Annotated in this window: 48 protein-coding genes (2 of these 48 cut by a window edge); 13 read left to right on the forward strand and 35 right to left on the reverse strand. The window is 63.7% G+C overall.

Annotated elements, in window-relative coordinates; all coding sequences use genetic code 11:
* Together AC1DYC_RS29035 and AC1DYC_RS29040 are read left to right on the forward strand one after the other, a co-directional pair.
* Positions 1-697: the 3' portion of a PDR/VanB family oxidoreductase gene (locus AC1DYC_RS29035; RefSeq protein ID WP_477411118.1), read on the forward strand. The gene continues 269 nt to the left of window position 1, outside the view; the window shows 697 of its 966 coding nt (coding positions 270-966); its start codon lies beyond the left edge, outside the window; it ends in the stop codon at positions 695-697.
* A gap of 9 nt (positions 698-706) precedes the next feature.
* Positions 707-1,747: a heme-dependent oxidative N-demethylase family protein gene (locus AC1DYC_RS29040; RefSeq protein ID WP_477411119.1), complete on the forward strand. Its 1,041-nt coding sequence runs from the start codon at positions 707-709 to the stop codon at positions 1,745-1,747.
* Positions 1,748-1,934: 187 nt separating this feature from the next.
* Here the strand turns inward: AC1DYC_RS29040 and AC1DYC_RS29045 are convergent, their stop codons facing one another.
* Positions 1,935-2,651 carry a helix-turn-helix domain-containing protein gene (locus AC1DYC_RS29045; RefSeq protein WP_477411120.1) on the reverse strand — a complete coding sequence of 239 codons (717 nt, stop codon included), beginning with the start codon at positions 2,649-2,651 and terminating at the stop codon, positions 1,935-1,937.
* Positions 2,652-2,963: 312 nt separating this feature from the next.
* Between AC1DYC_RS29045 and AC1DYC_RS29050 the strand changes: the two genes are divergently transcribed.
* Positions 2,964-4,322: an NAD(P)-binding domain-containing protein gene (locus tag AC1DYC_RS29050; RefSeq protein ID WP_477411121.1), complete on the forward strand. Its 1,359-nt coding sequence runs from the start codon at positions 2,964-2,966 to the stop codon at positions 4,320-4,322.
* A gap of 12 nt (positions 4,323-4,334) precedes the next feature.
* On the opposite strand, the gene AC1DYC_RS29055 is transcribed toward AC1DYC_RS29050, so the two are convergent.
* The 9 genes from AC1DYC_RS29055 to AC1DYC_RS29095 all read right to left on the reverse strand — a co-directional run bounded on the left by AC1DYC_RS29055 (position 4,335) and on the right by AC1DYC_RS29095 (position 14,958).
* A complete protein-coding gene (locus AC1DYC_RS29055; protein WP_477411122.1) occupies positions 4,335-5,135 on the reverse strand; it encodes a hypothetical protein in 801 nt (266 codons plus the stop codon).
* A gap of 7 nt (positions 5,136-5,142) precedes the next feature.
* Entirely contained in the window at positions 5,143-7,122 is a 1,980-nt protein-coding gene (locus AC1DYC_RS29060; protein WP_477411123.1) for an ABC transporter permease, read from the reverse strand.
* Positions 7,119-8,198, reverse strand: a complete 1,080-nt coding sequence (locus tag AC1DYC_RS29065) for a quaternary amine ABC transporter ATP-binding protein (protein ID WP_477411124.1) — start codon at positions 8,196-8,198, stop codon at positions 7,119-7,121. Before AC1DYC_RS29065 ends, AC1DYC_RS29060 begins: the two co-directional genes overlap by 4 nt.
* A gap of 71 nt (positions 8,199-8,269) precedes the next feature.
* Positions 8,270-9,244, reverse strand: coding sequence for an ABC transporter substrate-binding protein (locus AC1DYC_RS29070; protein WP_477411125.1), 975 nt, complete (start codon positions 9,242-9,244; stop codon positions 8,270-8,272).
* A gap of 477 nt (positions 9,245-9,721) precedes the next feature.
* Positions 9,722-10,507 (reverse strand): SDR family oxidoreductase, encoded by a 786-nt coding sequence (locus AC1DYC_RS29075; protein ID WP_477411126.1) that lies wholly within the window; start codon positions 10,505-10,507, stop codon positions 9,722-9,724.
* A gap of 10 nt (positions 10,508-10,517) precedes the next feature.
* Positions 10,518-11,282 carry an SDR family oxidoreductase gene (locus tag AC1DYC_RS29080; protein ID WP_477411127.1) on the reverse strand — a complete coding sequence of 255 codons (765 nt, stop codon included), beginning with the start codon at positions 11,280-11,282 and terminating at the stop codon, positions 10,518-10,520.
* A gap of 103 nt (positions 11,283-11,385) precedes the next feature.
* Positions 11,386-12,894 (reverse strand): sugar ABC transporter ATP-binding protein, encoded by a 1,509-nt coding sequence (locus AC1DYC_RS29085; RefSeq protein ID WP_477411128.1) that lies wholly within the window; start codon positions 12,892-12,894, stop codon positions 11,386-11,388.
* Between the two features lie 29 nt (positions 12,895-12,923).
* Complete coding sequence (locus tag AC1DYC_RS29090; RefSeq protein WP_477302358.1) at positions 12,924-13,862, reverse strand: substrate-binding domain-containing protein; 939 nt, start codon at positions 13,860-13,862, stop codon at positions 12,924-12,926.
* A gap of 112 nt (positions 13,863-13,974) precedes the next feature.
* Complete coding sequence (locus tag AC1DYC_RS29095) at positions 13,975-14,958, reverse strand: ABC transporter permease (protein WP_477411179.1); 984 nt, start codon at positions 14,956-14,958, stop codon at positions 13,975-13,977.
* A 254-nt stretch (positions 14,959-15,212) separates the two neighbouring features.
* Between AC1DYC_RS29095 and AC1DYC_RS29100 the strand changes: the two genes are divergently transcribed.
* The gene (locus AC1DYC_RS29100) at positions 15,213-16,175 is read left to right on the forward strand and encodes a sugar-binding transcriptional regulator (RefSeq protein ID WP_477411129.1); all 963 of its coding nucleotides are present in this window, start codon (positions 15,213-15,215) and stop codon (positions 16,173-16,175) included.
* 58 nt (positions 16,176-16,233) lie between these two features.
* Here the strand turns inward: AC1DYC_RS29100 and AC1DYC_RS29105 are convergent, their stop codons facing one another.
* The 5 genes from AC1DYC_RS29105 to AC1DYC_RS29125 all read right to left on the reverse strand — a co-directional run bounded on the left by AC1DYC_RS29105 (position 16,234) and on the right by AC1DYC_RS29125 (position 22,789).
* A complete protein-coding gene (locus AC1DYC_RS29105) occupies positions 16,234-16,827 on the reverse strand; it encodes a hypothetical protein (protein ID WP_477411130.1) in 594 nt (197 codons plus the stop codon).
* A 97-nt stretch (positions 16,828-16,924) separates the two neighbouring features.
* Positions 16,925-18,412: a xylulokinase gene (locus AC1DYC_RS29110; protein ID WP_477411131.1), complete on the reverse strand. Its 1,488-nt coding sequence runs from the start codon at positions 18,410-18,412 to the stop codon at positions 16,925-16,927.
* 16 nt (positions 18,413-18,428) lie between these two features.
* The gene (locus AC1DYC_RS29115; RefSeq protein ID WP_477411132.1) at positions 18,429-19,751 is read right to left on the reverse strand and encodes an NAD(P)H-dependent oxidoreductase; all 1,323 of its coding nucleotides are present in this window, start codon (positions 19,749-19,751) and stop codon (positions 18,429-18,431) included.
* A gap of 407 nt (positions 19,752-20,158) precedes the next feature.
* A complete protein-coding gene (locus tag AC1DYC_RS29120; protein WP_477411133.1) occupies positions 20,159-21,043 on the reverse strand; it encodes a DUF427 domain-containing protein in 885 nt (294 codons plus the stop codon).
* A 90-nt stretch (positions 21,044-21,133) separates the two neighbouring features.
* Positions 21,134-22,789 (reverse strand): ABC transporter substrate-binding protein, encoded by a 1,656-nt coding sequence (locus AC1DYC_RS29125; RefSeq protein WP_477411134.1) that lies wholly within the window; start codon positions 22,787-22,789, stop codon positions 21,134-21,136.
* 114 nt (positions 22,790-22,903) lie between these two features.
* On the opposite strand from AC1DYC_RS29125, the gene AC1DYC_RS29130 reads away from it, so the two are divergent.
* Positions 22,904-23,812, forward strand: a complete 909-nt coding sequence (locus AC1DYC_RS29130) for a LysR family transcriptional regulator (RefSeq protein ID WP_477411135.1) — start codon at positions 22,904-22,906, stop codon at positions 23,810-23,812.
* Between the two features lie 6 nt (positions 23,813-23,818).
* Here AC1DYC_RS29130 and AC1DYC_RS29135 read toward each other — a convergent pair whose 3' ends face one another.
* The 9 genes from AC1DYC_RS29135 to AC1DYC_RS29175 all read right to left on the reverse strand — a co-directional run bounded on the left by AC1DYC_RS29135 (position 23,819) and on the right by AC1DYC_RS29175 (position 35,998).
* Positions 23,819-25,858, reverse strand: coding sequence for a dipeptide ABC transporter ATP-binding protein (locus AC1DYC_RS29135; RefSeq protein ID WP_477411136.1), 2,040 nt, complete (start codon positions 25,856-25,858; stop codon positions 23,819-23,821).
* Positions 25,851-26,726, reverse strand: coding sequence for an ABC transporter permease (locus AC1DYC_RS29140; RefSeq protein WP_477411137.1), 876 nt, complete (start codon positions 26,724-26,726; stop codon positions 25,851-25,853). Before AC1DYC_RS29140 ends, AC1DYC_RS29135 begins: the two co-directional genes overlap by 8 nt.
* Entirely contained in the window at positions 26,726-27,676 is a 951-nt protein-coding gene (locus AC1DYC_RS29145; protein WP_477411180.1) for an ABC transporter permease, read from the reverse strand. The genes AC1DYC_RS29140 and AC1DYC_RS29145 overlap by 1 nt, the downstream gene beginning before the upstream one ends.
* A gap of 11 nt (positions 27,677-27,687) precedes the next feature.
* A complete protein-coding gene (locus AC1DYC_RS29150) occupies positions 27,688-30,003 on the reverse strand; it encodes a molybdopterin guanine dinucleotide-containing S/N-oxide reductase (RefSeq protein WP_477411181.1) in 2,316 nt (771 codons plus the stop codon).
* Between the two features lie 111 nt (positions 30,004-30,114).
* On the reverse strand, positions 30,115-31,779 hold the full coding sequence (locus AC1DYC_RS29155) for an ABC transporter substrate-binding protein (protein ID WP_477411138.1): 1,665 nt from the start codon (positions 31,777-31,779) through the stop codon (positions 30,115-30,117).
* Positions 31,780-32,086: 307 nt separating this feature from the next.
* Positions 32,087-33,271 carry a mandelate racemase/muconate lactonizing enzyme family protein gene (locus AC1DYC_RS29160; protein WP_477411139.1) on the reverse strand — a complete coding sequence of 395 codons (1,185 nt, stop codon included), beginning with the start codon at positions 33,269-33,271 and terminating at the stop codon, positions 32,087-32,089.
* Between the two features lies 1 nt (position 33,272).
* A complete protein-coding gene (locus AC1DYC_RS29165) occupies positions 33,273-34,376 on the reverse strand; it encodes a mandelate racemase/muconate lactonizing enzyme family protein (RefSeq protein ID WP_477411140.1) in 1,104 nt (367 codons plus the stop codon).
* 36 nt (positions 34,377-34,412) lie between these two features.
* Entirely contained in the window at positions 34,413-35,102 is a 690-nt protein-coding gene (locus AC1DYC_RS29170) for a GntR family transcriptional regulator (protein WP_477411141.1), read from the reverse strand.
* A 107-nt stretch (positions 35,103-35,209) separates the two neighbouring features.
* A complete protein-coding gene (locus tag AC1DYC_RS29175; RefSeq protein WP_477411142.1) occupies positions 35,210-35,998 on the reverse strand; it encodes a HalD/BesD family halogenase in 789 nt (262 codons plus the stop codon).
* A gap of 100 nt (positions 35,999-36,098) precedes the next feature.
* On the opposite strand from AC1DYC_RS29175, the gene AC1DYC_RS29180 reads away from it, so the two are divergent.
* On the forward strand, positions 36,099-37,013 hold the full coding sequence (locus tag AC1DYC_RS29180; protein ID WP_477411143.1) for a LysR substrate-binding domain-containing protein: 915 nt from the start codon (positions 36,099-36,101) through the stop codon (positions 37,011-37,013).
* Positions 37,014-37,057: 44 nt separating this feature from the next.
* Here AC1DYC_RS29180 and AC1DYC_RS29185 read toward each other — a convergent pair whose 3' ends face one another.
* The 4 genes from AC1DYC_RS29185 to AC1DYC_RS29200 form a co-directional block, all read right to left on the reverse strand.
* Entirely contained in the window at positions 37,058-37,411 is a 354-nt protein-coding gene (locus AC1DYC_RS29185; RefSeq protein WP_477411144.1) for a hypothetical protein, read from the reverse strand.
* Positions 37,412-37,614: 203 nt separating this feature from the next.
* A complete protein-coding gene (locus tag AC1DYC_RS29190; RefSeq protein ID WP_477411145.1) occupies positions 37,615-38,769 on the reverse strand; it encodes an efflux RND transporter periplasmic adaptor subunit in 1,155 nt (384 codons plus the stop codon).
* Between the two features lie 14 nt (positions 38,770-38,783).
* A complete protein-coding gene (locus AC1DYC_RS29195) occupies positions 38,784-41,978 on the reverse strand; it encodes an efflux RND transporter permease subunit (protein ID WP_477411182.1) in 3,195 nt (1,064 codons plus the stop codon).
* Positions 41,972-42,232, reverse strand: a complete 261-nt coding sequence (locus tag AC1DYC_RS29200) for a hypothetical protein (protein WP_477411146.1) — start codon at positions 42,230-42,232, stop codon at positions 41,972-41,974. Before AC1DYC_RS29200 ends, AC1DYC_RS29195 begins: the two co-directional genes overlap by 7 nt.
* A 242-nt stretch (positions 42,233-42,474) precedes the next feature.
* On the opposite strand from AC1DYC_RS29200, the gene AC1DYC_RS29205 reads away from it, so the two are divergent.
* Positions 42,475-43,056, forward strand: a complete 582-nt coding sequence (locus tag AC1DYC_RS29205; protein ID WP_436258799.1) for a TetR/AcrR family transcriptional regulator — start codon at positions 42,475-42,477, stop codon at positions 43,054-43,056.
* 330 nt (positions 43,057-43,386) lie between these two features.
* Here AC1DYC_RS29205 and AC1DYC_RS29210 read toward each other — a convergent pair whose 3' ends face one another.
* The 7 genes from AC1DYC_RS29210 to AC1DYC_RS29240 form a co-directional block, all read right to left on the reverse strand.
* Positions 43,387-44,409, reverse strand: coding sequence for a LacI family DNA-binding transcriptional regulator (locus AC1DYC_RS29210; protein WP_477411147.1), 1,023 nt, complete (start codon positions 44,407-44,409; stop codon positions 43,387-43,389).
* A gap of 64 nt (positions 44,410-44,473) precedes the next feature.
* Complete coding sequence (locus AC1DYC_RS29215; RefSeq protein ID WP_477411148.1) at positions 44,474-45,268, reverse strand: ATP-binding cassette domain-containing protein; 795 nt, start codon at positions 45,266-45,268, stop codon at positions 44,474-44,476.
* Between the two features lie 3 nt (positions 45,269-45,271).
* Complete coding sequence (locus tag AC1DYC_RS29220) at positions 45,272-46,258, reverse strand: ABC transporter permease (RefSeq protein WP_477411149.1); 987 nt, start codon at positions 46,256-46,258, stop codon at positions 45,272-45,274.
* Between the two features lie 117 nt (positions 46,259-46,375).
* Positions 46,376-47,308 (reverse strand): substrate-binding domain-containing protein, encoded by a 933-nt coding sequence (locus tag AC1DYC_RS29225; protein ID WP_477411150.1) that lies wholly within the window; start codon positions 47,306-47,308, stop codon positions 46,376-46,378.
* A gap of 310 nt (positions 47,309-47,618) precedes the next feature.
* Entirely contained in the window at positions 47,619-48,647 is a 1,029-nt protein-coding gene (locus tag AC1DYC_RS29230) for an ABC transporter permease (RefSeq protein WP_477411151.1), read from the reverse strand.
* A complete protein-coding gene (locus tag AC1DYC_RS29235; protein WP_477411152.1) occupies positions 48,644-50,188 on the reverse strand; it encodes a sugar ABC transporter ATP-binding protein in 1,545 nt (514 codons plus the stop codon). Before AC1DYC_RS29235 ends, AC1DYC_RS29230 begins: the two co-directional genes overlap by 4 nt.
* 139 nt (positions 50,189-50,327) lie before the next feature.
* Positions 50,328-51,485, reverse strand: a complete 1,158-nt coding sequence (locus tag AC1DYC_RS29240; protein WP_477411153.1) for a fumarylacetoacetate hydrolase family protein — start codon at positions 51,483-51,485, stop codon at positions 50,328-50,330.
* 184 nt (positions 51,486-51,669) lie between these two features.
* On the opposite strand from AC1DYC_RS29240, the gene AC1DYC_RS29245 reads away from it, so the two are divergent.
* The 6 genes from AC1DYC_RS29245 to AC1DYC_RS29270 all read left to right on the forward strand — a co-directional run.
* Positions 51,670-52,953 carry an NAD(P)/FAD-dependent oxidoreductase gene (locus AC1DYC_RS29245; protein ID WP_477411154.1) on the forward strand — a complete coding sequence of 428 codons (1,284 nt, stop codon included), beginning with the start codon at positions 51,670-51,672 and terminating at the stop codon, positions 52,951-52,953.
* A 96-nt stretch (positions 52,954-53,049) separates the two neighbouring features.
* Positions 53,050-53,937: an ABC transporter permease gene (locus tag AC1DYC_RS29250; protein WP_477411155.1), complete on the forward strand. Its 888-nt coding sequence runs from the start codon at positions 53,050-53,052 to the stop codon at positions 53,935-53,937.
* The gene (locus tag AC1DYC_RS29255; RefSeq protein ID WP_477411156.1) at positions 53,934-54,758 is read left to right on the forward strand and encodes an ABC transporter permease; all 825 of its coding nucleotides are present in this window, start codon (positions 53,934-53,936) and stop codon (positions 54,756-54,758) included. Before AC1DYC_RS29250 ends, AC1DYC_RS29255 begins: the two co-directional genes overlap by 4 nt.
* Positions 54,759-54,784: 26 nt before the next feature.
* Positions 54,785-55,855, forward strand: coding sequence for an ABC transporter substrate-binding protein (locus AC1DYC_RS29260; RefSeq protein WP_477411157.1), 1,071 nt, complete (start codon positions 54,785-54,787; stop codon positions 55,853-55,855).
* Between the two features lie 208 nt (positions 55,856-56,063).
* Positions 56,064-56,672, forward strand: coding sequence for a cupin domain-containing protein (locus AC1DYC_RS29265; protein ID WP_477411158.1), 609 nt, complete (start codon positions 56,064-56,066; stop codon positions 56,670-56,672).
* On the forward strand, positions 56,662-57,671 hold the 5' portion of the coding sequence (locus AC1DYC_RS29270) for an ABC transporter ATP-binding protein (RefSeq protein ID WP_477411159.1). The gene runs 76 nt beyond the window's last position; only the first 1,010 of its 1,086 coding nucleotides appear in the window; its start codon is at positions 56,662-56,664; the stop codon falls past the right edge of the window. Before AC1DYC_RS29265 ends, AC1DYC_RS29270 begins: the two co-directional genes overlap by 11 nt.

Genomic DNA, 57,671 nt, shown 5'->3' on the forward strand with positions numbered 1-57,671 from the left:
GTCGGTCAAGCCTGGTCTGGAGATGGTGGTCAGCTATCCCGTCAACCTGTTCTCGCTCGACCTCAGGGCAAAAAAGCATCTGATGCTGGCCGGCGGCATCGGCATCACGCCGTTCATGGCGCAGACGGCGCAGCTCGCCGGGTCCGGCGGCAATTTCGAACTGCACTACACCTGCCGCACGGCCTCGCTCGGCACCTATGCCGATGTCCTGCAGGAGCGCTATGGCCGCCGCATCCGGCTCTATCACGACGATCTCGACCAGCGCATCGAGCTCGACCGGCTGCTGACCTCGCAGCCGCTCGGCACGCATCTCTATGTCTGCGGCCCGGCCGGCATGATCAACTGGGTGCGAGCCCGCGCGGCAGAACTGGGCTGGCCGCCGGAGACCGTGCACTACGAGCATTTCGCGGCGCCCCAGCCCGGCCTGCCCTTCGACGTCACGCTTGCCGTCAGCGGCAAGACCATCCGCGTCGGCGAGCAGCAGAGCCTGCTTGAAGCGATCGAAGCCGCCGGTGTCGATCCGCCCTATCTCTGCCGCGGCGGCGTCTGCGGCCAGTGCGAGACCAACGTCATTTCCTATGACGGCAAGTTCATCCACAACGACCATTGGCTGAGCGAGGAAGATCACCGTTCCGGCTGCAAGATCATGCCATGCGTGTCGCGCTTCGAAGGCAAGTCACTGGTCCTGGAAAGATAGGAGGCGAGCTTGGGCATCACCTTTCGCAAGGAAACGTTCCGCGACGATTTCACTTTCAGGAACAGCCCGGAGCACATCCGGCGGTTTCCGTTCCCGTTCCACGAAGACAGCTACATGTATGCGGTCAACATCGAGCCGCATGTCTTGGGGCCCAAGGGCTCGGTGCTGGAAAATCTGATCGACGTCGACGAGCACTATGTCGCCGAGATGCAGGACCGCGCTTTGGTGCTGGCCGAGGATCCGCTGCGCTGTCAGTCGCTGCCGCACATGACGCTGGCCGGCTGGGATCTGCTCGAACTCCTGATGGAGCAGCAGGCGCTTGGTTATCCCGAGCATTTCACGCTGACGCGTGACGGCGACCGCTGGCGCTGGATCAACCGGCCGCTCGGCATCGACGACACCTTCACCTTCGGCGACACCTCGACGCTGCCTTACGGGCCGATGGAGTACATTACCCGGCAGAGCCAGGGCGACTTCTGCATCCTCGACCAGCGCGACGGCAATCTGTGGATGGATGCGGGCATGGTCACCACCCAGGCCGACTGGTCGCTCGATTTCGACATCGGCATGAATTTCTTCGAATGGCACGCGCCGGTGCCGCTGGCGCATGAGAAGGGGATTTTCGTGCGGGCGCTGAAGTTCCTCACCAACATCCAGCAGGGCAAGCCGGCACGGCGCCTGAACTGGACGATGACCATCAATCCGCGCCTCGACACCAGCCCGGAAAACTATCACAAATGGGGACCGGATCGCACCACGGTGACGCCGGAGAATGTCGGCGACAAGGTGCATCTGCGCGTCGAGCTGCAAAGCTTCTGGCGCCTGCCGCGCTCCAACGGCATCGTCTTCCCGATCCGCTGCTATCTGATCAAGATGGACGAACTGGTGACGCAGCCGAAATGGGCAAGGCGCCTGCATCGCGTGATCCGCGACCTGCCGGAGGAGCTCGCTACCTACAAGGGTCTGACACGCTACAGGCCGACGCTGGTCGAGTGGCTGTCGAAGCTGGATGATGGCAGCGCGACGAGCCCGGGGTTTGGGCCGGATTGATCAGGGCTTGGGTTCCTCGCCCCCGCAAAGCGGGGGAGAGGTGGCCGCGAAGCGGCCGGAGAGGGGGCAGCGCCGACGCGGAGGATTAGGCACGCAAGACACCGCGGTCCGCGCCATTCCCCCTCTCCGTCTCGGCTTCGCCGAGCCACCTCTCCCCCACTGTCGTGGGGGCGAGAAACCAAGTCTCTTAACCCGCGCTGTTCTGCGGATAACAAATAATCGACAAATACCGCATCGGCAGTTTCGTCAGCTGCTCCGGTCCATGTGGCGCGTCCGCGTCGAAGAACAGGCTGTCGCCCGGCTTCATCGGATAGAGGTTGCTGCCGTGCCGGTACACCACTTCGCCCTCCAGCATATAGAGGAACTCCATGCCCTCATGCTGGAAGGTCGGGAACACATCCGAGTCCTCGGTCAGCGTGATCAGATAAGGCTCGACGACGACGCCGCTGGTGTTGGAACCGATATGTCCCAAGAGATTGTACTGATGCCCGGCGCGCGTGCCGCGGCGCTCGACATCGAGACCTTCGCCCGCCTTGACGAAGACGGCGCTGCGTTCCTCTTCGAAACGGCGGAAGAAGGCGGTGACGGGAACGCCGAGTGCCCGCGACAGCGCCTGCAGCGTGGTCAGCGACGGCGAGGTGATGCCATTCTCGATCTTCGACAGCATGCCCAGCGAAATGTCGGTGGCGACGGCGAGATCGGCGACGGTGATGCCAAGTTTCTTGCGAAAGGCCCTGACTTCGCGGCCGATCGCCACTTCCAGCACCTTTTCGCGCGTGTCGCGAATGGCATGCGGATTCTGTGTCAGCGGCGTGCGGATGGTGCGCCCGTCAGCGGCCTTCGCCAGCGGCTTTGCCTTGGCCGGAGCTGCCCCGGGCTTGAGATCGGATGCTGTCTTCGCCATGTCGCCGCTCCCAAGAATCGCAGATTTATTTCACTCAAGGTGAACATATTCGCTGCCGATACAGAAACGCAACCGCCACAGCAAGCCCCTTAAGTCGAATGGTGTCGGGTCCGGATTTGCGCTGTCATCGGTTTTTGCTGAAAATCCGCCGGGAGGAAACGCGGTTTCGCCACAAGGCCTGTTGACAGTATCCAAGGGGCAATTAGTGTCACTGTGAGTGAAATTTGTTTCGTAAGAGCAATCCTGGGAAAAGCGTGAAACGGTTTTCCGCCAGGAATTGCGTCAAAGTGAAATGAGACCGGGAGGCCTGCCATGAACACTCGCGTTGCCGTCATTGGAGCCGGACCGTCCGGCCTGGCCCAGCTCAGGGCCTTCAAATCTGCCGAAGACAAGGGCGCTGCCATTCCTGAAATCGTCTGCTTCGAAAAGCAGTCCGACTGGGGCGGCCTGTGGAACTACACCTGGCGCACCGGCCTCGACGAACATGGCGATCCCGTCCACGGCTCGATGTACCGCTACCTCTGGTCGAACGGGCCGAAGGAATGCCTGGAATTCGCCGACTACACATTCGAAGAGCATTTCGGCCGTCCGATCGCCTCCTACCCACCGCGCGCCGTTTTGTGGGATTACATCAAGGGCCGTGTCGAGAAATCAGGCCTGCGCAAATGGGTGCGCTTCAACAGCCCGGTGCGTATGGTCACCTTCTCGGACGTGACGAAGAAATTCACCGTCACCGCGCATGACCGCAGCAACGACGTCACCTATTCCGAAGAGTTCGACAATGTTGTCGTCGCCTCCGGCCATTTCTCGGTTCCCAACGTTCCCTATTTCGAAGGCTTCTCGACCTTCAACGGCCGCATCCTGCACAGCCATGATTTCCGCGACGCGATGGAGTTCAAGGGCAAGGACATCCTGATCATCGGCCGCTCCTACTCGGCCGAGGACATCGGCTCGCAATGCTACAAATACGGCGCCAGATCGATCACCTCCAGCTACCGCTCCAAGCCGATGGGCTTCAAATGGCCGGAGAACTGGAAGGAAGTGCCGCTGCTGCAGAAGGTCGTCGGCAAGACCGCGCACTTCAAGGACGGCACCACCAAGGATGTCGACGCCATCATCCTGTGCACCGGCTATCTGCATTCCTTCCCCTTCCTCACCGACGATCTGAAACTCAAGACCGCCAACCGCATGTGGCCGCTCGACCTCTATGAAGGCGTCGTCTGGGAGAAGAACCCGAAACTGTCCTATATCGGCATGCAGGACCAGTTCTACACCTTCAACATGTTCGACGCGCAGGCCTGGTTTGCCCGCGACGTCATTATGGGCCGCATCAAGCTGCCGTCGCCGCAGGCGATGGCCGAGCATGGCGCCAAGTGGCGCGCGCGTGAGGAAACCCTCGAAGACGCCGAGCAGATGATCTGGTTCCAGGGCGACTACACCAAGGAGCTGATGGACCAGACCGACTATCCCGGCTTCGACGTCGAGGCGGTCAACCAGACGTTCATGGAGTGGGAGCACCACAAGGCGGAAGACATTATGAGCTTCCGCGACCACGCCTATCGCTCGCTGATGACCGGCACCATGGCGCCGCTGCACCACACGCCGTGGCTACAGGCGCTCGACGATTCGATGGAGAGCTATCTCGAAGTGAAAGGTGTGGCGGCGGAGTAGACGCGTCACCAATCAATCCACCGGATAGTCGGGAGCAGCGTCGGTCTCCGTCACTTTGGCGGACAGCACATCGCAGTCGTTGGCCCAGTCGGGGCCATCGCCGCGCATCGCCATCGTGTCTGCCATCAGCAGGAACTGCATGGTTCTGAGCGCCCAGTCGGTCGGCTCTTCCGGCCAGGCGAAGACGCCGGCAGCGTCGCCGCCGAACTTGACATCGTGGCAGACGAAACCGACCTCGACCTTCCAGGATCGCAGCGCCGCGCCCGGCGGCGGGTAGGGCGGGTCGGGAAGCTCGAAGTGGTTGGCGACCGTGAGCTTCGTCGGCTCCGCCGGCTCGATGCCCTTGGCTTTGAAGGCGGCGACAGCGTCGTCGCGAAAACGCTCCAGCAGGCCGTCCCGCGTCAATCTGTAGGTCGAGCGAAAGAAGCCGCCGGCCCAGACGGATTCGTTATTGTCGTTGGAGATGAGCAGCGAGGCGCGGAAGCGGCGCAGCCTTGGCGCCAGCGCCTGCCAGTTGCACTCGGCTGGTGTCGCCGGCGTCGCAATAAAATCGTCGAGAAGATCGCTGCCGCGCACATTGGCGTTCAGCACCGAACAGTCTTCGCCATAGATGTGCCAGAGCTGGCGCAGCTCCGGGGCAGCGATGCCGGGCCTGCGCAGTTCCTCTACCGAGGCGCGGACCCGCGCAATGGCGTAGGACGTTGCCGCGTCCAGCGTCTCGAACCCCGAAACCATATGCTCGCCATCCGGCTCGCCGGTTTTAGCCATGTCGAAGACGAGAACGGCAAAAGGCGGTTCGCCCGGCTCGGACATTCGACAGCTATCCAAGTCTTGCCCTGGCTTTCGCCGTCCAGGCGTTGAACAGCCGGTCGGCGACGATGCCGATGAAGGCGATGGCCAGGCCGGCGACGATGCCGCGTCCGGAATCGGCCTTGGACAAAGCGATGAACACCTCCTGGCCGAGATCGCGCGTGCCCACCATGGCGCAGATGATGATCATCGCCAGCGCCATCAGGATGGTCTGGTTGACGCCCAGCATGATCTCGGGAAGCGCCAGCGGCAGTTGCACGCGAAAGAAGGTCTGGCGCGGGGTGCAGCCCGAAACCTTGGCAGCCTCGATCAGCGCCGGCGGCACCTGGCGGATGCCGTGATTGGTGTAGCGGATCGCCGGCACCACGGCGAAGGCTATCGTTGCGATCATCGCGGTGACGTCGCCGACCCGAAACAGCATCACCACCGGGATGATGAAGCAGAAGGACGGCAGCACCTGCAGCGTGTCGATGATGGGCGTGACGATCTTTTCGAAGCGGTCGCTGCGCGCGGCGGCGAGCCCGATCGGAATGCCGATCAGGCAAGCGATGAAGGCCGAGATGCCGCAGAGATAAACCGTTGCCATGGTCTTTTCCCACAGGCCGGTGATGGCACAGAAAGTAGTCAATGCCGCGACGAGGGCGGCCAACCGCAAGCCGCCGAGCTGATAGCCGGCCAGGCCGAGCAGGGCCACCGCGCCCAGCCACGGAAACCCCTCGCAGAAAGCCCGCACCGGGTTCAGCACGTTGAGGATGAGCGCGACGCGGAACGCTTCGATCGTGTCGAAGAAGTTGATGGTGATCCAGCTCACCGCTGCCTTCCACAAAGGCGCGGTGGTGAAGGTGATCGCCTTGGGCACCGCGGCGAAGGCCGGCACGAACAGGCCAAGCAACGTGGTGATGGCAAGGATGAGAACCGCCAGCGTCAGATTGGGATAGCGCCGCCAGAAGCGCGGGCTAACCTCCTGATGAACATGGCCCTTGGCGTGGTTGTGGGCGATGGCCTGGCTCAGTCGGTCGAGCGCGATGGCCAGCGCGACGATGGCGAGACCCGCTTCCATCGCCTCGCCGACCTTTAGTGCGCGCAGCGCCAGAAGCACGTCGTAGCCGAGGCCGCCGGCGCCGATCATCGAGGCGATGATCACCATGTTCAGCGCCAGCATGATCACTTGGTTGACGCCGACCATCAGTGTCGGCCGCGCCGAGGGCAGCAGCACCCGCCACAGTTTCTGCCGCGCCGTGCAGCCGGCCATCTCTGAGAAATCGTCGATCTCGGAAGGCACGCGCGACAGGCCGAGCATTGTCGCCCGCACCATCGGCGGCGTGGCGAAAATGGCGGTGGCGATCATCGCCGACACCGGGCTGTTGCCGAACAGGAGCAGCATCGGGATGAGGTAAGCGAAGGTCGGGATCGTCTGCATCAAGTCGAGGGCAGGGGAGATGATGAGCCGTTCGGCCCAGGGCTTGCGCCAGGCCCAGATGCCGGCGAACAGCCCGGTGACGATGCAGAACGGCACGGCGATGGAAATCAGCGCCAGCGTCAGCATGGCGCTCGTCCACTGGCCGAACAGCGCGATGTAGAGGAAACAGCCGCCGACCAGCAGGCCGAGCTTGCGGCCGCCCGCCGCATGCCCGGCCAGGTATGCGGTAGCGCAGACGCCGACCCAGGACAGGCGCGGCAGCACATAGGCGTCGGCGCCATGGCCGATCTTGAAATTTTTCGCCAGCAGATTGAGCGCGAAATCGAGGGGAACGCCGAGAACGGCGGTGATCGAGCGGGTCAACCACGAAAGGTTCGATTTGATCCAGCGCATCAGCGCGCTGACCCAGTCGGCGACGGGCACGACCGCATCGGCCGGATAGTTGACCGCCCAGGGCAGCCTGTCCTGCAGCAGGAACACCACCAGCACGGCGGCAAGTGCCAGCACCCAGATCACCAGCCAGCGCTGAACCGGCCGCCTCGCATCGCTGGCGCTTGCCGTTACCGTCATGCGCCGGCTCTCGGTTTGTCCAGACCGGCCAGCAGCCCGATCACCGCTTGCGGCGTCACTTCGCCGATTGGCTTGCCGGTGCCGTTGACCACCGCGAACAGTTTTCCCGAGGCAACGATGCTGGCCGAGAAACTGGCGATCTTGGCATCGGGCGAAACCGTGCCGCCATGCTCCGAGCCATCGCAGGCGCGCATCAGGCTGCGCGCCGAAATCACCTTGGCGCGGTCGACGTCGCGGGTGAATTCGGCGACATAGTCGGTCGCCGGATTGACCACGAGCTGTTCCGGCGTGCCGATCTGGATGACCTCACCATCCTTCATGATGGCTATGCGGTCGGCGAGCCTGATCGCCTCGTCGAAATCATGGGTGATGAAGACGATGGTCTTGTGCAGCATGGTTTGCAGCCGCATCAGCTCATCCTGCATCTCGCGGCGGATCAGCGGGTCGAGCGCCGAGAACGGTTCGTCGAGGAACCAGATCTCCGGCTTGGTGGCAAGGCTGCGGGCAATGCCGACACGTTGCTGCTGGCCGCCGGAAAGCTCGCGCGGATAAAAATGCTCGCGGCCACGCAGGCCGACCAGTTCGATAACCTCGCGCGCCCGCGCTTCTCGCGTCGGCCGATCCTGGCCCTGAATACTCAACGGGAAAGCGATGTTCTCCAGCACATTGAGATGCGGCAGCAGCGCGAAATTCTGGAACACCATGCCCATGCGATGGCGCCGCAGTTCGATCAGCGCGGCATCGGAAATCTTGAGCAGATCGTTGCCTTCGAACTCGACCTTGCCGTGGGTCGGCTCGACCAGGCGCGACATGCAGCGCACCAGCGTCGACTTGCCGGAGCCCGACAGCCCCATGATGATGAAGATCTCGCCCTGGCGTATTTCGAGATCGACGGCGCGGACCGCGCCGACCAGTCCGGCGGCAGTGACATCGGCCATGCTGGCCTTGCCGTCGCGCTCGCGAATGAAGTTCGCGGCGTTCGATCCGAACAGCTTCCAGACATTGCGGCAGGCAAGTTTTATCGGTCGCGCATCCTTTGGCGCGCCAGCTGCCTGCGGTTCAGTCGCTTCCGTCATCCAATGTTCCCTATGGAAATGGAGATATAGACCCGGCCGTAACGGCCGGGTCTGGTTTCCAGTCGGAGCGATTACTGCGCCCAGGCCTTCCAGTCGGCTTCGTGGGCGGCGATCCAGGCGGCCGCAACGTCTTCCGGCGTCTTGCCGCCGAGGTCGATCTCGCCGCTCATCTTGTTGAGCTCATCGGTGTTGATCGTGTAGGCCTTGGCCACCTTGTAGGCGACCGGCCATTTGTCCTTCATGCCGGACCACGAGTATTTCCAGATCTCGCCATGCGGCTTGCCGCAATCATACTTGGCGTCGGGATTGATGCCCCATTTCGGATCGGTGTAGCACTCGGGCGTGTATTCAGGGAATTGCACCCACTCGCCCTTGTACTTGGCCGGCGCCCAGTGCGGCGAATAGATCCACAGCATGATCGGCGCCTTGCGCTGATAGGCCGAGTCCAATTCCGCGAACATCGCCGCATCGGTGCCGGCATGGATAACGGTGAAGGGCAGCTTCAGCGCCTCGACGCGCTCGTCGTCAAAGCCTTCCCAGGTCACCGGGCCGCCGAGATAGCGGCCCTTCGGTGCCGTCTCCGCCGTCGAAAACGCCTCGGCGCATTTCGGGTCCTTCAGCGCTTCCCAGTTCGGCAGTCCGGGGCACTTTTCCTTCATGTACTCAGGAAACCACCATTCCTCCTTGGCCTTCGGTCCGAGCTTGCCCAGCCGCTCGGTCTGGCCGGTGGCGTCGGAAGCCTTCATGGCTTCGCCGGCGGTCGTGTCCCAGAATTCCAGGCCGACATCGAGGTCGCCATTGGTCAGGCCGGTGGTCAAGCTGGAGAGGTAGTCGGCGGTCGGGTATTCGACGGTGTAGCCGAGTTTTTCCAAAATGCCGCCAAGGATCTTGGCGTTCAGGTTGACGCTGGTCCAGTCGAACAGCGCGATCTTGATCGGGTCGTTGGATTCAGGTGCGGCCGCATGTGCGGCCGGTGTCAGTACACTTGCCGAGGCAAGTGCGAAGGCTCCCATTGATAGGTTCGAAATCACACTGCGAAATGACATGCTTGTTCTCCTGTCAAACCATGTGGAAATTCTTAGTCGTTCCCTTCTTGCGTCTTTTCTTGATTGTGTTGGAAAGGCGGGTCGTTGCGCAAGCTCGTTCGCACCAAACCATCGCGGCGGCCAGAGCAATTCCAAGGAAAAGTGCGAACGGTTTTCCGTCCGGAATTGCGCAAAACATAAAAGAGGCGGCGCGAGATGGTGCTCAATCTGGTGGTGGTATGATGCTGGACTGGCCCGCATCATGGCATCGCATGGATTGCTGCGCGAGCAATCGTCAACGGATCGATCGCCGCTCCGGCGGCGCTCTGAGACGTGCGAGCCATCAAGGTCCCATGATCTCGGCCGGCGAGCCCCATCCCCACCAAGGCCGTTTCATAGGATGAAATTATATATACCAACGTTCATGCGGCGCAACGGCTGATGCCCTGCGCACTGCGGAATTTCAGACTGGTCGATTGCCAACCGCCAGAGCTGACTTCACGACATGATAAGGCCGCCATCGACATTGATGGTCTGGCCGGTGATGTAGGTGGCGTCGTTGCTCGCGAGGAAGCTGACCAAGCCGGAGACGTCCTCGCCGCTGCCGGCGCGGCCCATCGGGATGTTCTTCACCCATTCGGCCATCAGCTCGCCGGGCTTGTAGTCGCCCATCAGCTTGCCCCAGGCGGCGTCGTTATAGGCCCACATGTCGGTGTCGATGATGCCGGGGCAGATCGCGTTGACGGTGATCTTCTCCTTGGCCACTTCTTTGGCTAGGCTCTGGGTGATGCCGACGACGCCGAACTTCGACGCCGCGTAGTGCGGCGTGTAGATGAAGCCTTGCCGCGCCTGGCCCGACGCCGTGTTGATCAGCCGGCCGCCTTCGCCATGCTTGCGGATGCGGGCGATCGCTTCCTGGCAGCACAGGAACACGCCCTTGGTGTTGACCGCCATCACCTTGTCCCATTCGGCTTCGGTCATCGCCTCGATCCGGGCGATGGTGATGACGCCGGCATTCTGCACCGAAATATCGACGCGGCCGAATTGCTTTTCGGCGAGGTCGTAAAGAGCTGTGACCTCATCCTTCCTGGTCACGTCCATGCGCATCGAAGCGACCTTGGCGCCCGCGGCTTTCAGGCTGGCGGCAACCTCTTCGACGCGGGCATCGATGGCGCTGACCACGACCGCAGCACCTTCCTTGGCAAAGCGTTTCGCCATTGCCGCGCCGATGCCGCCGCTGGCCCCGGTGATGACAGCCGTCTTGCCTTCAAAACGCTTCGGCACTTTTGTTCTCCTACCAGCAGACAAAACCGCCATCGACGATCAGGTCGATGCCGGTGACAAAACTCGCGGCGCGGCTGGCCAGGAACACGGTGGGGCCGACCATTTCTTCCGGCGCCGCCATGCGCCCCATCGGCGTGTCGCGCTTGAATATCTTGATCTGTTCGGCGACTTCCGGGCGCTTGTTCATGGGCGTCAGCGTGTAGCCGGGGCTGACGACATTGACGCGCAGGCCGCGATCGGCCCATTCCATGGCGAGGCTCTTCGACATGTGGATGACGGCGGCCTTCGAGGAATTGTAATGCGCCTGCGTCAGGCCGCGATTGACGATCGAGCCGGACATCGAAGCGATGTTGACGATCGAGCCCTTGCGCCGCGCCAGCATGGCGCGCGCCTCGGCCTGGCAGGACAGGAAAACGCCGCTGACATTGACGTCGTAGATCTTCTGCCATGTTTCCAGCGGCAGCGTCTCGGCCGGTTCGGCGCCGGCTATGCCGGCATTGTTGACGGCGATGGTCAGCGCGCCGAGTTCTTTCTCCGTGCGCTCGACCGCGGCGGCGAGGTCGCTTTCGGACGTCACCGTGCCGGTCAGCACCAGCGCCTTGCGGCCGAGCGCCGCGATCTTGTGAGCGGTCTCCTCTAGCCCGCCTTTCGAGCTATGACCGAAACAGGCAATGTTGGCGCCGGCCTCCGCCAGCCCGATGGCGATGGCCTGGCCGATGCCGCTGCCGGCGCCCGTCACCAGCGCCACGTCGCCGCTGAGATCGAATAGTTTCATCTTGCTCCCCCTCCTGAAATGAAGGGGCGCCATTGCTGGCGCCCCGCGCGGTCCGGTGCCTGGGAGGGTATCACCTGCTGCGCTTTGTTCCCATCCGTCATGCTCAGCTCGTGGCGAGTTCCATCACCGCGACATTGCTGGCCTCGCTGCGGTCGAGAATGCCGCGCTGCCGGCCGCGGCTCAGCACCAGCACGCGATGCGACAGCCCCAGCACTTCCTCGAGGTCCGAACTCACCACCACCACCGCCATACCGGAACGGGCGAGGTCGGCGATCACGTCGTAGATCGCCGCGCGTGCGCCCACATCGATGCCGCGCGTCGGCTCATCGAGGATGAACACCTTCGGCGGCCGCGACACCCATTTGGCGATGATCACCTTCTGCTGGTTGCCGCCGGAAAGCTTGCTGACCGCCTGGCCAGGCTTGCCTTTGACGCCGAGCCTGGCGATGCCGGCCTCGGCAAATTTCTGCACCGCCTTCGGAAACACCCAGCCCTTCGGCGCGACATGGTCGAAGTTGCCGAACGCCAGATTCTCGCCGATCGTCTGGTCGAGCACTACGCCCTGCGCCTTGCGGTCTTCCGGCACCAGCACGACGCCGGCCTTGATCGCCGCCGCCGGCCCGCTGAGATGCACCGGTTTGCCGGCAACCCGCACCGAGCCCGACGAGATCGGATCGGCGCCGGCGATGGCCCGCACCAGTTCCGTGCGGCCGGCGCCAATCAGCCCGGCGATGCCGAGAATCTCACCGGCTTTGACCGAAAAGGAGACGTTGTTGAAACTTCTCTCCGGCGAGGACAGATTCTCGACCTCGAGCAGCGTCTCCTCACGCGGCGGCGACAGATGCGGAAACATCCGCTCGACCGAGCGGCCGACCATCTGCTCCACCACGGTGCGCACGGGAATGTCGGCGCGTTCGTGGCGGGCGACTATCCGTCCGTCGCGCATCACCACCACGCGGTCGGCGATCTGCGCGATCTCGTCCAGCCGATGGCTGATATAGATGAAGGACATGCCTTCGGCCTTGAGCTTGCGGATCTGCTGGAACAACAGCTCCGTCTCTTCGCCGCCAAGTGCTGCCGTCGGCTCGTCGAAGATCAGAAGCTCGGCATTCAGCGTCAACGCCTTGGCGATCTCGACCTGCTGTTGGGCAGCGATGCGCAGCGTGCGCACCTTGCGCTCGGGCGAGACGTCGAGGCCGAGCCGCTTCAACTGCGCCGACGCCTTGGCGTTCATCTCGGCGCGGTCGATGCGGCCGCCGCGCATCGGCATGCGCCCGACATAGACGTTTTCCGCCACCGACAGGTCCGGCAGCAGCTTCAGTTCCTGGTGGATCATGCCGACGCCGGCATCGATTGCCGCGGCAGGCGAGGCGGGGGAATAGGGCTTCCCCCGCCAGATGATGGTACCGGCGTCGGGTCTGGTCGAGCCGGCGATGATGTTGGACACCGTCGACTTGCCGGCGCCGTTTTCGCCGAGCAGCGCCACGACCTCGCCGGGCCGCACCTCGAAGCTCGCATCGGCCAGGACCTGGACCGGTCCATAGCTCTTGCACAGGCCGTTGACGAAGAGCCCGTTATGCAGGCTTTCGCTGTGGCGAGGGGCAGTGGACATCGTGGCGCTCTCTTAAGCGGTGCCGCAGGTTACGGGTGCTTGGCGATGAACTGCTCGACATTGTCCTTGGTGGTCAGCGTCGCGTCCTGCAGATCTTCGGCGGGGACTTTCTCTCCGGCCACCAGCTTGATCGCCGCATCGACGGCGAGCCTGCCCATGCCTTGCGTCTGCTGCGTCGCGGTGACGTCGAACACGCCGTCCTTCAGCGCCTTCAGTGCCGCCACGTCGCCGTCGAAGCCGGCGACCCAGACCTTGTGGCCTGGATTGGCGACCTTGACCGCCTGTGCTGCACCTAGCGCCAGCGCATCGGCCTGGCCGATGACGATGGAGACATCGGGATGCGACTGCAAAAGGTCCTGCGTCAGCTTGAAGCCTTCGTCCTGATGCCAGCCTTCGCTCCACAATTCGCCGACCACCTTGATATCGGGATAGGCCTTGAGCGCTTCGCCGCAGCCCTTCGAGCGGTCGACCTCGGGCGTCGTGCCCTTCTGGCCATGGATGATGATCAACTCGCCTTTGCCGCCGGCCTGCTTGGCGATGTAGTCGCACACCGCCTGCGCCGAGGCGACGCTGTTGGTGGCGATGAAGGTATCGCCGGGCGCGCCGTCGGCGTTGCGGTCGACATTGATGACCGGAATGCCGGCGGCCTTGGCGGTCTTGGTCGGCACGGTGGCGGCGGTGGCCCCGGCCGGAATGTAGATCAGCGCGTCGATGTTCTGCGTGATCAAATCCTGCACCTGGCTGACCTGCGTTGCCGAATCGCCCTTGGCGTCGACAGTGACGATCTCGATGCCCTTCTCCTTGCCGTAGGCTTCGACCGACTGCTTGATCTGGTTGAAGAAGTCGGCTTGCAGGTTGGCGACGGCGAGGCCGAGTTTCTTGGCCTCCTTGGCCGAGGCCATGTCGGTCAGGCCGAGTAGCGGAATGATTGCGGCCGCGGCAAGCAGCAGTGAACGTTTGGTCAGCATGTGTTTCCTCCGTTGATAGTCAAACTGTCCCGCCAGCGCATCGCGCCCCTTGGAACATCCCAGTTTCGGATCGACCGATCCGTCTATCGCCCGGACGCTCCGGGCGAATTCCTCATTGAGCTCGCCGACGCCAGGTGTCGGTGGCGACCGCCAGCGCGATCACCACGCCGATCACCACCTGCTGGATGAAGGGCGAGACACCGAGCAAATTGAGCCCGTTGCGCAGCACGCCGATGATGAGCACGCCGACCGCGGTGCCGCCGATTGAGCCGACGCCGCCCGACAGGCTGGCGCCGCCGATCACCACGGCGGCGATGGTGTCGAGCTCATAGCCGAGGCCGGAGCTCGGCTGCACCGAATCCAGCCGCGCCGCCAGCACGATGCCGGCAAGCCCGGCGAGCACGCCGCAGATCGCGTAGACCCAGTTGGTCAGCGACTTAACCGGAATGCCGGAGAGCCGCGCCACCTCGGCGCTGCCGCCGATGGCGTAAAGGCTGCGGCCCGTGGCGCGGTAGTTGAGGAAGATGGCGAAGATGATCGCCAGCACCATCATCAGCCCGACGGTGACCGGCAGGAAGCCGAAATGGCGGATGATCGACAGGTTGGTGAACCAGTCGGGGAAGCCGACGATCTGCGAGCCGTCGGTGATCATGTTGGCAAGACCGCGCGCCACCGACATCATCGCCAGCGTGGCGATGAAGGGCGGCAGCCGGGTGACGGTCACCAGCAGGCCGGACACCAATCCGCAAAGGCCGGCGACGACCAGTGCGGCGACGACGCCGGCAGCAAGGCCGAGATTGAGATAATCGGGGTGGGCGACGAAGCCCATCACCATGGCGGCCAGCGCCAGCACCGAGCCGACCGAGAGATCGATGCCGCCGATCAGGATGACCAGCGTCATGCCGATCGCCATGATGCCGAGCACGGTGATCTGGTCGAGCACGTTGAGGATGTTGCGCACGGTGAGGAATGTGTCGGTGGTCAGCGTCAGCGCCAGGCACAAAAGCGCCAGCCCGATCAACGGTCCCATGGTTCCGGCGAACAGCGCCGAAAGCTTTGTACCCGTCGCGCCTTGAGCGCCGGGCGCGGCTTTCAACTCGCCAGCCTTCGACTCGCTTGCATCATTGCTCACGGCCACTTCGTCTCCTCCGTCAGCGAAACGGCGATGGCCTGCCGTCCGCTCTTGTTCACCAGGCACCTCCCTGTGAACAATTTATCTTTGATATGCAATTTTGTTCAGCTAAACTGTTCATTAGAAAATTGTCAAGGGCCGCGAACGCATTCGGCGGCGGTTTGCGCGGCAATGCGGTTTGCCTTACGGAAAAGCTTGCTGCGGGGAGGGCAAGAAAGATGGCGACCATAGAGAACGAGAAGGCCTCGCGCTTTCCGGACGCCGAACTGAAGGCCCGCGCCGCCTGGCACTACTACGTCGAGGGGCTGACGCAGGAGCGGATCTCCGAGATCCTCGGCATCGGCCGTATCAAGGTGCATCGCATCCTGTCCGCCGCCCGCGAGGAGGGCATTGTCCAGTTCCGCATCCGCGACAGCGTCGTCGAATGCGTGCAGCTTGAGGAAAGCCTCAAGCAGCGCTTTGGACTCAGCCAGGCCGTCGTGGTGCCGTCGGCCGCCGACCGCAGCAACGCGCCGCTGATGATCGGCCACGCCGCCGCCGCCTATCTCGCCGACAACGTCAATGCCGGCGATGTCATTGCGCTGGGCTGGGGCCGCACGCTGAAATTCGCCATCAACGAATTGCCGAGGCGACCGATTGCCAGAACCACGGTCGTTTCGATGCTCGGCGGCCTCACCCATGCACAGCCGCTCAACCCGACCGAAAGCGCCTGGGAATTCGCCGAGAAGATCGGTGCCGAATGTTTCCTGCTGCCGGTGCCGGTCTACGCCGACAAGCCCGAGCAGCGCGATGCCTTCATGAGCCAGCGCAGCGTCCAGGATGTCGTCTTCCGGGCGCGGCGGGCCAACATCGCCGTGCTCAGCGTCGGCTCGTTCTCCACCGACAGCCCGATCGCCAATTACGGTTTCATCAAGCCGAGCGAGCTCGAGGAATTGCAGGCGGCGGGTGCTGTCGGCGACATCCTCTGTCACTTCATCGACGCCGAGGGCCGCCCGGTCGACCATGAGGTCAACCGCCGCGTCTGCGCCTATCCGCTGCAGGAACTGTCGGACATCCCGAACATCATCCTGGTCTCGGGGGGCCAGGAAAAGGTGGCCATCATGCGCGCCGCGCTGGCCAACACCAAGATCGCTGTGCTGATCACCGATGAGGATGCAGCCAAGGGCCTGCTCAATCGTTGATCCTCGAGCGAGGCCCCGGTGGCAGCGATTTTCCGTCCGGAACTTAGGAAAAGTCTTTTTAGAATTCGCAGGCCTTGGGGCGCTTCTCGTAGGACCAGTCCTTCAAGGGCACCGGTTTGAACTTGCCCTTGATCGGCCGGCCGGCCTCCAGGTCCTTGGAGACGGTGGCCTTGCCGGTGAGATAGTTGATGTCGCAGCCGCCGAGCGTGGTCTCGACGGTCCCGTCGGCTTTCTGCTCGCCCCAGTCCCAGCTGCGGCTGTAGCCGCCGACCAGGAACTTGCCGCGGCGATAAACGACGGTCAGCGTCTCTTCCGTTGATTTGCTGGCGCCGCAGCCGAAGCAGGAGGTGATGACAAGCGATCCCTTGCCCCTGCTTTCGAGCCCGAGAATACGATCTTCCGTAAGCGCCTTTTTGACGAAGTCAGGCTTGCGCGAAGGATCGAGCTTTCCGTCGCCGGCAGCCAGATAGACGGAAAGATCCGCCAGCCCGCTGTCGGGATCCGCCGCGATCACGGCCCGATCCATCCGGCCGTCATTGTCCATGTCGAGCGTTACCTCAAAAGGTGGCTCGTCCTGCGCATGCGCCGCCATTGGACCTGCCGCAAGCGCGACAATCCAGGGCAGGGCGGCAAGGTGAAGTGCAGCCTTCATGAGCCCTGTGAGTCTAGCATTCGCCAGGCAGGACACAAAATGGATCGCGTCGGCGGATCGAAAACCGGAATTTCCCACCGGAAACGTCAGCTCGAACTCAGGCCGCGCCCAGCCTCGCGTGAATGTCGCGCGTCGCGTGATAAAGATCGCGGTAGATCGCCTTGCGCGCCCGGTAGGCAGGCACCAGCGCCTGGTCAGGGTCGACACGTCGGGTCGGCGCCGCCGCCATCGCCTTGGCTGCTTCTTCCGGGGAGGCGAACCAGCCGATCGCCGAAGCCGCCAGCATGGCCGCGCCAAGTGCGGCCGCCTCGTTGACCGGCGACACGAAAAGCGGCCGCTCCAGCACGCTGGCCATGATCCGCATCAGCAGCGCCGAATTGGTGCCGCCGCCGGCAGCAATCATTTCCGCGGGCCTACCGCCGCTCTCGGCTTCCATGGCGTCGCTGGCGATGGCCTGTTCGAAAGCGATGCCTTCCAGCGTCGCGCGGAACAGATGCCTGGGTTCGTGGTTGAGCGACAGGCCGACGACGGCGCCACGCGCCGCGCCGTCCCAGTAGGGGCTCATCACGCCGGCCCAGTAGGGCATGACCAAAAGGCCGTCGCTACCGGCCGCCACGTCGACGGCAAGCTTCTCCAACTCTGCTGCGGAGGACCCGCCGGTGGTGCGCACGATCCAGTCGACCAGTTGCATGCCCGAGCGCAGCACGGTCTCCAGCATGAAGCCGGAGCCGGTCGGCGAGACCAGTGTGCGAAAGGCGTCCGAGGTGGTGACTGTGCCGGAATAGCAGCCGCTGACGACACCGGAGCCGAGCGATAGGTAGCTTCTGCCGGCACCATAGACTCCCATTCCGAGCCCCATCGCCTGACCATCGCCGGCGCCGCCCACGATTGGCGTGCCGGCCTTCAGCCCAGTCAGCTGCGCAATGCTTTCGGTAAGCCAGCCGCAGATTTCACCTGGGCCGATCAGTGCCGGCAGCTGCCGTGGCTGCAACCCGGCGGCCGCGACGAGATCAGCGTGCCATTCGCCTGTCGCGACATCGAGCAATCCGAGGGGATCAGCACTTGCCGTGCTGGTGACGAGGCGTCCGGTCAGCCGGTGGACGAAGAAGCCGTGAACATCGACGAGCGCCGCCGCTTTGGCCAGCACTTCCGGCTGGTGCTCCGCCAGCCAGGCGATGGCATAGAGCGCCGGCGTCGGGTCCGGCGGCTTGCCGCTCCAGTCACGGATCGCTTCGCGGCCGAGTTCAGCCGACAGCCTGGCGACTTGCGGTCGGGCGCGCTCGTCAAGCCACAGGATCGCGGGGATGAGCGGCTTGCCCTCGTCATCGATCAGCGTGAAGCTCTCGCGCTGATGGGCAATGGAAATGGCCACCACACGCGCGGCGCCGACCTTGTCGGCAACCTGCTTCAGTGCGCCGACAAGGGCTGCCCACCAATGTTCGGCGTCCTGCTCGAAATGGCCAGGCTTCGGGTTTGAAAGCGGATAGGTTTCGCGCGCCTGGAACAACTCCGTGCCGTCGCGCGCGAAGGCAATTGCCTTCACGGCCGTCGTCGAGGCGTCGATCCCGATAACGACGTCGTCCATCAGTGGCCCCGAAGGTTCAGGCGGCGTTGGTCACGAACCGTCCGTCCGACTGGTCAAGACGACGGCGGATCTGCGTTATCACCATCGAATCGTCGGGTACACAATTTTCATAGGTGAGGAAGTCGCCAGTCTTGATCGGCTTGACCACCTTGGCGCGTTCGGCAAGCCCGAGCGGCAGCGCACCCTTGGCGCGCGCGTCCTCCCAGGTCATAGCGAAACCGCGATAATCGGTCTCGCCGATCATGCCGAGCGATTGCCCGGCGCCGAGATCACTCTTGGCCACCGCCACCGCTTCGGCCACCGGATGGTCGAGCGGCTCCATGTCGGCGCGCTTGTAGACAACGGCGCGCGCCGCCGACAGCGGCACTTCCAGGCTGGTCAAGTGGTAGGGGCGGAAGATGGTGAAATAGGGGCCCTTGCCGACCTTGAGGTCGATCATCCGCTCCATGACGCGCGGATGCCTGGTTTCAATGACACAGAACACGCCGGGCGCCACGCCCTTGCCGATGGAATAGTCGACAACGCCCTTGCGGTGCAGCACACCGCCATCCTCGCGCGGGCAAAGCACGCTGGCCAGTTCCTCCAGCGTTGCGGTTGGGCCATGCATGCCAGGCACATCAGGCACCAGCCCGGTGGCGTTGGCGATCGCGACCATCTCGATCGCGGTCTTGGAGCCGTCGACGAACTCGACCAGCATGCGCGCATTCATGTTGCGCTCGGCCGCTTCCTTGGCATAGTCGGCGGGCATGGCGTCGAATTTCAGCGGGTTGTTCTTGCCCTTGCCGGCGGCGATGATGTTGAAGCCGAGGCTGCGGGCAAAGCCGATGATCTCCAGCGTGCAGGCGGGCTCGTCGCCGGCGGCACCGGTGTAGACGACGCCGGCCTTGCGGGCTTCTTCCTTGAGGAAACGGCCGATAGTGATGTCGGCCTCGACATTGAGCATGACGATGTGCTTGCCGTTCTTCATCACTTCGAGCGCAAACAGCGTACCGATGTTGGGATTGCCGGTGGCGTCGATGATGACGTCGATGCGGCCGGCCGCGGCCAGCGCATGCAGATCCTCGGTGACAGCGATCTTGCCGGCCTCGATGGCGCGGTCGATGGCCGAGGCATTGGCCGCCTGGACGATGTCGGAACGGTCATGGCCGGCCAGCAGTGCCGCATCGATCGCCGCTTGCGGCCGCACCTCGGAAATGGCACCGATCCGCATGCCCGGCATCAACGCCACCTGGACGACGATGTCGGTGCCCATCTGCCCGGCGCCGGCCAGGCCGATGGTGATAGGGCCCTGGGCTTCAGCGCGCTGCAGAAGTTCCGCTGCAAATTGCGGATGGGCCATATCGCTTCCTCCAGTCATGACGCGCCGCCGCGTCAAATCTTCATTTTGAACATTCCTATTTCCATTTGAAAAATATTTCAACCGAGAAAAGGTGTGAGGGGGAGGATTTGGATCGATGAACACGCTGGGCGTTAGGGCCACGGATGGATCGAAACCTTGGAGATTGGCCGACGCCTTTCGTCCGGTCGTCATCCTCGGGCTTGACCCGAGGATCCATGCCGCGACATCAGCCGACGAACGCGACGGCGCAAGAAACTTCTGCACCGCTGCATTCTTCGGTCTAGGTCACGGAATGGATCCCAGGGTCTACGCGACGGAGCTTCGCTCCTGCTTCGCCCTGGGATGACGAAGCGCAGAGCTGTTCAGCCAATCTCGATGGTTGGCGCTAGCCGTCGACTAGGGACCGATCAAAAATACCCGTTCGAAGCCGCAGTCGCTTCCTTCGGTATCTCCACCCCATCGACCAGGATCTTGTCGACCAGCTCGTGGTGAAAACACACCAGCCCCTTGATGCGCTCCGCCTCGTGCACCGGCTCGGGATAATACCACACCATGTTCTCGTGCCGCTTGGTGGCCGTGGTCACGTGATAATAGTTGGAGATGCCCTTGTAGGGGCAGCGCGAGATGTAGCGGCTGGGCGCGAACATATCGAGCCTGGTGTCGGCGATCGGCAGATAGTGGCGAACCGGGTGGCCGGTCTCGAACAGAAACACGCCGTGGCGCGAATCCGCCACTTGCTCGCCGTCGAGGATGACCTGCACGCGCCGCGACGAGGGCAGGCAGTCGACGCGGCGGAACGGATCGCGGGCGTGGACGAAGATCTCCTCGTCCTCCTCGAACCAATGGCCCATCTTGCTCCACACGAACGACATGTAGCCTGCGATCGGCGGGCAGCCCTTGACAGGATCGAGATAGCGCCAGGCGCCATCCTCGACCAACGTGATGCCGGTGTTGAGCGAGTAGAAGGTGGCGGTGCCCTTGTAAGGGTCCTCGGTCGTCGTCTTCGAGGGCAGCAGAAACTCCTCGCGCACGTCCTCGATCGGGAAATAATAGACCGGCAGATGATCGGATTCGTAGAACACCAGCGCCCTTGTCGTGTCGGCGACGGTCATCGATCCGACCTGCACCCGCAGCCGTTTCAGCGACGGCATGGTGAAGGCGACATATCCGGGCTCGAACTCGTACTGGACGATCTGATCGAGCACCGGGAAATGCGGTCCGCGACCGCGCAGATGGGGCTTGCGAATGGTGGTCTCCCGTTTCTTGTCTTTTGTGTCAGGACGTTGGCGCATGGCCTGAGCCTAGGTTGGATCGGGGCTTTCCGGACCGAAGGTTACGCGGCAACGGCTTTCGCTTTTCGCCACGCAGCGGTCCGGGATCCTCTACCCCAGGGATACGCGATCGAGCAGCAGCCCGGCGGCGATCGGCGGCAGGCCGCTGACATTCTTGCGCACCGGCACCAACAGGTCGGGGAAATAGCTGAAGATGACGGGCGTCTCGTCGAGCAGCAGTTTCTGGATGTCGGAGGCCGCAGTCCGCTGCGCGCCGATGTCGAGCGCCTTCAGATAGGAAGTGACCATGCCGTCATAGGCGGTGTTCTTGAAATGCGCCGCGTTCCAAGGGCCGTCGCTGACCAGCGGGCTCTTCAGGAAGACGTTCGGCACGCTGCGATGGGCGTAGTCGGTGATGCCGAGCGGGCTGTCCAGCCAGTCCGACTGGCCGAACACCGCCTTGCCGTAATATTTGTCCTGGTCCTCGATGTTGAGCGCGATGCGGGCGCCGATCTCCTTGGCAAAATTCTGAAACAATTGCGCGTAGCCGGGAATATCGGAATAGCGCAGCGTCGTCAGCGTGATGTCGAAGCCGCCGGCCAGCCCCGCCGCTTCCATCAGCTGCTTGGCCTTGGCGATGTCCTGCGCACGCTGCGGGATCGATTTGTCGGTGGCCGGGAAGGCCGGCGCGAATGGGCTGTCATTGCCGGTCGCCGCCATGCCGCGGCAAAGCCCGTCGACCAGTTTCGAGCGGTCGATGCTGAGTGCCAGCGCCTGGCGCACGCGCTTGTCGGTGAACGGCGCCATGTCGCAGCGCATGTGCAACTGGCGATGCGCGGTCGAGGCGACGCGCAGCACAGTGATATCGGGGCTGTTCAGCACCACCTGGCTGACATCCAGCGGCACGGCGTCGAGCAGGTCGACCTCGCCGGCCTGCAACGCCAGGATGCGCGGTTGCACGTCGCCGTAGAACTTGAATTCGAGCCGGTCGGGCAGCGCCTTCTCGCCCCAATAGTCGGGATTGCGGATGAAGGTGGCGCCAACCTTTGGCGTATAGCTTTCCAGCCGGAACGGGCCGGTGCCTTCGAAGGTCTTTTCGTAGTCGCCCTTGTAGCTCGCCGGCAGGATGACGGCGTTGTAATTGTCGATTGACACCGAATAGGGAAAGCTGCCGTTCGGCGCATCGAGATGGAAGGCGACGGTGTGGTCGTCGACCTTCTGGGTGCCGCCTTTCGACAGCAGGCCCCTGAACACCGACAGCGCGTTGGAGGCGCCGGCGGGATCGGCAAGCCGGTCGAAGGTGGCGACGACGTCGTCGGCCTTGAAGTCCTCGCCATTGTGGAATTTGACGCCCTTGCGCAGCTTGAAGGTCCACACGCTGCCGTCCTCGTTCGGCGCCCAGCTTTCCGCCAGCACCGGCTTCAGGGTCAGGTCCGGTTGGGTGACGCAGAGAAATTCGGCGGTCTGGAACACCAGCTGGTAGCTGCCGCTGTCATAATAGGTGACAGGGTCGATGGCGCCGCCCGGCGTGGCGATGCCGGCGCGCACCGTGCCGCCGGGCTTACCTTCGGCGCGGGCCGGCTGGGTGCCGAAGCCGGCAGCGGCAACCAGGCTGCCGAGAAACGGCAGCGACAGGCCGAGCATGCTGCCATGCCTGAGGAAATCGCGCCGGCCGATGCGACCGGCCAGCAATTCGTCGACAGCGGAATTTTCGATGGCGCTCAGAGTCTTGCGGGCGGCATCAATCGTCTGGAAATGCTTCAGCATGGGCGGCATTCCTGTTTTCGCGGGGGCTGCGCCAAATAGTTCACTGTTGACCCCGACCGGAAAGCGATATTTTTTGATGGCGGCCATCGAAATTTTCGATGGCGGAGCCAAATCATGGACACTGAGAATCTGCGCAGTTTTCTCGAGGTTGCCACCCATGGCAGCTTCACCGTCGCCGCCAGCCGGCTGAACCTCGCACAGTCCACGGTAAGCGCGCGGATCAGGGGCCTGGAGGAGCAATTGGGGCGCCGGCTTTTCGTCCGCGACCGCGACGGCGTCACGCTGACGCCAGCCGGCCGCCAGTTCCTGCCGCACGCCTCCACGATCACCCGCACCTGGGAGCAATCGCGGCAGGACATCGCGGTTCCCGATGGCTATGAGACGCTTCTGCGGCTCACAGCACCCGCCTATCTCTGGGACCGCATCACCTCGTCCTGGATCGCCTGGATGCGCGAAAGGCGGCCAAACGTTGCGCTCCGGCTCGAAGGCAGTTTCCCCGACCAGGCGATCGACCAATTGGCGGAAGGCCTGCTCGACATCTGCATCCTCTATTTGCCGCGGCCGCATCCCGGCGTCGTCTATGAGACGCTGGCCGTCGATCAGGTCGTGCTCGTCCAGCATGCCGGGCAGACCAGGCCATGGACCGAGAATTACATTTTCATGGACTGGGGGCTGGAGTTTCGCATCGAGCACGACCGCGCCTTTGCCGGCACGGTCAAGCCGGCCATATCGGCCGGACTGGTGTTCATCGGGCTGCAGCACGTGCTGTCGCAGCAGGCCGCGGCCTACCTGCCGCTCAGCGCCGTCAGCGGTCATATCGAGCGCGGCGAGATGCGCCGTATCGAGGATGCGCCGGTGTTCCAGCGGCCGATCTATCTCGCCTATCCCGCCAACCCGATCTCGTCGGAAACGCTCAATGTCGCCCTCGACGGATTGCGGGCGTTGGCCAGCGACTGGACGCCTGCCGAGGGCTTTGCCGAAGGCGACCGTGTCTTCAGCATGGCCGATAGCTATCGGGGCTGACCAACCTCAGGCAGGCACTGGTTGCTTCGGCGCCTGCAGCCTTGCCAGTTCCGCATAGGGAATGTGGCAACGGATCGAATGGCCCGGCTGCGCCTCGGCCAGCGGCGGTTCCTGCTCCTCGCAGATCGCGCCGATCTTGCGCGGGCAGCGTGTGTGGAAGACGCAGCCCGAAGGCGGATTGGTGGCGCTGGGGATTTCGCCGTCGAGGCGAATGCGCGCCGTCTCGGTCTGGTCGAGTTTTGGAACCGCCGACAGCAGCGCTTCGGTATAGGGGTGATGCGGGCCGGCAAAGACGTTTTCGGACGGCCCGAGCTCCATGATGCGGCCGAGATAGAGCACCGCGATCTTGTCGGAGAGGTAACGCACCACGCCAAGGTCGTGCGAGATGAAGATGTAGCTGACATCTTCCTTCGATTGCAGATCGGCGAGCAGGTTGAGGATCGCCGCCTGCACCGAGACATCGAGCGCCGAGGTCGGCTCGTCGCAGACGACGATGCGCGGCTCGCCGGCGAAGGCGCGCGCAATGGCGACGCGCTGCTTCAGCCCGCCTGAGAGCTGGCGCGGCTTGACGGCGAGGTGGCGGTCGGTCAGCCGCACCGAGCGCACCAGCTCTTCGAGCCGGGCCTGCAGCGCGGCACCCTTCAGGCCCGCCAGCCGCTTCAGCGCCCGGCTGATCAGATGGCGGATCGAATGCGAACGATTGAGCGCCGAATCCGGGTTTTGGAAGACGATCTGCATCGCCTTGATCTGGTCGTCGCTGCGGTTCTGCAGCCGTGGCGCCAACGCCTTGCCCTCGAGCTCGATGGTGCCGCCTTCATCCGGTGGCACGAGGCCGAGCAGCAACCGGGCGAACGTCGTCTTGCCGCTGCCGGATTCGCCGACCAGGCCAAGTGTCTCGCCAGGCCGCAGGCTGACGGAGACATCCTTCACCGCCCGCAGCGCATGGCCGTGGCTGGCATAGGTCTTGTTCAAACCGTCGACGCGCAGCACAGCCGGCGCCTCCTTGCGGGCAGGGGCAGCGACATCGCTCGGCGTCGCGCGTGGCAGCGCCTGTGCCTGTTCGTGATAGTGGCATCGCGACAGCCGGACGCCCCCATGGCCATCGTCAAGTTCATAGAGCGGCGGCAATTCGGTGCGGCAGCGGTCGGTGGCGAGCGCGCAGCGGTCGGCGAAGGCGCAGCCCTTTATCGTGACGCCGATGCCGGGCAGGAAACCCGGAATGGTGTCGAGGCGGCCATGGTCCTTGCGCTGGCCGCCGCGCGGCAGGCAGCGGAGAAGCGCCACGGTGTAGGGATGGCGCGGATCGCTGAACACCCGATCCGTCGGCCCTTCCTCGACCAGCATGCCGGCATAGAGCACGCCGACCCGGTCGCACATGTTGGAGACGACGGCGAGGTTGTGGCTGATGAACAGGATCGAGGCCGACAGTTCTTGCCTGAGCTGCGCGATCAGGTCGAGCACCTCGGCTTCGACCGTCGCGTCGAGGCCGGTCGTTGGCTCGTCGAGGATCAGCATGGTCGGATCGTTGGCCAGCGCCATGGCAATCGCGACGCGCTGCTGCATGCCGCCTGAAAGCTGGTGCGGGTAGCGCTGCATGACGCTCTTCGGATCGGAAATGCGCACGCGGTTCAGCATGGCGATGGCGCGCTCTTCCGCCGCTTGTCCCGAGACACCGCCCAGCTCGAAAATCTCGGTCAGCTGGCGGCCGATGCGCAGCGATGGGTTCAGCGCCTTGCCGGGGTCCTGATAGACCATCGACACGCTGTCGGCGCGGGCACGCCGCAAGGCTTCCGCGTCGAGCTTCATGACATCCTGGCCGTCGAGCGAAATCGCGCCGCCGGTGATCGAGCCATTGCGCGGGAGATAACGCACGACGGTCAGTGCCACGGTGGACTTGCCGCAGCCGGATTCACCGACCAGCCCATAGGCTTCGCCCTGGCCGATGGTGAGGCTGAGATTGCGCAACACCGCCCGGTTGCGACCATTGACGCGATAGGCGACCGAGAGGTCGCGGAGTTCCAGAGCGTTGGCGGCTTTCTCAGTCATTGAGCGCCCCCTGAACGCCGTCGGCTGCCAGATTGACGCCGATCACCAGCGAGGCGATGGCGAGCGCGTCGAACAGCACTGTCCACCAGAAGCCGCCGCCGATCATGCCGTAATTCGAGGAGATCGACAGGCCCCAGTCGGGCGAGGGCGGCTGGATACCGAAGCCCATGAAGGACAGCGTGGCGACGGCAAAGATCGCATAGCCGAGCCGCACAGTGGTCTCGACAAGGATCGGAGGGATGACGTTGGGCAGGATCTCGACGAACATCGTATGCAGCGCGCTCTCATGCCTGAGCTGGGCGGCGGCGACATAGTCGAGCTCGCGTTCGGCCAGCACGGCGGAGCGCACTGTGCGGGCGATGATCGGCGCGAAGCTCAATCCGATGACGACGATCACCGTTGCCTTCGAGGTGCCGAGCGCGACGATTGCCAACAGGGCGACGATGACGACTGGGATCGCCATGAAGGCTTCGAGGATGCGGCTGACGATGTCATCGACTATCCCCCGGAAATAGCCGGTGAACAGGCCGAGCGCGGTGCCTGCCACGGTCGCCAGCAACGTCGCCAGCGGCGCCACCGTCAGGATGTCACGCGAGCCGACGATGACGCGCGAGAAGACGTCGCGCCCGATCTGGTCGGTGCCGAACCAGTGCTCGCCCGAAGGCGGCGCCAGCGCGTTGATGATGTCGTCGGCAAGCGGGTCATAGGGCGCGAAATGCTCCCCGAACAGCGCGCAGGCGACCCAGAACAAGACGATGCCGAGGCCGACGAGAAAAGTCGGCGACCGCAGCAGCGAGAAGAACACCTCGGCCCAGGGGCCGCGCCGGGGGGCGGTGTCGGGAGCCGGGACGGTTTCGGTGGCGCTCATCAATCTGTCCCCAGCCGGATTCGCGGATTGAGCACGGAATAGAGAAAGTCGGCGGCAAGGGTCGCCACCGCATAGACGATGCCGATGGTCAGGATGCCGGCCTCGAGGATCGGGAAATCCTTGCCGCGCGCGGCGGTGAAGATCAGCGAGCCGATGCCCTGGTAGCGAAACAGCGTTTCGATGACGACGAGGCCGCCGATGAGATAGCCGGTCTGCGTCGCAATCACGGTGATGGTCGGCAGCAGCGCATTGCGCAGCACATGGCGCCAGATCACCGTTCGCCACGGCAAGCCCTTGAGCACCGCGGTGCGCGTATAGTCGGAATCGAGCGCCTCGATCATGCCGGAGCGCGCCATGCGGGCGATGTAGCCGAACAGCACCAAAAACAGCGGCAGCGACGGCAGGATCAGGTAATAGAGCTGGGTGAAGAAGCCGGCGTCCTTCGGCCATGCCGCCGAGATCGGCAGCCAGCGCAGCCACACGCCGAAGATCAGGATCAGGATGATGCCGGTGACGAATTCCGGCAGCACCGTCACCGACAAGCCGCCAAGGCTGATGATGCGGTCGAGCGGCCGGTTGAGGTTGAGCGCGGCAATCACGCCGCCGAGAATGCCGATCGGCACCACCAGCACGAAGGCGACCGCGGCCAGCTTCATCGAATTGACGAGCGCATCCAGCACGAACGGCGCCACCGGCGAGCGGAAGATGTAGGACGTGCCCATGTCGCCCTGGATGAAATTCCAGATCCAGCTGCCATATTGGGTGAGCAGCGGACGGTCGACGCCGAGCGTGTGGTTCAGCGCGTCGACGGCGCGCTGATCGGCAAACGGCCCCAATATGGCGCGCCCGACATTTCCGGGCAGCACCTGGCCGCCCAGAAACACCATGATCGAGAGCAGGAACAGCGTGACGAGCGACAACGACACACGCCGGGCGAGGAAGGAGAGAATGGCATCGACTCCTATGAAAGGCCGGCCATGCCGGGGACGTCGGATAAATTCAGTATGACAGGCGGGTCGAACGCCGTCACCGGCGGAACGGCGCCTGCAAATCGCGACACCTGGACCAGCGTCGAATTACAGGTCGGCGACTGGGCAAGGCGCGACGTGCCCCGGTCCGCCGTCAGCACATTCGGATTGCCGTGCTTTTCCAGGCTGGGCGATTGCCCGGGTTCGACGGGGTCGAACCATGCGCCGGTCGGCAGTTGCACGACGCCGGGGATCAACCCGTCGGTCAGGATTGCCCCGGCCAGGCACGATCCGCGATCGTTGAAGACGTGGACGATCTCTCCGTCCAGGATGCCGCGTGCGGTGGCGTCGGTTCGGTTGATCCATAACGGCGCGCGGCCCGAGACCTTGCCCGCGCGGCTGACCGAGCCATGGTCGTATTGGCTGTGCAGCTTGTCGGCGGGTTGCGGCGACAACAGATGCAGCGGGAACCGCCCGGCAAGGCTGCTGCCAAGCCATTCCCGTGGCTCGCGCCATGCGGCATGGCCGGGGCAATCGTCGTAGCCGAAGCCATCGATCGTCTGCGAAAACAGCTCTATGCGGCCCGACGGGGTCGCCAGCCGGTGACGATCCGGATCGGCGCGGAAGGCGCCAAGCAGTGTCTGGGAAGTGACCTGCCGGGCAAGCTCGGCGTGGCCGTCCTGCCAGAAGCGCTCGAACGGCGGCATATCGACGCCGGCGGCCCCCGCATTGTCCCTGGCCTGGTCATAGAGCAGGCGGATCCACTCTTCGGCATCGCGCCCTTCGGTGAATGCCTGGCGCACGCCAAGTCGTGCCGCCAGGCCGGCAAAGATTCGATAGTCGTCGCGCGCCTCTTCCACCGGATCGATCGCCTGCTTCATTGCCACGATCAGGTTTTCGCGGTTCGAAAAGGCGAGATCGTTCCTCTCCAGCGGCGTCGTGACCGGCAGCACGATGTCGGCGCGGCGCGCCGTCGCCGTCCAGAACGGCTCGTGGACGACGATTGTCTCAGGCCGTTGCCAGGCATCGACGAGACGGTTCAGATCCTGATGATGATGGAACGGATTGCCGCCGGCCCAGTAGACGAGCCTGATGTCGGGATAGGACAGTGCGGCGCCGTTGAAGTCGAACGCTCCTCCCGGATTGAGTAGCATGTCGGCTACGCGCGCCACGGGGATAAAGTCCGGTACCTTGTTCTTGCCTTGCGGCAGGGATGGCCATCGAAATCCCATTTCCGGTCGTCCGGCGCCGTTTGTGGATGAATAACCGAAGCCGAACCCGCCGCCCGGCAAGCCGATCTGGCCGAGCAGGGCGGCAAGCGTGATCGCCGCCCAGTATGGCTGCTCGCCATGGTCGGCGCGCTGCAGCGACCAGCTGACCATCACCATTGTGCGCTTGGCGGCCATCTCCCTGGCCAGCGCGATCATCTTCTCCTCGGCCACGCCGCTCAGAGCGGCAGCCCAGGTCGGGGTCTTCGGCTGGCCATCGGTTTCTCCCAGGACATAGGCCCGTACGACCTCGAAGCCGGTGCAATATCGCGCCAGAAATGTCTCGTCATGACGGCCCTCGCTGATGAGGACATGGCATAGAGCCAGCATCAGGGCGACATCGCTGTTCGGTCGAAGCTGCAGCCATTCGCTTTCCACGCCGCGCGGCGCGTCATCGCGCACGGGCGAAACATTGATGAGCCTGGCGCCGTTGCCGACGGCTTTGCGCAAGGCGGCCGCCGCCTCGTGGCGCGCGGCGCCGCCCCCCTGTATCTGCGCGTTGCGCCAGGGCAGGCCGCCAAAGGCGACGATCAGTTCGCTATGCCGTTCGATGCCGTCCCAGGTGGAATGATTGCCCGTTAGGCCGTCGGTCCCGCCAAGCACATGCGGCAGGATGATCTCGGCCGCACCATAGGAATAGCTCAGCACCGAGCTTGTATAGCCGCCGATCGTGTTGAGGAAGCGGTGGACCTGGCTTTGGGCATGGTGGAACCGCCCCGCGCTCGCCCATCCGTACGACCCCGCATAGATTGCCGTGTTACCATGCGTCAGGCGAACCCGGTCCAGTTCGGCCGCCACGATGTCCAGTGCGATTTCCCAGGGGACTTCGACAAAGGCTTCGCCGCCGCGCCTGCCAAAGGCGTCGGACCTGTCTCCCTCCAGCCAGCCACGCCTGATGGCGGGGCGGGCAACGCGCAGGTCTCCCTGTACCGTGCCGAGCATGGACCTGCCGATCGGCGATGGATCGGGGTCGCCGCTCCATGGTTCGACGCCGACGAGCCTACCGTTCTCGGCGCTGACTTCGTATGTCCCCCAATGCATGGTGGTGAGCAGGGTCTCGGACTCCTTAAGACGCGACAATGATAGGTCGTCCCGCAACGGCCAGCCCCATCGTGGGGCTGGCGGTTGCGGAATCGGCTACTCTCCTTCCGTTCAGGCCTTCGATGCTTTTTCGAGGAACAGCTGCGACATGGCTGTCGGCTGCACGCCGGTCACGCCTTTCGCCGTCGCCGTCAGATAGTCGTAGAAATAGCCGAAGATGACAGGCGTTTCCTCGAGCAGCAGCTTCTGGATCTTGCCGGCATCCGCCTTCTGCGCTTCGAGGTCGAGGGCCGCGATGTAGCTGGTCGCCAGCGCATCGTAGTCCTTGTTCTTGAAGTGCGCAGCGTTCCAGGTGCCTTCGCTCTTCAGCGGAGCCGCCAGGTAGACGTTCGGCACGCCGCGGTGTCCGTAATCGGTGATGCCCATCACCGAATCCAGCCAGTTCGATTTGCCGAACACCGCATCGCCGTAATAGCCACCCTGGTCGAGGATGTTGAGCTCGAGCTCGACGCCGATCTCCTTGACCCAGTTCTGGATCAGCTGCGCGTATTCGGGGATTTCGAGATAGCGCTCGGTGGTCAGCGTTACCTTGAAGCCGGAGCCGACGCCGGCAGCTTCCATCAGCTGCTTGGCCTGCGCGATATCCTGCTTGCGCTGCGGCACGCTGGTGTCGGTCGAGGGATAGACAGCGGCGAACGGGCTGTCATTGCCAAGGGCGGAGCGTCCCTTCATCAGGCCGGCGGCCAGCTTTTCGCGATCGAGGCACAGCGCGATGGCGCGGCGCACGCGGGCGTCCTTCAACGGGCCGTCGTCGCAACGCATATGCAATTGCTGATGCGCCGACGACTTCAGGCTGATGATGTCGACGCTCGGGTCGTTGAGCAGCGCTACGCCCGACAGCACCGGCATCTGGTTGATGATGTCGACCTGTCCGCCCTGCAACGCCAGGATCATCGGCTGCACATCGGTGAAGAAGGTGAATTCGGTGCGCTCCGGCAGGGCCTTCGGGCCCCAATAGTCTTCGTTGCGGACGAAGGAAGCGCCGACCTTCGGCGTGTATTTCTCGATCTTGAACGGCCCGGTGCCGTCGAAGCTCTTTTCGTAGTCGCCCTTGTAGCTGGCCGGCACAATGACGGCGTTGTAGTTGTCCGATGACAGCATGTAGGGGAAGTTGCCGTTCGGCGCGTCGAGGTGGAATTCGACTGTGTAGTCGTCGATTTTCTTCGAAGCGCCCTTCTTCAAGATGCCGTTGAACACCGACAGCGCGTTGGACGAATTGGCCGGATCGGCGAGGCGGTCGATGCTGGCCACCACGTCGTCGGCCTTCATCTCGCCGCCCGAGTGGAATTTCACGCCCTTGCGCAGCGTGAACGTCCAGACCGTGCCGTCGGCGTTCGGCTTCCAGCTTTCGGCCAGTGCAGGCTGCAGCACCAGATCGGGGCCATCGACGCAGAGGAATTCGGCCACCTGCTGCATCACCAGCAGGCCGCCGGCGTCGGCAATGGTCACCGGGTCGATGGCCGCGGCGGGCACGCTGCTGGCGACGCGAATGGTGGCGCCCGGCGCGCCTTGGGCGCGGGCGAGCGACGGCATGCCGCCGAACCCGGCCGCTGTGGTGATGCCGCCAAGCAGCGGCAGCGACAGGCCAAGCAGGCTGCCATGACGAATGAACTCGCGGCGGCTGACCCGGCCGTCGACGAGCCCGTCGATCAGGTGGTTTTCGAGCGGCGTGCGCTGGCGCCGGATGAGGTCGAGAAGGCGGTAATTCTTGATCATGGGTTCTACCCTTTCCCCTGTGTTCTTGTCGTTGGCTGGTGGGTTATGGCTGACGAAATTCCGTGGAGTTCTCCTTATCCCGGCCGTCAACGAAGTCTTTCGACCGGAACTGTAACATGCGATTTTCCGCGGTCCATCCGGTCCATAGTGAGGAGGGACCGGATTTTGCGAGGCATCTGCTTTTTACCCGCTCGTCCCGCGCGCCTGTGTCGTTGTCACAGCTGCAGGCTTCTCTTGTTGTATCCGTCTCTTGTCGGCTTGTGTGATCACTCCTCGTTGTTCTGATGCAATTGCGGACCGAAAACGGCTAGTTAAGCGGCAGCCGGCGATAGGTGCCGGGTCTTTCCGGATCGTGGTATTTGTTGCACGGCCCGTTCTCGATAAAGTCGCGATGGCAGGCGACAAGCCTGTCCTGCGACAGCGTGACGCCGAGGCCGTGACCTTCCGGCACCGGCACGACATTATTCCGGGGCGAAAACGGCCCTTCCTCAATAATATCAGTGGGCTGCATGCGAAACAGCGACTGGTTTGGCTCCCGGATCCAGCCCAGTGCCGCGCACAGATGCAGGTAGACTGCGCTGCCGACGCCGGTATCGCCGCTGTAGCACCAGTAGTCGATGCCGGCGTGCTCGCAGGCGCCGACAAAGCGCTGCATGCGGCCGATGCCGCCATGCGCGGTCGGATTGCCGACGAAGGCGTCGGGCACCTTCAGCGCCATGGCGCGGGCAATGTCGATATTGTGGGTCGAGAACGGGATCGAGGTGTGGCGACGTAACTCGCGCATCTCTTCGATGCTCGCCACCGGGTCCTCCCAGTTGCGCACGCCAAGCTCTTCCAGCGGCCGCGCCAGTTGCCGGGCCGTGGCCAACGAATAGGCCTGGTTGGAATCGATGCGGATCATCACATCGTCGCCGAGCTTTTTGCGGATCAGCTCGACCATTCGAAGCGAGACTTTCGGATCAGCCGTCGAGAACTTGCCTTCGAAGAAGGTGGTGCCGAAACGCTCGTTGAGTTCGACGCAATAGTCGGCGACTTCCTCCGGCGTTTTCTCGCCCTTCACCTTGGCGCCATCGCCGCGCAGCGAAAAATAGTCGGTGAAGGGAATGTCCTTGCGCGCGGCGCCGCCGAGCAATTGGTACAGCGGCTGCTTCCACGCCTTGCCGCGCAGATCCCACAGCGCCACCTCGATGGCGCCGAAAGCCATGATGCGGGTGCGGTCGTTGATCGATTGCACGCCGCTCCAGAAGGGCAGGCAGACTTCCTCGGCGCCGGCGATGTCGAAAGCGTCGCGGCCGACAAGCCGTGGCGCCAGCACATCGTTGATGACGGCTGCGGCGGCCGGCGTCGGCGCCTCGCCGATGCCGACCAGTCCGTCCTCCGTCTCGACCTCGACGATCGTCGGCGAGAACCCGTCGAGTTCGCCGAACACCCAGACGTAAGGCGCTTCGAGCCGGTAATTGATCGGCGTCGCCTTGACGCGCTTGATCTTCATCTCAGCCGATCTCGAAGAATGGTTTGCCAAGCAGGCTTGGATCGACATCGATGCCGAGGCCGGGCCCGTCGGGAATGCCCATATGGCTGCCGGTGACCGGTGGGGCGTTCCTGGCCGTGCGCACCGTCACCCATTCGTGGAAGGCAATGGCGTGCAGCCGGCGTTCCGCCGGCGTCGACAGCGACAGATGCGCCATGGCCGCTGTGTCGATCTCGGCGCCGCCGGTGTCCTCGACGGTGATCATGAAGCCGAGATCGACGGCGACGTCGCGAATCTGCCTTGTCCTGGTCACGCCGCCAAGCCGCGAGATTTTCAGCGTCAGCCCGTCGGCGGCGCCCAGGCGGTGAATCTCCAGCATCGCTTCCAGCGAGATGACGGATTCATCCAGCACCATCGGCTTGTCGAGCATGCGGCGCACCGACATGTTCTCCTCGATCGTCGTGCAGGGCTGCTCGAACGTGTAGTCGATGCCGCGCGTGGCGTCGGCGAACTGGCGCGCCTGATAGGATGTCCAGCCGGCATTGGCGTCGCAGAAAATGACAGTGCCTTTCGGCACAGCCGAAGCGACTGCCGTCACCCGCTCGATGTCGTCATGCACATTGCCGCCGACCTTGACCTGCAGGCGCCGGCAGCCCTCGGCGATGATCCGTTTGGCCAGCGCCGACATCTGGTCGAGCGTGCCGTGGGTGACGACGCGGTAGGTCTCCGCCATGTCGCTCTCGCGGCCGCCGAGCATGGTCACCAGCGGCACGTCGGCGGCGCGCGCGGCCAGGTCCCAGCAGGCCATGTCGAGCGCCGACTTGATGTAGGGATGGCCCTTGAACACCGTGTCCATCAGCCGGCCGATGCCGGCGAGGCCACGCGGGTCCTGGCCGATCAGATGCGGCGCGATCTCCACCACGCCCGCGCGCGTTCCCGCCGGAAACGCGGCCGAGTAGAAATTGCCGAGCGGCGCCATCTCGCCCCAGCCGGTCACGCCGCTGTCGGAGGTGATGGCGACGATCACCGCGTCGAAGCAGTCGGCCTCCCGCCCTTTCGACATGCGGTAGGGCCCGTCCACGAAGGGCTGCACGACACGATAGGCCTTGATGGTTTTGATCTGCACTTGTGTTGGTCCGCTGTCGCTTGGTGTTGAGGAGCATCAGCCCTTCGATGTCCGCTGTTCGAGGCCACGCGCATAAGCAAGCAGCTCCTCGAAATCGAGGTCGATATGCTCGCGCGCATGGCGCTGGGCGGCGCGCATGTCGGCGCCTTTTAGGAGCCGCACATAGGTCTCGTGGACATCTTCCGCCGGCACCGGCTCGTTGCGTGCCCGCTGGTGCAAGGCAAAATACATTTGCAGCCGGCTGGTCAGCCGCTGCCAGGTTTCCAGCAGCACCGAATTGTCGGCCCACTCGTAAATCAGCCCGTGCAGTTGCAGCGCGGTTTCGATCTGGCGGGTGGTGTCAAGCGCGCGCGTCGCCTGCTTCACCGCGTCGTGGCGGCGGTCGAGCTCGTCGAAGAAGCGCTGGTCGCGCAGCTTCCAGGTCCGCTCGATGGCGAACTCGTCGAGCACCTTGTTCAGCGAATAGGCGTCATCGATGTCCTTGGCCATGACATCGATGACGAAGGTGCCGGCATAGGGAATGCTGGTCAGGATGCCTTCCTGCACCAGCTCGCGCATCGCCTCGCGCAACGGCGCACGGCTGACCCGCATCTGCTCGGCGATCCTCAGCTCGTTGAGCTTTTGGCCAGGTTCCAACTGGCCGGTCAGGATCGCGCGCCTGAGCAGCGCGACGATCTCGGCCCGGCGTGTCGTATCCGCGATCGGACTGAAATCCAGCTTGGCCATGTCGCCACTCCAGTGAGAGCCGGAAACAAGACAAGCAGATTGTCGACAATCCTACAAGAGGCCGTTTCAGGATTCTTGTAGGCGGGTGGCGTGTCAGCCTCTCGGCCTCAGGCCGCTCTGCCGTAGAAGCCGACCCGCTCCTCCGGGCTGAACATCACGCCCGGCTTCTCATAGTAGGAAAACACCGCGATCATCCGCTCGCGTTCACCCTGGACGGTGGTGACGCGATGCGCGGTGTTCTTGCCGCGGAAGACGTTCAGCGTGCCCGGCTTCAGGCGCAGGATCTTGGCCTCGGGATCGCGCCCTTCGAGCAGCTTTGCGACGCCGTCATAGTTGGGGTTGTCGTCCGACCGCAGATCGGTGCGGTATTCAAAGTCGCCGCCACGCTCCGGCGCCTGCAGCAAGAGCGTCGTGGTGAATTCCGAACGATCGAAATGCCAGTTCAGCGCTTCGCCAGCGCGGTAGGCCATGACATTGGTGCGCGCCAGCGGGTCCTGCATGACATGCAGCCTGGCCTTGCCCATCGCCGCCGCCAGAAAGCGCAGCAGCGGCTCATATTCATAGATGGCGAGCACCGTGCTGCCCGGAATCTGGTCGGCGCACACCGTGTGGCTGATGGTCTCGACCTTGCGCAGGGCAGGGTGATCCGGGGCGAGTTCGGGAAGGTCAGGCTTGAAGTAGATGTTGTGCATACGCTTGTGCACATGCGAGCCCGCCGCCATCACCGGCTGGATTTCGCCGACCGCCTTCTCGGCGACGCCAGGGCGCAAGAACCCTTCGAGATTGAACATGCCGTCGGCTTCGAGCGCGGCGACGGAGGCGTCCACCAGACGCTGCCATTCAGGGCTGCCCTCGCGGTCGAGCGGATAGCTGTCGAGATCGAGAATGTCTTTCATGGTCAAATGCTCCGGTTTCGAAAGCAGAAGACGACAAAAAAATCTTTCTCTCAACGCGGAAAATTATTAGGGTTGCCCAAGAAAATATTGAGGAAGCGATATGGAGAAGCTGCCGCCCTTAAACGCCGTGCGAGCCTTCGAGGTCGCCGCACGCTCCGGCTCCTTCACGCTTGCCGCCACTGAACTCGGCGTTTCCTCGGCCGCGGTCAGCCAGCAGATACGCAATCTCGAAAGCTGGTTCGGCAAGCAGCTCTTCGTGCGCACGGGCAACCGCATCACGTTGACCGATGCCGGCCATGCCATCTATCCCCAAACGGCCCGCGCGCTCGGCGATATAGCGGCGGTTGGCCGGCGCATGCTGGAGGGCGGTGTACGGCCCCGCCTCGTCGTCAGCGTGCCGTTCTCGCTGGCCGAATTGTGGCTCGCGCCCCGGCTGGCGGAACTGCTCGACGGCTTCCCGCAGATGGCGATCGATATTCGCGTCGAGGACGATCCGGTCGATGTCATGCGCCAGAGCATCGACCTGCGCATCTCCTATGGCGATTATCACTATCCGGCGCTGCGCATGGTGCGGCTCGTGCATGACGAGGTGTTACCGGTCGCGTCGCCCGATTTTTTGAAGCGCCACGGCAACGTGCTGGCGGATATGCATGAGAGCCAGTTCATCCACACCAACTGGGGGCCGAACTACGCCTCGCATCCAAGCTGGGCGGACTGGTTCGCGGCGGCAGGTAGCAGTCGTGCACCGGACCCTTCGCATGGCCGCCGCGTCGGCCTGTCCAGCCTGGCGATATCGGCGGCAAGGCTAGGGCTGGGGGTCGCACTTGGCCAGAGGACGATGGCCCAGGCGGATTTGGAGGCAGGCCGATTGATTGCTGTGTCCTCGGTTTCAGTGCGCCTCGGCCAACCCTATTGCGCCTTCATGCTGTCTGCCAAGGCCGAACGCGCCGATGTCGCTGGTTTGGTTGAACTGCTCATGAAAACAGCGTCCGAAGGCACTGCGTTGGACCACTGAAAATGCTCTCGCTCCCTGCAACAACATTCCACACGGCAACCAACCTAGTTATCCGGTTGCGTCGCCACTTGCTTCACGGCCTCTGCGCCGACATGCATGAAAGTCAGCTCAAAGGGAGAAGGCAGCGCATCAGGCGGAGCCTCGCCCCGCTGGATTGCGTCTTTCACGGCCGCGGCATGCATCCCTTCAAGCAGAGCTGCCAGTCCGTCGGAAGATTTGAACGCTGGGCCAGCGTAGTTTTCATTTTCATCGAACTGCGAAAATGCACTACGCAAGTGGATCTCAAAACATTCTTGAGGCGGAGCGTCGCTTATTCGAGACAACTCGGCAGGCAATTTTTGCAAGGCCTCGCGCGTCATATAAACGGTCAGGCCCGTGCAATCGATGTGCAAAGCCATAGTTTCGGATAGAGGGATCATCTTTCTGCAACTCGCTTTGGCAATTCTACATCGCATGCACGCCTGGCCGCCCTTCTGGCAAGCCCTGATGCGCTTCCATGCGACCAGCCAAGCCGTCGCGGGTCTGGTGGAGCTACCAATAAAAACGGCGCCCTCGGCGTGGAAACCGAGGGCGCCACAGAAACCGGGGCTGATGGGGGTTATCAGCTGGCCGGTTTTTCCTGAGGCAATGGCGAGATCGGCATTCCAGGTCCGATCTTCTGCAGATTGCCCGTTATCACCTGGTCGCCTTCGGCAACGCCGGTCAGCACGGCCACCAGATCGCCGCTGTTGGCGCCAAGCGTGACGATGCGCTGGTCGACCGTGTTGCCCTTGCCGACGACATAGACATATTTGCCGAGCTGGCTCGAACCCAGCGCCACCTGCGGCACCATCAGCGCGTCGGGCAGCTGCTTGATGTGCAGCCGCACGCGGACATACTGGCCCGGCAGCAGCGAGAATTTCGCATTGCCGATGGTGGCGCGTGCCGTGATCGTGCCGGTCGAGTGGTCGACTGTGTTGTCGATGAAGGTGAGTTCGCCCTTCTGGCTGGCCTCGGTCTCGCCGGGCAGCAGCACCTCGACCTCGATCGGGCCGGCCGCGCGGGCCTGCTCGATTTCGGCGAGATCCGTCTCGCTCGGGTTGAAGGTGACGTAGATCGGGTCGAGCTGCACCAGCGTGTTCAGCACCGTGCCGGCAACGCTGACCAGCGTGCCGACCGAAGCCTGGTTGCGGCCGACGCGGCCTGCGAACGGGGCGTGGATCTCGGCATAGCCCAGATTGAGCTCGGCCGTGCGCACCGCCGCCTGGTTGACGGCAAGCGACGCTTCGGCCTGGCGCAAGGTGCTGGTGCGCTGGTCGAACCCGTCCTTGGCGAGATAACCGCTCTTGGCGAGTTCGGAGCCGCGGCCGAGATTGGAGCGCGCATAGTCGAGGCTCGCCTGGTCGCGCTGCACCTCGGCCTTGGCCTGGTCGAGAGCCGCCTGGAAGTCGGCGGGCGAGATCTTGTAGAGCAGGTCGCCCTTGCGCACATCCGCGCCGTCATCAGCCGTCTGCTCCTCGAGATAACCCGGCACGCGAGCCTGCAGCGTGACGCTGCGGATCGCCTCGATGCGGGCGGCGTAGTCGAGATAGATCGGGATCGTCTTCTTGACCACGCTCGCCACCGGCACCGGCATGACGAATGCCGCTGGCGCGGGCGTCGCTGCCGCCGTGCCGGCATTGAGGCTGAGATTGCCCATGTCGAGGAAGTGAACGCTTGCCACCGAGATCGCCCCGAGCGCGACGGCCGTTCCCAAAGCTATTTTCCATTTACGCATTTTGGTCTCCAATTCTATTCGGCTGCTTCGGCCAGTCGCACGGGCGCTGGGTCGGCAGTCGGTTCATTGTTGTCCTGGTCACTATGGTCATGGGCGGCGGGTTCGCTGCGCTCGTGGCCTTCGCGCAGCTGTTCGATCACCGCGTAGAAGACAGGCACGAACACCAGCGACAGGATGGTCGCGGCGACCATGCCGCCAAAGACGGTGGTGCCGATCGACTGCCGGCTTGCTGCACCAGCACCCGTCGCAAACATCAGCGGCAGCACGCCGAGGATGAAGGCGAAGGCCGTCATCAGGATCGGCCGCAGCCTCAGCCGCGCGGCTTCCATCGCCGCGTCGACAATGCTCAAGCCTTCCTCGCGCCGTCGCCTTGCAAACTCGACGATCAGGATCGCGTTCTTGGCGGCGAGGCCAATGAGCATGACGAAGCCGATCTGCGAGTAGACGTCGATCTGCATGCCGCGCAGGAAGAGCGCTGCGAAGGCGCCGAACAGGGCCAGTGGCACCGCCAGCAGCACCATGAACGGCATCGCCCAACTCTCATACTGCATCGCCAGGATCAGGAAGACGAAGACGATCGCGAGGCCGAAGACGATCGATGCGATCGAGCCCGCCTTGAGCTCCTGGAAGGTGATGCCGGTCCATTCGAAACCGAAATCCCTGGGCAGCGCGGTGGCAGCGGCCCGTTCCATCGCGGCGACCGCCTGGCCCGACGAGAAGCCGGGGGCAGCGCCGCCATTGATCGTGGCCGAGGCGTTGTTGTTGTAGTGCGGCACGGTTTCAGGCCCGACGAACGGCACCAGCTTGCCCAGCGTCGAGAGCGGCACCATGCCGCCGGACGCATTGCGCACATAGAGCCGCGAAATGTCGGCCGCGCCCGCACGTGCATCCTTGTCGGCCTGGATGGTCACCCGGAAGGTGCGGCCAAACAGGTTGAAGTCGTTCACGTAGAGCGAGCCGAGATAGATCTGCAGCGTGTTGAAGACATCGGGCAGGTTGAGGCCGAGCAGTTTGGCCTTGCTGCGGTCGAGGTCGTAGTTGAACTGCGGCGTCGAGGTCGAGAACGGCGAGAACAGCTGCTGCGGATTGATCTCCGGCTGCTTGCGCGCCTCGGCGATCACGGCTTGCGTGGCGTCGTTGAGAGCCACGCTGCCGCGCCCGGTGAGGTCCTCGACGACGAATTCGAAGCCGCCCGTGGTGCCGATACCCGGGATCGAGGGCGGATCGAAGGACAGCGCGAAGGCTTCCGGAATCTGCATCAGCTTGCCGCGCACGTCGGCGACGAGCTTCGATGCGCTCTGGTCGGGGCCGCGTTCTTCCCACGGCTTCAGGATGGCGAACTCGACCGCCGAGTTCGACTGCGCCGCGCTGGTCAGGAAGTTCAGGCCGCTGATCGAGCCGACAATGTCGACGCCGGGCGTCGCCTGCAATATGTCGCGCGCCTTCTGCGCCACCGCGTCGGTGCGTTCCAGCGAGGCGCCGTCAGGCAGCTGGATGACGACGAAGAAGTAGCCCTGGTCCTCGACCGGAAGGAAGGTCGAAGGCAGCTTCTGCCAGACGAAGTAGGTCGCCACCAGTCCGGCCGCGAACAGGCCGAGCATGATCCAGCGCAGCCGGATGAGGATGCGCACGCCATGGGCATAGGCATGCGACAGCTTGTCGAAGCCGGTGTTGAACCAGCGGAACGGCGCGAACTGCGTCTCGCCGCGATGGCGCAGGAAGGCGGCACTCAGCGCCGGGCTCAGCGTCAGCGAGTTGAAAGCCGAGATGCCGACCGAAATCGCCACCGTCAGCGCGAACTGGTTGTAGAGCTTCCCGGAGACGCCGGGAATGAAGGCGACGGGCACGAACACGGCCATCAGCACGGCCGTGGTGGCGATGATCGGTCCGGTGACTTCAGCCATCGCGGCCTTGGTCGCCGCCAGCGGTTTCAGGCCTGCCTCCAATTGTCGTTCGACATTTTCGACCACCACGATGGCGTCGTCGACGACGAGGCCGATGGCGAGCACCATGCCGAGCAGAGAGAGCATGTTGAGCGAGAAGCCCATCATCTCCATGACCACCATCGTCGCCACCAGCGACACCGGAATGGCGATGGTCGGGATGATCGTCGTGCGCCAGCTCTGCAGGAAGATGAACACCACGGCCACGACCAGCACCAGCGCTTCGCCGAGCGTGATCAGCACATCATGCATCGAGGCAGACACGAAGCGCGTCGTGTCGTAATGCATGGCGTAGGAGACGCCCTTGGGGAAACGCGCCGACAGCTCCTGCATCTTGTCCTTGACGCGCTGCTGCAGATCGAGCGCGTTGGACCCGGGCATCTGGTAGACGGCGAGCACCACGGTCGGGTCCTTGCCGAAGAAGGCCGACGACGAATATTGCAGCGCGCCGAGCTCGATACGGGCGACGTCGCGCAGCCGCACCAGCGAGCCGGTGTCGGTGTTGGCGCGCACGACGATGTCGCCGAACTCCTTCGGGTCGCTCAAGCGGCCGACGGCGTTGACCTGCATTTCGAAGGCGGTGCCGGCGGGCGCCGGTGACTGGCCGATCTTGCCGGCTGCCACCTGGACGTTCTGTTCCGAGATGGCGTTCTGGACGTCGACGGCGGTGATGCCGAGATTGGCGAGCTTGTCCGGATCGAGCCAGACGCGCATCGAATAGCGCCGCTCGCCGAAGATCTGTACGTCGCCGACGCCTTGCAGACGCTTCAACGGATCGACGATCTGCAGATAGGCAAGGTTCGACAGCGCTACCGGGTCGACCGAACTGTCGGGCGAAGTCAGGTTGACGATGAGAACGAAGTTCGGGTTCTGCTTCTTGATCGTCACACCGCCCTGATTGACGATCGCCGGCAGCGACGAGGCGGCCTGCGAGACGCGGTTCTGGACGTCGACGGCCGCGGTGCTGAGGGGATAACCGACATCGAAAGTGATGGTGATGGTCGAGGAGCCGTCATTCGAGCTCGACGACGACATGTAGGTCATGCCTTCGACGCCATTGATCTGCTGCTCCAGCGGCGTCGTCACCGTATCGGCGACCACTTGCGCACTGGCGCCCGGATAGTGCGCGCTGACCACCACCTGGGGCGGGGTGATGTCGGGAAACTGCGAGACCGGCAAAAGGAAATAACAAATCGTCCCGGCGAGCACCATGATGATGGCGATCGCCGAGGCGAAGATCGGACGATGGATGAAAAAGTTTACCACGACACGCATGCCTCTTTAAACGAATGGGCCTCTTTAAAAGAATGGGCAGACCGGGACAGCCGCCTGCTGCGCGCCGAACCCGGGTCCTGCAAAAAGTACGAAGACGGCGCCGTACCGCTGAGGCCCTGCTCATCGGCCACGGTCCTCAGCATCGCTTCGAAGGCGCGCGGGTTGACGCGATCCGCCTTCATCACCAGCCGGATCATCGGATCCCGGATAGCTTCATCGATGGTCAAATCCTTGCGCTGCGACATTGGAGCGTCTCCATTCCGGCGGCCCGCATCGGATGATCGCGAACCGGTTTTCATCTCTTCACCGGCCGGGGCCGCATGAACTTCAATTTTCACCCTTTGTGATCTGGCAGGACCAGTTCACGGCCTTGTTATTGACGGAAGGCTACATAGGTGTTACCAGTAAGTAACATTCGGATAGTTACAGACCGGTAACACCCTAGTCAAGAGGTGGGCCGAAAATTTAGGGAGACAAGGAGACTGCGATGGCAGACGGCATTACGGATCGCGTGCGTCCCCGGGATCGTATCCTGGAGACGGCGCAGGACATGTTTCACAAGCATGGCATCAAGGGCGTCGGCGTCGACGCCATCACGGAAGCCGCCGGCACCAACAAGATGACGCTCTACCGTCATTTCGAGTCCAAGGACGAACTCATCATCCAGTGCCTGCGCGCTTCGGCGGCCAAGGGCGCCGCAATATGGGATGAGTTCGAGGCGGAGCACCCCGGCGACAAGCTGGCGCAATTGCATGCCTGGGTCCGCAAGGTCGCCGACATGCTGGCCGCCGACGGTCGCGGCTGCGACATGGCCAACGCCGCCGTCGAACTGACCGAGCCGAACCATCCGGCGCGGAGTGTGATCAAGGAGCTCAAGAGCGCCCAGCGTGACCGCCTCGTAGCACTCTGCCGCGATGCCGGCATCGGTCAGGCCGAGCTTCTCGCCGATACGCTGTCGCTGCTGTTCGAAGGTGCGCGCGTCAGCGTGCAGACCATGGGCTGCCAAGGCCCCAGCACACAGTTCGTGCGCATGGCGGAAGGCCTGATCAGTTCTTTCAGGGCGCGCTGAAGTCCAGCGATCCGGGTATGGAAGCTCCCGTCATCGGCGGGGGCCATATCTGTTTGATAAAGCCCGTTCGTCAGCTCTAGATTGATTTGAGAATGAAAAAAGCCCGCTGCCGGGAGGAGGTGGCAGCGGGCTCGATTTCGAACGAGATGCGGGAGGAGGTGCACCGCGTTCAGCGCCGGCATCGCATCTGGGAGGAGTAGATGGCCGACCACCAATACGTACGAGTTGCTTAATGATTCGGCAACCATAAAAGATGCATAGCTGCTGTGCAGATTTGCGGCAGCTACCCCGACTTGTCGTACAAATAGGAAAAGCCGCCACGGTGCAAATTCACTGCACCGGCACGTTTTCCTTGAAGATCAGCCGCGGCTCGATGAACTTCTTCGTCAGATAGGGCGCGGAAGACGCGATCGAGCCGAGCAGGCGGATCACCGATTGCTCGGCGATCAGCCGCGCATTCTGGTCGATGACCACATCGGCGAGGTCGTCAACGAGGTAGCCGCGCGTTTCCTTCGTCAGGTCGTGGCAGATGAACACCGGTTTCTTCTTCGGTCTGGTTTCGAGCAGCGCTCTGGCCACGCCTGAGCGTCCGGCGCCGACGCAATAAATGCCGAGCAGGTCCGGTTCGTTGTGCAGCGCCTGCATCGTGGCGGCATAGCTGCCCTCCGGCTCGTCATTGATCTCGACGGCGCTGGTGACAGTCAGGTTGGGAAATTCTTCTGATAGCACCGAGCGGAAGCCCATTTCGCGCTCCTCATGCCCGCGATAGGAGCGCGAGCCGACGACCATCGCCAGATGGCCCCTATGGCCGTTGAGGAAGCGCCCCATCAACAGCGCCGCCGTGCGCCCGGCAACCCGGTTGTCGATGCCGACATAGGCTGAGCGCGGGGCGGCCGGAACGTCGGAGACCAGCGTCACGAGCCGGATGCCCGCCTCGACCACGTCGCGTAATATGTTGCGCGTTCGCGGGTGATCGACGGCGATGACGCCGACGCCGTTGGCTTTCAGCGACAGGTTCTCGACCGCCGCCTGCAGTGCTGAGGGTGAGATGCCGGCAAGGTTGTGTACGCGACATGAGGCGACGAGCGGCAGCCGCGCCGCATAGTCCTCGATATGCCCGGCCAGATCGACCATGAAGCCGTTGGCGCCGATCGGCAGGAAGAATTCGAGATGCGCCGGCCGCGACGGCAGCGTCACCTGGTCGACCACCGGCAAATAGCCGAGCTGCTTGGCCGCCTCCATCACCCGCTGCCGGTTGGCAGCACTCGCGCCGGCCCGGTTGTTCAGCACCCTGTCGACGGTCGCCGTCGACAGGCCGCAGCTTCTGGCTATGTCAGCAACGGTGGCTTTCATGGCTGTAGTCATAGAGCATGATCCCGAAAAGTGGGAACCGGTTCTCCGCAAGGCCGACGGCCGTTCAGCCGTGCGATGGCTTGCCTTCGACGATGGCGTCGCGGATTTCCTTGTCCGACATGCCGGTGATGATGCGTTCGACCTCGGCGACATTTGTCTTCTTCGGGTCGATGTCATCGGCCACCACCTTGCCCCGGCGCATGACGACGATGCGGTCGACCACCTGGAAGACGTGATGGATGTTGTGGGCGATGAAGATGCAGGAATGCCCGGAATCGCGGGCGCTGCGCACGAAGCTCAGCACGCCTTGCGTCTCGGCGACGCCGAGATTGTTGGTCGGCTCGTCGAGGATGATCAGGTCGCTGTCGAAATGCATGGCGCGCGCAATCGCCACCGCCTGTCGCTCGCCGCCGGAGAGCGAGCCGATCGGCGTCGTCGGCGGGATGTTCTTGGAAATGCCGACCTGCTTGAGCAGGTCGCGGGCGACATTGTTCATCGCTTCCTGGTCCATGCGGTTCAAAAAGCGCGGCGGCTTGATCGGCTCGCGCCCGAGAAACAGGTTGCGGGCGATCGACAGCTGCGTCACCAGTGCGGAGTCCTGGTAGATCGTCTCGATGCCATGCGCGATGGCATCGCTGGTGCTACGCAGATTGACCTTCTTGCCGCGGATGAAGATGTCCCCGCTGGTCAGCGGCACGGCGCCCGACAGCACCTTGATCAGCGTCGACTTGCCGGCGCCATTGTCGCCGAGCAGGCCGACGATCTCCCTTTCATTGACATGGAAATTGGCGTCCTCGAGCGCCTGCACGCGCCCGTAGGACTTTTTGATGTTGGTCATGCGGATGAGCGGTTCAGCCATGGTTCACGTCCCCGCCTGATGCCGGCGTTCCAGCCATGAATGCAGCGCCATCATGCCGAGGATGATGGCGCCGATGAAGATGTTGTAGGCGAGGCCGGGCACGCCGATCAGCACGATGCCGTTGCGCATCACGCGCAGGATCAGGATGCCAAGCACGGTGCCGATGATGGTGCCGCGCCCGCCGGTCAGCGCCGTGCCGCCGATCACCACCATGGCGATGACTTCCAGCTCGTAGCCGGTGCCGCTGTTGGGGTTGGCGGCCGATGTGCGCAGCGAAGAGATGACGCCGGCCAGCGAGGCCATAAGCGACGACAGGATGAACAGGCCGATCTTGACGCCGTTGACGTTGACGCCGCGCGCACGGGCCGCATTCGGGTTGCCACCCGCCGCCTGGATCCAGTTGCCGACCCGGCTTTGCGTCAGCACATAGCCAAGGATAAGGGCGGCGGCGATGAACCAGAACAGCGACATGTAGATGCGGAACGGCCCGATGAAGAAATCGCCGACCAGCGCTTCGGCGAGCCAGCTGCCCTCCGCGCTCCAGGTCCGCTGCGGAAAGCCGTCGGTGACAAACAGCGCCGTGCCGCGCACCACCAAGAGCATGCCGAGCGTGACCAGGAAGGACGGGATTTTGAGCTGCGTGACGAACCAGCCATTGACCAGCCCGATGAGAGCGGCGACCAGCAAGGCGGCGAGGAAGCCGACCTCCAGCGAGGTCAGCCCGCTGTTGAACAGCGTCCACATCAGCACCGGCGAGAAGCCGAACAGCGAGCCGACCGAAAGGTCGAATTCGCCTGACGTCATCAGCAGCGTCATGGCCAGCGCGATCAGGCCGAGCTCGACGGTGAAGGCCAGCGTGTTGGAGATGTTCTGCGGCGACAGGAAATCGTGGTTGATGCTCCAGAACACCGCGATTTCGATGATGAGCAGCACGAAAGGCCCGAATTCCGGCCTCGCGATCAGGCGTTGGATGAGCGAACGGTTTTCCACTGATAACCCGCGACAGGAAGGGAAGGGCTGAGACCCCGCGCATCGTCTGCGAAGGCTCGGCGGAACGGAAGGACAGTCGCGACCGCCGATGCGGCCGCGACTGTTTCTAGGTCTGGATTACTTGCCGGACAGGATGTCGTCGTAGACCTGCGCGGTGTCCTTTTCATAGAGCGCGCCGGTGATGACGTTGAAGCCCGGAGGAATGCCCGAGGCTGCCATGTTGGCCAGCGACAGTGCGACATAGCTGGTCGCCTGCGGGTCCTGCCATTGGCCGGCATTGACGTATCCGGTCAGCACTTCCTGGGTGGTGTCGAGCGAGTTGCCCCAGCCGACAACAGGGATTTCGCCCGGCTTGATGCCGACCTGGTCGAAGACCCGCTTGATCGAGCCGGTGACCAGATCGCCGAGGCCGATGATCGCCTTGACCTTGGCCTTGTTGGCGGTGAGGTAGTCGACCATGCGGTTGATCACTTCGGCCTGGTCGAGCGTCGCTTCGGTGATTTCATAAGTGATGCCGAGCGGTTCGAAGACGCTCTTGATGCCTTCTTCTTCCTGAACGCCATAGGTGGCGCCGGGCACTTCGACCGGCATCCAGACGAAGTCGCCTTTCTTCACCAGGCCCTTGTCGACCAGATATTGCGCCCAATGTTTGCCGAAGGTGGTGTTGTCACCGCCAACGTAAGCGTTGAAGCTCGCCTTGGGATCGGGCGTGTTGAAGTTGATGATCGGAATCTTGGCGGTGTTGGCTTCCTTGGCGATCTCCACCAGGCTGCCCGGATCGGGGCTGGTGGTGACGATGCCGTCGGCCTTGGCGGATATTGCCGCGCGCACAGCCTCCTGCTGCGACGCAACGTCGCCATTGTGGAACGAGGTGTTGACGGTGTTGCCGGTATCCTTCGCCCATTGCTTGGCGCCGGCCAGGAAGTAGGTCCAGACCGGGTCGGCCGGGCCGCCATGCGAAATCCAGTAGAACGTCTTGGCTTGCGCCGCGGCCGGAATGGCCAGCGCCACAATCAAGCCAAGCACGAGTAATCGTAGCCTCGTCAGCATTTGCTTTCCTCCCATGTTGAAAAACGACCTCCACGTCCGGCGATGATCCAGGCCATGCCCGATCATATCCTCCTGCCAGCGCCGATCTGGATGCAGGATAGAGCATCTTCTTTCCGCACGTTGGCAAGCCTCCACCCACCAGTGGATGGTGGCGCGATGCAACATGCCATCAGCGATCCCATCAGATCGCATCAGTTCGAGCAATTCCAGGAAAAGTGTGAAGCGGTTTTCCCGGGAAAAGCGCGTAGCGCTTTCCCTTGGGAATTGCGTCAAACCACGAGAAATAGATATTTCCGGCCGGTGCCGGAACTCAGGCGTGCATATTTTCCGGAATGCGCTCGGCGCGGCGGTTGCGCACCAGCTTGACCAGCCGGTCGAGCGCCAGGGCCAGCACCATCACGGCACCGATCACGAAGGGGCTCCATGTGGCGTCGATGCCGAACAGGGTCATGCCGCTTAGGATCACCTGGACGATCAGCATGCCGATCACTGCGCCGATGACCGTGCCGCGGCCGCCCGAAAGCGAGGTGCCGCCAATGAGCGCCGCGGCAATCGCCATCAGCACGAAACCGCCGCCTTGGTCGACGTCGGTGACGGGAGAGCCAAGCCACAGCGCGCCCGCCAGCCCCGCGACGGCGCCCATCAGCACCAGCGCCTGCAGCCTTACCGTGCCTGTCGGGATACCGGCATAAAGGGCTGCCTGCGGGTTGCTGCCGACCGCCTGGACCCGGTAGCCGAAGCGGCTGCGCTGGAGCACGAGCTGCATCACCACTGCCATTGCAGCGAAGGCAAAGACGGCCGTCGGCACAACGCCGAACATTTTGGCGTGAACGATCTCAAACAGTTCGCCGCTCGGATTGGCCGGAGCGGTCGATTGCATCTTGACGGCCACCGCCGCCAGGCCCCGGAACATCGCGAAAGTACCGAGCGTGACCACGATGACCGGCAGGCGCAGCGCCACCACCAGCAGGCCGTTGACGAGGCCGAGCCCGGCGCCGAGCAGCACGCCGGCAAAGGCGGCAAGCCACGGGTTGATGCCGGCAGACAGAAGGAATGCGGTGAGCAGTGCCGTGAGATGGAACATCCAGCCGACGGAAAGGTCGATCTCGCGCAAGGCGAGCACGAACACCATGCCGATCGCCAGCATGCCGGGATAGGCGGCGCTTTCCAGCAGCGACAGCAGATTGGCCTGATCGAGGAAACCCGGCCGGGCAAAACCGATGATCGCCACCAGGACAACGAGGCCGACGAGCGGGCCGAGTTCCACCGGCAGGCGAAGGCTGCGCTTCGGGCGGGCAACCGATCCGGCAAGCAGGGGCGCGGGATCTACTCTTGTCATGCCATGGTACCCACGAGTTTCCTTTTCGGCGGCACCGCCTCCGGCATCTCGCCGGTGGCGATCAGTTGCAGCACCGTCCTTCTCTTCATCTCGGCGCCGAACACCTCGCCGGCGACCCGCCCGCGATGGAAGACCAGGACGCGGTTGCTGAGGTTGGTCAGTTCGGACGGCTCGGACGAACGCAACAAAACGATGCAGCCATTCGCCGCCAGCTGCCGGATTAGCACATAGATCTTGCGCTTGGCGGCCGCCTCGATACCGCCGGCCGGATTGTCGAGGAGCAGCACTTGCGGCGCCGTCTCCAGCCATTTGGCGATGACGATTTTCTGCTGGTCGCCGGCCAGCAGCGAATTCGCCGGCGCATCCGGCAAGCCCTTGATGCGCAGCGCCTCGATCTGCCTTGCCGCGCCGGCGATCGCGGCCTTGGGCGAATAACGGCGCGGCCCCCAGTTGCGGGCGCCGGCGACGATGTTGCCGATGTTGAAGGCCAGCGACCGGTCGGGCATCAGGCCGCTGCACCGGCGGTCCGCTGGCACCAGACCGATGCCGCGCCTTGCTGCTTCGGTCGGGTTTTTCGGCAAGCCATGGCCGTCGGGAAACCGCACCGCGCCGCCTTGCGCCTTGAGCAGGCCAAACAGCATCTCGAACAGGTCTTCAACGCCCGATCCCTCAAGCCCTGCAAAGCCGAGGACCTCGCCGGAGCGGGCAGTGAAGCTGACGCCGGAAATCCGGCCGCCGCTCAGACCTTCCACCGTGATCTGCGGTCTTATCGTGCTGGCATTGGCCGGCAGGGCAGGCGGGAACAGGCTGTCGCGCTGCTGGCCGATCATGGCATCGATGACGTCGGCTTCGCTCAGCGCCGAGCGCTCCTTGGACAGCGCGTCGCGGCCGTTGCGCATGACGGTGACATGGTCGGCGATGGCAAACACGTCCTCCAGCCGGTGCGAGACGTAGAGTACGCTCATGCCCTTGGCCTTGAGCTCGCGCAGCACCGTGAACAGATGTTCGGTCTCGCGCCGGTCAAGCGCCGAATTGGGGTCATCGAGGATCAGCAGCCGCGGGCCTTGCAGAAGCTCGCGAGCGAGTTCGACAAGCTGCCGCTCGCCCATGTCGAGTTGGCCGACCGGAGCGCGAACGTCGATGTCGAGATCGAGCTGCCGCAGCAAGGTGCGGCTGCGCGCCTCCATCTCGCGCCTGGAGATGAGGCCGTTGCGCAGCGGTTCCCGGTTGACGAACAGATTGGCCAGCACCGAGTGGTCGGCAAACAGGCTGAGTCCCTGATGGACGACGCCGATGCTGTGCTTTTTGGCAATGACAGGACTGTCGATGGCAACGGTCTGGTCGCCGATGCGGATGGTGCCGCTGTCGGGCTTGACCACCCCGGCAAGCACTTTCACCAGCGTCGACTTGCCGGCGCCGCTTTCGCCGATCACGGCATGGATCGTCCCCGGTCCGACGGACAGGTTCATATCCTTGAGCGCGACAACACCGCCATAACGCATGGCGAGATTGCGCACCGACATTATCGGAGAACCGAGCATGCGATTCGGCCCCCTCAGACCGCGCCCCGATCTTGGAGCGAATTCCCGAAACAGTCACCCGGATTCCGCTAACAAACGGCTTACGGATTTCGGACAGGAACGTTTGCCGGCAGTCCGTTCGTCCAGACGGTCGCGAAATTTAAATCAGATCGGCCTTGGCGAGGTCGCGCATGAGATGGCTGGCGCCATAGGTCCAGTGCGGGCAGTCCGGCGACAGGAGCACGCGATTGACCAGCGCGCCGAATTTCTCCGACGAGATGGTGACGATGTCGCCGACCTTGTGGGTGAACCCCTTGCCCTTTTCGCCGCGGTCCTTCGACGGCACGAACATGGTGCCGAGATAAAGCGCCAGCCCATCCGGATACTGGTGATGCGGCCCCATGGCGGCCGCGACCAGCTCTTCGGGCGAGCGGCTGATCTCGGCCATCGAGCTCGCGCCCTCCAGCGAAAACCCGTCCTCGCCCTCTACCTTCAGCCGAACAATGGCCTGCTTCACATCGTCGATCGAGAATGTTGCATCGAACAGCCGGATGAACGGGCCGAGCGACGCCGAGGCATTGTTGTCCTTGGCCTTGCCGAGCAGCAGCGCCGAGCGTCCCTCGACGTCGCGCAGATTGACGTCGTTGCCGATGGTGGCGCCGACGATCCTGCCGGTGCTGGCCGCGATCATGGCGATCTCCGGCTCCGGATTGTTCCAGGTCGACACCGGATGCAGGCCGACATCAGCGCCGAAGCCGACCGACGCCATCGGCTGGCATTTGGTGAAGATCTCGGCGTCGGGACCGATGCCGACTTCCAGATATTGTGACCAGGCGCCGCGCTCGATCAGCTTGGCCTTGATCTCCATCGCCTCCGGCGAACCGGGCTTGAGCTTCGACAGGTCGTGGCCGATCAGCCCGGCAATGTCGGCGCGGATGGCGTCGGCCTTTTCCGCCGAGCCGCGCGCCTGTTCCTCGATGACGCGCTCGAGCAGGCTGACGACGAAGGTGACGCCCGACGCCTTCACCGCCTGCAGGTCGACGGGCGAGACCAGATAGGGTTTTGCCGGGTCGCGAGTGGCCTGGAAACTGTTGGCGGCAATCGCCTCGAGAGAGCCGATCGCTTTGCCCTTGGCTGAGCTCGCATAGCCAGCCGGGTCGGCCATCTCGCAGATGTCGCGCACGGTTGGCGCTGCGCGAGAGGTGATGTCGAAGACGGTGCCGTCGCGCACCGTGACCACCAGCGGATGCGAGGCATCGCTTACCTTGGCGCGGCCGATGAAGAGCCCGTCGGCGGGAAGCTGCGTTGGGTTCGTCATGGCTTACGGTCCTTTGACTGATCGAAATGGGGCTGGCCTGAATGGCGCGGCACTTTCACCGGATTCACGCCAAAGGTCTATCCCGTGGCGCAGCCAATTGTCGGCGCTGACATGAAGCCTGCCCTTTCAAAAAAATGAAATAGCCAATAGCATTTTCATTTTATGCTCGACATCAGGTGAAGCCTTGCCCGCACCGTTTTCCGTTCCGATCTGGCAGAAGCCGCCGACCGCATCCGCATTCCAGTCGCTCGTCCCGGACGGCAAGCCGGTGGATGTCGTCATCGTCGGTGGCGGCTTCATGGGCCTGTCGACGGCCTTGCATGCCGCGCGCCTCGGTCTCGGCGTCCAGGTGCTGGACTCCGGCGAGATCGGGCAGGGCGCCTCGGGCCTCAATGGCGGCCAGGTCATTCCCGGCCTGAAATACGATCCCGAATGGCTGCTCGAGCATTTCGGGCCTGAGCGCGGCCAGGCACTGGTCGATTTCGCCGCCTCGACCGCTGATACGGTGTTCGACCTCATCCGTGACGAAAAACTGGCAGTGCCGTTCACCCGCAATGGCTGGATACAGGCCGCGCACACCGAAACCGCTTTGAAAGCGGCAGCCAACCGCGATCGGCAATGGCAGGCGCGAGGCGCCGATGTCCGGCTTCTGAGCCAAAGCGAAATCGACGCGATGACCGGCGCGCAAGGCTATCTCGGCGGCTGGCTCGACCGCCGCGCCGGCATCATCGATCCGCTCGCCTATACGCTGGAACTGGCGCGCATTGCTGCCGCGGCCGGCGTCAGCATCGCTGAGCGGCAGAAAGTGGTGAAACTCACCAAGGACGCCGGCGTTTGGCGTGTTTCGATCGCAAACGGCGTGGAAATACGGGCCAAGGCGGTTGTGCTGGCGACCAACGCTTATACCGATGGACTGCTTCCGGGTCTCGCCAAGACGATCGTGCCGCTGCATTCGTTCCAGGTCGCGACCGCGCCGCTGTCGTCCAACCTTGCAGCGGCGATCCTGCCGGAAGGGCAGGCGGTCTCTGACTCCAGGCGCATCCTCGTCTACTATCGCAAGACAGCCGACGGCCGGCTGGTGCTTGGCGGCCGCGGTCGCATGGCGCTGCCAAGAAGTGAAGCCGACTGGGCGCATCTGCAGCGCGCGCTGGTGCGGCTCTATCCCACGCTCTCCGATGTTCCCATCGAGAAGCGCTGGTTCGGCCGCGTGGCGATGACGCCGGATCATCTGCCGCACATCCACGAGCCCGAAAAAGGCTTGCTCGCCGTGGTCGGCTGCCAGGGCAGAGGCGTCGGCCTGATGAGCGCGCTGGGAAAGCGCATGGCGGGCTACTTGGCAAATGGTGACGCAGCGCAATTGCCGTTCCCGCTGTCGCCGATCCGGCCGATCCCGTTCCATGCCTTCCGCCAGGTCGGCGTCGCCGCGACCATCGCCTGGTACAGGATGCTGGACGCCTTCGAGCGCTGATTGCACCTTGGCGGGTTAGCGCCAGCTAATTCAGCTTGACAGTTTCATGAATATGAAAAAAGTTAGGATGATTTCATAATTCGGTTGAACAGTTTGATGTCGACCATCGTTGCGTCTGAAGCACCGGCACAGCCCCGATCCCCTTCGGGCTTCCGCTTCGCCATGTTGCTGCCGGGCGGGCTGGTCACTTTCTTCCTGATCCTGTTCGCCCTCGGCCTCGTGCTGTTTCTCGCCTTTCGCGGCAATGACGGTTCGCTGCTGGGCGTCGGATTCACGGCAGACAATTTCATCACCGTGGTCTCGGATCCGCTCTACTGGACGGTGACGCTGCGCTCGTTGGTCATTGCCGGCCTGGTTACGCTGGCAACCGTCGTCACCGCCTATCCCGTCGCCTACTACCTCGCCTTCCATGCCGGCCGTCGCCGCGGCCTGCTGCTGTTCCTGGTGACGCTGCCATTCTGGATCAGCTATCTCCTGCGCGTCTTCGCCTGGAAGATCGTGCTCGCCTACAATGGCGTCTTGAATTCGGCGCTGATCGAAAGCGGCATCTGGTCGGAGCCGACGCTGGCCTTCCTCAACACGCCGGCAGCGGTGGTGGTCACGCTGGCGCATGCCTATGCGCCCTTCGCCATCCTGCCGATCTACGTGGCGTTGGACACCATTCCGAAATCGCTGCTCGAAGCCGCGTCCGATCTTGGCGCCAGGCCGTTCACCGCATTTCGCCGCGTCGTGCTGCCCAATTCGATGCCGGGCGTGCTGGCGGCAGCCCTCGTCGTCTTCGTGCCGACGGTCGGCGACTATGTCACCCCGGCCATGGTCGGCGGTCCCGCCAGCACCATGATCGGCTCGCTGATCCAGTCTCAATTCGGCAAGGCCAATGACTGGCCGTTCGGCGCCGCACTCTCCGTCGCCGTGATGCTGGTCATCCTCTGCGTGGTGCTGGTCGTGCGCTTCGCCGACCGCAAATTCGGCAGCCGCACATGAGCGTGGCGCGCACCGAAGGCGGCCGCTGGCTTGGCGTCTACGTCATCGCCTATCTCGTCTTTCTCTATCTGCCGGTTCTGTTGATCCCGCTGTTCTCCTTCAACAATTCCATCCAGGCCGCGTTTCCGCTGCAGGGTTTTACGCTCGAATGGTATACCACGCTCTATGGCAATCCGGCGCTGTCCGGCGCGCTTGTGAACAGCCTCGTCATCGGCGTCGTGGCCGCCGCCGGCGCGACGCTCTGCGGCATCACCGTGTCCTACATGGACCTTTATGGCCGCTCGCCGCTGGCTGCCACCATCAGCGCCATCTCTAGGCTGCCGATCCTGATCCCCGGCGTCATCGTCGGCATCTCGCTGTTGATCCTCGTCAATCTCATTGGCCTCGGCCCATCGCGCATTGCCATCGTGCTCAGCCACATACTGGTGGCGCTGCCGACGACGGTGGTCATCATGCGCAGCCGCTTCGCCGCCATTCCGAAGACCATTCGCGAGGCAGCGCTCGATCTCGGCGCTTCCGACTGGACGACCTTCCGGCGGGTGATGCTGCCGCTCAGCCTGCCAGCGATCATTTCGGCCTTCATGCTGGCGTTTCTGATCTCCTTCGACGAGTTCATCGTCGTCTTCTTCCTCGCCGGCACCGAGCCGACGCTGCCGCTCTACATCTGGAGCCAGCTGCGCTTCCCCCGCTCGCTGCCGACGGTGATGGCGCTCGGCACCTCGATCCTGGCGGTGTCCTTCATCATTGCCGGCACCGCCGAACTGTTGCGCCATCGCGGGCTCAGTGCGACCCGCCCGCGAGCGCCCGCCAATCCAGCCTGAAACCATAACAAGAGAGGAGAACCGAAATGGCATTCGACCTGAAATCGATCACCGGAAAGACAGCCCGCACCGGGCTTGCAGCCCTTGCAATCGTCCTGTCGTCGACCGTCGCCTTCGCCGCCGACAAGCTGCAATATTTCACCTGGTCGGGCTATGAACTGCCCGACTTCAACAAGAGCTTCCTGGCCGCGCATCCAGATGGCGTCGAGGCCTCGATCTTCGGCGACGACGACGACGCCTTCACCAAGGTGAAGGCCGGGTTCCGCCCCGACATCGCGCATCCCTGCTACGACAAGGTGGCGCGCTGGAACAAGGAAGGCCTGCTGCAGCCGATCGACACCAAGCGCATCAAGAACTGGGATTCGATCTTCCCGGTGTTCAAGAACCTTCCTGACATCCAGGCTGGTGACGGCAAGGTCTGGATGGTGCCGTGGGACTGGGGCAACACCTCGATCCTCTACCGCACCGATCTGGTCAAGAACCCGGAAGCCAGCTGGAACCTTCTGTGGGACAAGCAGTATGCCGGTCGCATGGCGACCATCGATGCCGTGCACGACACCCCGATCGTTGCCGCACTGCTGGCCGGCGTCAATCCATTCGACATGACGCCGGCCGAGATGGACAAGGTGGCGGAAAAACTGCGCGAGCAGCGTCCGTTGCTCTCCAACTACACCACCGACATGACCTCGGTCGAACAGGCGCTGGCCAGCGGCCAGCTGGTCGCCGCCATGACCTGGAACGCGTCGGCCACCTCGCTGAAGAAGCAAGGCGTGCCGGTCGAGTTCATGAAGCCGAAGGAGGGCATGCTGACCTGGGCCTGCGGCTTCGTCATGCTCAAGGACGCCAAGAATGTCGACCTCGCCTATGACTTCATCAACAGCCGGCTCGACGCCGACTCAGGTAAGTACCTGATCCAGGCCTATGGCTATGGCAGTTCGCTGGCGACCGCCTTCGCCGGCGTGGCGAAGGACGAGCTCGACAAGCTGCAACTGCCGGCGGATCCGGAAGTGATGCTGAAGAGCACCATCTTCACCGGCCCGATGAAGCAGAATGACGATGTGGCGAAGATGTTCGAGAAGGTGAAGGCGGGTGGGTGAGGCGCTCTTCTCCTTCTCCCCTTGTGGGAGAAGGTGGATCGGCGCGCAGCGCCGAGACGGATGAGGGGTGGTCCAGGGAACGCCAACGTCTCACTCCGCTGGAACACCCCTCATCCGTCGCCTTTGGCGACACCTTCTCCCACAAGGGGAGAAGGGGGAGCTCTTCGGCGCTGCGCCGCGCCAATAGGACAGTTACAAGGACCTACGCATGGACATGCTCGACGATGCAACCGAGAAGCCCAAGGACGATGCCGACATCCGCGTCGGCCGCCGTGTGCGGGCGCTGCGGCTGGAGCGCAATCTGTCTCTGGCTGAGCTTGCGGCCAAGGCCGGCGTGTCGATCGGGGCGCTGAGCCAGATCGAGCGCGGCCTGTCCTCGCTGCGCGTCAAGGTGATCTGGCCGCTCGCCGCTGCGCTCGACATCGAGCCTTCGGCGCTGATTACCGACGGCAACGATGCCGGCAACGATCTCTATTGCGTGCGCGCCGACAAACGTCGGCAGATCCCGGTCAAATCGGAAGGCATCGCCAAGGCGCTGTTGTCGCCGCCGGGCGCGACGCTGACGGGGCTCTTGGTGACGGTCGAAGCCGATGGCGGCACGGCGGAAGCCTATGCGCATATCGGTCACGAATTCGGCTACGTGCTGGCGGGCGAGGTCGAGCTGGTGGTGGATTCGACAAAATACGTGCTGAAGACCGGCGACTCCTTTGCCTTCAAGAGCACGCTTCTGCATGCCTTCCGCAATCCCGGCACCGAGCCCTGCCAGATTCTCTGGGTCAACACCACGAAGCCGTCCGAGGTTCGCGATGGCGCCTGATGCTCTCGTCCGGCTGGACAAGGTTTCGAAGATTTTTCCCGGCGGCATTATCGGGCTCGATGCCGTCGATCTCGACATCATCAGCGGCGAGTTCATCACCCTGCTTGGTCCCTCGGGTTGCGGCAAGACCACCAGCCTGCGCGTCATCGCCGGCTTCGAAAGTCCGTCGAGCGGCAAGGTGCTGCTCGATGGCCTGGACATCACCGCGCTCAGGCCCTTCGACCGGCCTGTCAACACCGTGTTCCAGGACTACGCGTTGTTTCCGCACATGAACGTCGCCGAAAATGTCGGCTTCGGCCTGTCGCTGCGCAAACTGTCCGGAGCCGAGCAGTCGAAGCGCGCCCGCGAAGCACTCGACATGGTCGGCCTTGCCGACAAGCTCGGCGCGCGCGTCTCCGAACTGTCGGGCGGCCAGCGCCAGCGTGTGGCACTCGCCCGCGCCATTGTCTGCGAGCCGCGCGTGCTGTTGCTCGACGAGCCGCTGTCGGCGCTCGACGCGCATCTGCGCGAACAGATGCAGGTCGAGCTGAAGCGGCTGCAGTCGCGGCTCGGCACCACCTTCGTCATGGTCACCCACGACCAGACCGAAGCACTGTCGATTTCCGACCGCATCGTCGTCATGAACAAGGGCCGCATCGAGCAGATCGCGCCGCCGGCCACGCTCTACGACCGGCCGGCGACGAAGTTTGTCGCGAGCTTCATAGGCACGATGAATCTTCTGCAGTCGCGCTTCATCGGTCGCGACGGCGACCGCCTGCGCTTTGCCGCGGGTGGGCTTTCGCTGGAGGCAACGTCCGAAACCGGCGACACGCCCGCCGAGGGTGCCGAACGCACCATCGGCGTCCGTCCCGAGGATCTGCTCGCCACCACCGCGGCCGCCGCCGGCACCGCGCCGGCGCGCGTTAACAGCATCGTCTTCCACGGCCGCACGCTTCGGCTGCACGCCGAACTCCGGCAGGGATTGCCGGTGGTGATCGACGCCCCGCGCCAGGCCGAGGG

Source organism: Mesorhizobium sp. P2_E7, assembly GCF_056403855.1.

Excerpts from the sequence above, each read along its gene's own strand:
- AC1DYC_RS29100 (WP_477411129.1), top strand. The coding sequence starts at position 15,213 with ATGGCGACCATAGAGAACGAGAAGGCCTCGCGCTTTCCGGACGCCGAA.
- AC1DYC_RS29125 (WP_477411134.1), bottom strand. The coding sequence starts at position 22,789 with ATGCTGAAGCATTTCCAGACGATTGATGCCGCCCGCAAGACTCTGAGC.
- AC1DYC_RS29160 (WP_477411139.1), bottom strand. The coding sequence starts at position 33,271 with ATGAAGATCAAGCGCGTCAAGGCGACGCCGATCAATTACCGGCTCGAA.
- AC1DYC_RS29265 (WP_477411158.1), top strand. The coding sequence starts at position 56,064 with ATGGACATGCTCGACGATGCAACCGAGAAGCCCAAGGACGATGCCGAC.
- AC1DYC_RS29155 (WP_477411138.1), bottom strand. The coding sequence starts at position 31,779 with ATGATCAAGAATTACCGCCTTCTCGACCTCATCCGGCGCCAGCGCACG.
- AC1DYC_RS29190 (WP_477411145.1), bottom strand. The coding sequence starts at position 38,769 with ATGCGTAAATGGAAAATAGCTTTGGGAACGGCCGTCGCGCTCGGGGCG.
- AC1DYC_RS29110 (WP_477411131.1), bottom strand. The coding sequence starts at position 18,412 with ATGGACGACGTCGTTATCGGGATCGACGCCTCGACGACGGCCGTGAAG.
- AC1DYC_RS29085 (WP_477411128.1), bottom strand. The coding sequence starts at position 12,894 with ATGTCCACTGCCCCTCGCCACAGCGAAAGCCTGCATAACGGGCTCTTC.
- AC1DYC_RS29210 (WP_477411147.1), bottom strand. The coding sequence starts at position 44,409 with ATGAAAGCCACCGTTGCTGACATAGCCAGAAGCTGCGGCCTGTCGACG.
- AC1DYC_RS29185 (WP_477411144.1), bottom strand. The coding sequence starts at position 37,411 with ATGGCTTTGCACATCGATTGCACGGGCCTGACCGTTTATATGACGCGC.
- AC1DYC_RS29200 (WP_477411146.1), bottom strand. The coding sequence starts at position 42,232 with ATGTCGCAGCGCAAGGATTTGACCATCGATGAAGCTATCCGGGATCCG.
- AC1DYC_RS29170 (WP_477411141.1), bottom strand. The coding sequence starts at position 35,102 with ATGGCCAAGCTGGATTTCAGTCCGATCGCGGATACGACACGCCGGGCC.
- AC1DYC_RS29260 (WP_477411157.1), top strand. The coding sequence starts at position 54,785 with ATGGCATTCGACCTGAAATCGATCACCGGAAAGACAGCCCGCACCGGG.
- AC1DYC_RS29060 (WP_477411123.1), bottom strand. The coding sequence starts at position 7,122 with ATGACGGTAACGGCAAGCGCCAGCGATGCGAGGCGGCCGGTTCAGCGC.
- AC1DYC_RS29225 (WP_477411150.1), bottom strand. The coding sequence starts at position 47,308 with ATGCTGACGAGGCTACGATTACTCGTGCTTGGCTTGATTGTGGCGCTG.
- AC1DYC_RS29250 (WP_477411155.1), top strand. The coding sequence starts at position 53,050 with ATGTCGACCATCGTTGCGTCTGAAGCACCGGCACAGCCCCGATCCCCT.
- AC1DYC_RS29255 (WP_477411156.1), top strand. The coding sequence starts at position 53,934 with ATGAGCGTGGCGCGCACCGAAGGCGGCCGCTGGCTTGGCGTCTACGTC.
- AC1DYC_RS29205 (WP_436258799.1), top strand. The coding sequence starts at position 42,475 with ATGGCAGACGGCATTACGGATCGCGTGCGTCCCCGGGATCGTATCCTG.
- AC1DYC_RS29045 (WP_477411120.1), bottom strand. The coding sequence starts at position 2,651 with ATGGCGAAGACAGCATCCGATCTCAAGCCCGGGGCAGCTCCGGCCAAG.
- AC1DYC_RS29070 (WP_477411125.1), bottom strand. The coding sequence starts at position 9,244 with ATGTCATTTCGCAGTGTGATTTCGAACCTATCAATGGGAGCCTTCGCA.
- AC1DYC_RS29175 (WP_477411142.1), bottom strand. The coding sequence starts at position 35,998 with ATGAAAGACATTCTCGATCTCGACAGCTATCCGCTCGACCGCGAGGGC.
- AC1DYC_RS29140 (WP_477411137.1), bottom strand. The coding sequence starts at position 26,726 with ATGAGCGCCACCGAAACCGTCCCGGCTCCCGACACCGCCCCCCGGCGC.
- AC1DYC_RS29180 (WP_477411143.1), top strand. The coding sequence starts at position 36,099 with ATGGAGAAGCTGCCGCCCTTAAACGCCGTGCGAGCCTTCGAGGTCGCC.
- AC1DYC_RS29150 (WP_477411181.1), bottom strand. The coding sequence starts at position 30,003 with ATGCATTGGGGGACATACGAAGTCAGCGCCGAGAACGGTAGGCTCGTC.
- AC1DYC_RS29050 (WP_477411121.1), top strand. The coding sequence starts at position 2,964 with ATGAACACTCGCGTTGCCGTCATTGGAGCCGGACCGTCCGGCCTGGCC.
- AC1DYC_RS29120 (WP_477411133.1), bottom strand. The coding sequence starts at position 21,043 with ATGCGCCAACGTCCTGACACAAAAGACAAGAAACGGGAGACCACCATT.
- AC1DYC_RS29115 (WP_477411132.1), bottom strand. The coding sequence starts at position 19,751 with ATGGCCCATCCGCAATTTGCAGCGGAACTTCTGCAGCGCGCTGAAGCC.
- AC1DYC_RS29055 (WP_477411122.1), bottom strand. The coding sequence starts at position 5,135 with ATGTCCGAGCCGGGCGAACCGCCTTTTGCCGTTCTCGTCTTCGACATG.
- AC1DYC_RS29230 (WP_477411151.1), bottom strand. The coding sequence starts at position 48,647 with ATGACAAGAGTAGATCCCGCGCCCCTGCTTGCCGGATCGGTTGCCCGC.
- AC1DYC_RS29135 (WP_477411136.1), bottom strand. The coding sequence starts at position 25,858 with ATGACTGAGAAAGCCGCCAACGCTCTGGAACTCCGCGACCTCTCGGTC.
- AC1DYC_RS29105 (WP_477411130.1), bottom strand. The coding sequence starts at position 16,827 with ATGAAGGCTGCACTTCACCTTGCCGCCCTGCCCTGGATTGTCGCGCTT.
- AC1DYC_RS29130 (WP_477411135.1), top strand. The coding sequence starts at position 22,904 with ATGGACACTGAGAATCTGCGCAGTTTTCTCGAGGTTGCCACCCATGGC.
- AC1DYC_RS29080 (WP_477411127.1), bottom strand. The coding sequence starts at position 11,282 with ATGAAACTATTCGATCTCAGCGGCGACGTGGCGCTGGTGACGGGCGCC.
- AC1DYC_RS29240 (WP_477411153.1), bottom strand. The coding sequence starts at position 51,485 with ATGACGAACCCAACGCAGCTTCCCGCCGACGGGCTCTTCATCGGCCGC.
- AC1DYC_RS29090 (WP_477302358.1), bottom strand. The coding sequence starts at position 13,862 with ATGCTGACCAAACGTTCACTGCTGCTTGCCGCGGCCGCAATCATTCCG.
- AC1DYC_RS29065 (WP_477411124.1), bottom strand. The coding sequence starts at position 8,198 with ATGACGGAAGCGACTGAACCGCAGGCAGCTGGCGCGCCAAAGGATGCG.
- AC1DYC_RS29235 (WP_477411152.1), bottom strand. The coding sequence starts at position 50,188 with ATGCTCGGTTCTCCGATAATGTCGGTGCGCAATCTCGCCATGCGTTAT.
- AC1DYC_RS29215 (WP_477411148.1), bottom strand. The coding sequence starts at position 45,268 with ATGGCTGAACCGCTCATCCGCATGACCAACATCAAAAAGTCCTACGGG.